Source organism: Ancrocorticia populi (assembly GCF_003123745.1).
Classification (GTDB): Bacteria; Actinomycetota; Actinomycetes; order Actinomycetales; family Actinomycetaceae; genus Ancrocorticia; species Ancrocorticia populi.
Map to the genome: position 1 here is coordinate 228,053 of NZ_QETB01000001.1, position 57,671 is coordinate 285,723.

52 protein-coding genes and 2 tRNA genes (2 of these 54 running past the window's edge) are annotated in these 57,671 nt (G+C 59.0%); 38 read left to right on the forward strand and 16 right to left on the reverse strand.

Features of this window, described 5'->3' with window-relative positions:
• The 5 genes from DD236_RS01085 to DD236_RS01105 form a co-directional block, all read right to left on the reverse strand.
• A protein-coding gene (locus DD236_RS01085; RefSeq protein WP_109092536.1) for a dimethyl sulfoxide reductase anchor subunit family protein crosses the window boundary here: on the reverse strand, positions 1-431 show its 5' portion. It extends 565 nt beyond the left edge of the window; 431 of the gene's 996 nt are visible here — the first part of the coding sequence; the start codon lies at positions 429-431; its stop codon lies off the left edge, out of view.
• Positions 431-1,069, reverse strand: coding sequence for a DMSO/selenate family reductase complex B subunit (locus tag DD236_RS01090; protein WP_109092537.1), 639 nt, complete (start codon positions 1,067-1,069; stop codon positions 431-433). The genes DD236_RS01085 and DD236_RS01090 overlap by 1 nt, the downstream gene beginning before the upstream one ends.
• Before the next feature lie 61 nt (positions 1,070-1,130).
• Positions 1,131-3,575, reverse strand: coding sequence for a DMSO/selenate family reductase complex A subunit (locus DD236_RS01095; protein ID WP_109092538.1), 2,445 nt, complete (start codon positions 3,573-3,575; stop codon positions 1,131-1,133).
• Positions 3,568-6,018, reverse strand: a complete 2,451-nt coding sequence (locus tag DD236_RS01100; RefSeq protein ID WP_109092539.1) for a DMSO/selenate family reductase complex A subunit — start codon at positions 6,016-6,018, stop codon at positions 3,568-3,570. The genes DD236_RS01095 and DD236_RS01100 overlap by 8 nt, the downstream gene beginning before the upstream one ends.
• Positions 6,019-6,187: 169 nt before the next feature.
• On the reverse strand, positions 6,188-8,650 hold the full coding sequence (locus tag DD236_RS01105; RefSeq protein WP_109092540.1) for a DMSO/selenate family reductase complex A subunit: 2,463 nt from the start codon (positions 8,648-8,650) through the stop codon (positions 6,188-6,190).
• A 284-nt stretch (positions 8,651-8,934) separates the two neighbouring features.
• On the opposite strand from DD236_RS01105, the gene DD236_RS01110 reads away from it, so the two are divergent.
• Both DD236_RS01110 and DD236_RS01115 read left to right on the forward strand, forming a co-directional pair.
• Positions 8,935-9,633, forward strand: coding sequence for a TetR/AcrR family transcriptional regulator (locus DD236_RS01110; RefSeq protein ID WP_109092541.1), 699 nt, complete (start codon positions 8,935-8,937; stop codon positions 9,631-9,633).
• Positions 9,634-9,662: 29 nt separating this feature from the next.
• A complete protein-coding gene (locus DD236_RS01115; RefSeq protein ID WP_109092542.1) occupies positions 9,663-9,929 on the forward strand; it encodes a DUF6457 domain-containing protein in 267 nt (88 codons plus the stop codon).
• Here the strand turns inward: DD236_RS01115 and DD236_RS01120 are convergent.
• Positions 9,926-11,566 (reverse strand): glycoside hydrolase family 13 protein, encoded by a 1,641-nt coding sequence (locus tag DD236_RS01120; protein WP_109092543.1) that lies wholly within the window; start codon positions 11,564-11,566, stop codon positions 9,926-9,928. The genes DD236_RS01115 and DD236_RS01120 overlap by 4 nt on opposite strands.
• A 108-nt stretch (positions 11,567-11,674) precedes the next feature.
• Here DD236_RS01120 and DD236_RS01125 point away from each other — a divergent pair, with 108 nt between their 5' ends.
• From DD236_RS01125 to tatC, 3 genes are read left to right on the forward strand one after another with little or no spacing between them, the layout of a single operon-like run.
• On the forward strand, positions 11,675-12,199 hold the full coding sequence (locus DD236_RS01125) for a twin-arginine translocase TatA/TatE family subunit (protein ID WP_109092544.1): 525 nt from the start codon (positions 11,675-11,677) through the stop codon (positions 12,197-12,199).
• Positions 12,196-12,609, forward strand: a complete 414-nt coding sequence (gene tatA / locus DD236_RS01130; protein ID WP_109092545.1) for a Sec-independent protein translocase subunit TatA — start codon at positions 12,196-12,198, stop codon at positions 12,607-12,609. The genes DD236_RS01125 and tatA overlap by 4 nt, the downstream gene beginning before the upstream one ends.
• A gap of 35 nt (positions 12,610-12,644) precedes the next feature.
• Positions 12,645-14,066: a twin-arginine translocase subunit TatC gene (tatC, locus tag DD236_RS12250; RefSeq protein ID WP_109092546.1), complete on the forward strand. Its 1,422-nt coding sequence runs from the start codon at positions 12,645-12,647 to the stop codon at positions 14,064-14,066.
• Here tatC and DD236_RS01140 read toward each other — a convergent pair whose 3' ends face one another.
• Positions 14,067-16,484, reverse strand: a complete 2,418-nt coding sequence (locus DD236_RS01140) for an HAD-IC family P-type ATPase (RefSeq protein WP_207785643.1) — start codon at positions 16,482-16,484, stop codon at positions 14,067-14,069. It abuts the gene before it with no gap.
• An 87-nt stretch (positions 16,485-16,571) separates the two neighbouring features.
• Here DD236_RS01140 and DD236_RS01145 point away from each other — a divergent pair, with 87 nt between their 5' ends.
• Positions 16,572-16,991, forward strand: coding sequence for a YccF domain-containing protein (locus tag DD236_RS01145; protein WP_109092547.1), 420 nt, complete (start codon positions 16,572-16,574; stop codon positions 16,989-16,991).
• On the opposite strand, the gene DD236_RS01150 is transcribed toward DD236_RS01145, so the two are convergent.
• Positions 16,988-17,779: a sulfite exporter TauE/SafE family protein gene (locus DD236_RS01150; RefSeq protein ID WP_109092548.1), complete on the reverse strand. Its 792-nt coding sequence runs from the start codon at positions 17,777-17,779 to the stop codon at positions 16,988-16,990. The genes DD236_RS01145 and DD236_RS01150 overlap by 4 nt on opposite strands.
• 158 nt (positions 17,780-17,937) lie before the next feature.
• Between DD236_RS01150 and aroB the strand changes: the two genes are divergently transcribed.
• Entirely contained in the window at positions 17,938-19,080 is a 1,143-nt protein-coding gene (gene aroB / locus DD236_RS01155) for a 3-dehydroquinate synthase (RefSeq protein WP_109092549.1), read from the forward strand.
• Here the strand turns inward: aroB and DD236_RS01160 are convergent.
• Positions 19,073-20,551 (reverse strand): SLC13 family permease, encoded by a 1,479-nt coding sequence (locus DD236_RS01160; RefSeq protein WP_243409869.1) that lies wholly within the window; start codon positions 20,549-20,551, stop codon positions 19,073-19,075. The genes aroB and DD236_RS01160 overlap by 8 nt on opposite strands.
• A 92-nt stretch (positions 20,552-20,643) precedes the next feature.
• On the opposite strand from DD236_RS01160, the gene DD236_RS01165 reads away from it, so the two are divergent.
• Positions 20,644-20,997, forward strand: a complete 354-nt coding sequence (locus tag DD236_RS01165) for a DUF488 domain-containing protein (protein ID WP_109092550.1) — start codon at positions 20,644-20,646, stop codon at positions 20,995-20,997.
• 244 nt (positions 20,998-21,241) lie between these two features.
• On the opposite strand, the gene DD236_RS01170 is transcribed toward DD236_RS01165, so the two are convergent.
• The 3 genes from DD236_RS01170 to DD236_RS01180 all read right to left on the reverse strand — a co-directional run bounded on the left by DD236_RS01170 (position 21,242) and on the right by DD236_RS01180 (position 24,605).
• A tRNA-Pro gene (locus DD236_RS01170) sits at positions 21,242-21,315 on the reverse strand.
• A 92-nt stretch (positions 21,316-21,407) separates the two neighbouring features.
• A complete protein-coding gene (locus DD236_RS01175; RefSeq protein ID WP_109092551.1) occupies positions 21,408-22,388 on the reverse strand; it encodes a metallophosphoesterase in 981 nt (326 codons plus the stop codon).
• Positions 22,389-22,391: 3 nt separating this feature from the next.
• A complete protein-coding gene (locus DD236_RS01180) occupies positions 22,392-24,605 on the reverse strand; it encodes a transglycosylase domain-containing protein (RefSeq protein WP_109092552.1) in 2,214 nt (737 codons plus the stop codon).
• Positions 24,606-24,871: 266 nt separating this feature from the next.
• Here DD236_RS01180 and DD236_RS01185 point away from each other — a divergent pair, with 266 nt between their 5' ends.
• Genes DD236_RS01185 through DD236_RS01190 form a run of 3 tightly spaced genes read left to right on the forward strand, consistent with a single transcriptional unit; the run spans position 24,872 to position 25,830 of the window.
• Entirely contained in the window at positions 24,872-25,201 is a 330-nt protein-coding gene (locus tag DD236_RS01185) for a WhiB family transcriptional regulator (RefSeq protein ID WP_165819787.1), read from the forward strand.
• 13 nt (positions 25,202-25,214) lie between these two features.
• Positions 25,215-25,370, forward strand: a complete 156-nt coding sequence (sp36, locus tag DD236_RS11945; protein ID WP_123072368.1) for a Sp36 family protein — start codon at positions 25,215-25,217, stop codon at positions 25,368-25,370.
• 1 nt (position 25,371) lies between these two features.
• A complete protein-coding gene (locus tag DD236_RS01190; protein ID WP_109092553.1) occupies positions 25,372-25,830 on the forward strand; it encodes a RidA family protein in 459 nt (152 codons plus the stop codon).
• 62 nt (positions 25,831-25,892) lie between these two features.
• Here DD236_RS01190 and DD236_RS01195 read toward each other — a convergent pair whose 3' ends face one another.
• Positions 25,893-26,570, reverse strand: coding sequence for a Crp/Fnr family transcriptional regulator (locus tag DD236_RS01195; protein ID WP_109092554.1), 678 nt, complete (start codon positions 26,568-26,570; stop codon positions 25,893-25,895).
• An 80-nt stretch (positions 26,571-26,650) separates the two neighbouring features.
• Here DD236_RS01195 and nth point away from each other — a divergent pair, with 80 nt between their 5' ends.
• Positions 26,651-27,388, forward strand: a complete 738-nt coding sequence (nth, locus tag DD236_RS01200) for an endonuclease III (RefSeq protein WP_109092555.1) — start codon at positions 26,651-26,653, stop codon at positions 27,386-27,388.
• Between the two features lie 46 nt (positions 27,389-27,434).
• Here nth and DD236_RS01205 read toward each other — a convergent pair whose 3' ends face one another.
• Entirely contained in the window at positions 27,435-28,352 is a 918-nt protein-coding gene (locus tag DD236_RS01205; RefSeq protein WP_109092556.1) for an alpha/beta fold hydrolase, read from the reverse strand.
• Positions 28,353-28,391: 39 nt separating this feature from the next.
• The gene (locus DD236_RS01210) at positions 28,392-29,270 is read right to left on the reverse strand and encodes a hypothetical protein (protein WP_109092557.1); all 879 of its coding nucleotides are present in this window, start codon (positions 29,268-29,270) and stop codon (positions 28,392-28,394) included.
• 178 nt (positions 29,271-29,448) lie between these two features.
• Here DD236_RS01210 and DD236_RS01215 point away from each other — a divergent pair, with 178 nt between their 5' ends.
• From DD236_RS01215 to DD236_RS01245, 7 genes are all read left to right on the forward strand, one after another.
• Positions 29,449-30,471: a CpaE-like family protein gene (locus tag DD236_RS01215; protein ID WP_109092558.1), complete on the forward strand. Its 1,023-nt coding sequence runs from the start codon at positions 29,449-29,451 to the stop codon at positions 30,469-30,471.
• Positions 30,471-31,613 (forward strand): TadA family conjugal transfer-associated ATPase, encoded by a 1,143-nt coding sequence (locus DD236_RS01220; RefSeq protein WP_109092559.1) that lies wholly within the window; start codon positions 30,471-30,473, stop codon positions 31,611-31,613. Before DD236_RS01215 ends, DD236_RS01220 begins: the two co-directional genes overlap by 1 nt.
• 119 nt (positions 31,614-31,732) lie before the next feature.
• Complete coding sequence (locus tag DD236_RS01225) at positions 31,733-32,308, forward strand: type II secretion system F family protein (protein WP_133246025.1); 576 nt, start codon at positions 31,733-31,735, stop codon at positions 32,306-32,308.
• On the forward strand, positions 32,305-32,829 hold the full coding sequence (locus tag DD236_RS01230) for a type II secretion system F family protein (protein WP_109092561.1): 525 nt from the start codon (positions 32,305-32,307) through the stop codon (positions 32,827-32,829). Before DD236_RS01225 ends, DD236_RS01230 begins: the two co-directional genes overlap by 4 nt.
• Before the next feature lie 134 nt (positions 32,830-32,963).
• Positions 32,964-33,143 carry a DUF4244 domain-containing protein gene (locus DD236_RS01235; protein WP_109093246.1) on the forward strand — a complete coding sequence of 60 codons (180 nt, stop codon included), beginning with the start codon at positions 32,964-32,966 and terminating at the stop codon, positions 33,141-33,143.
• A 62-nt stretch (positions 33,144-33,205) separates the two neighbouring features.
• The gene (locus DD236_RS01240; protein ID WP_133246026.1) at positions 33,206-33,559 is read left to right on the forward strand and encodes a hypothetical protein; all 354 of its coding nucleotides are present in this window, start codon (positions 33,206-33,208) and stop codon (positions 33,557-33,559) included.
• Positions 33,556-33,930 carry an Rv3654c family TadE-like protein gene (locus DD236_RS01245; protein WP_109092563.1) on the forward strand — a complete coding sequence of 125 codons (375 nt, stop codon included), beginning with the start codon at positions 33,556-33,558 and terminating at the stop codon, positions 33,928-33,930. The genes DD236_RS01240 and DD236_RS01245 overlap by 4 nt, the downstream gene beginning before the upstream one ends.
• Here the strand turns inward: DD236_RS01245 and DD236_RS01250 are convergent.
• The gene (locus tag DD236_RS01250) at positions 33,878-36,310 is read right to left on the reverse strand and encodes a DEAD/DEAH box helicase (RefSeq protein ID WP_243409870.1); all 2,433 of its coding nucleotides are present in this window, start codon (positions 36,308-36,310) and stop codon (positions 33,878-33,880) included. The genes DD236_RS01245 and DD236_RS01250 overlap by 53 nt on opposite strands.
• Before the next feature lie 258 nt (positions 36,311-36,568).
• Between DD236_RS01250 and DD236_RS01255 the strand changes: the two genes are divergently transcribed.
• The 19 genes from DD236_RS01255 to DD236_RS01345 form a co-directional block, all read left to right on the forward strand.
• Positions 36,569-38,449, forward strand: coding sequence for a ribonucleoside triphosphate reductase (locus tag DD236_RS01255; protein ID WP_109092565.1), 1,881 nt, complete (start codon positions 36,569-36,571; stop codon positions 38,447-38,449).
• Complete coding sequence (locus tag DD236_RS01260; protein WP_341476529.1) at positions 38,442-39,173, forward strand: anaerobic ribonucleoside-triphosphate reductase activating protein; 732 nt, start codon at positions 38,442-38,444, stop codon at positions 39,171-39,173. Before DD236_RS01255 ends, DD236_RS01260 begins: the two co-directional genes overlap by 8 nt.
• 91 nt (positions 39,174-39,264) lie before the next feature.
• The gene (locus tag DD236_RS01265) at positions 39,265-41,664 is read left to right on the forward strand and encodes an LPXTG cell wall anchor domain-containing protein (protein ID WP_133246027.1); all 2,400 of its coding nucleotides are present in this window, start codon (positions 39,265-39,267) and stop codon (positions 41,662-41,664) included.
• A gap of 102 nt (positions 41,665-41,766) precedes the next feature.
• A complete protein-coding gene (gene topA, locus DD236_RS01270; RefSeq protein WP_109092568.1) occupies positions 41,767-44,442 on the forward strand; it encodes a type I DNA topoisomerase in 2,676 nt (891 codons plus the stop codon).
• Positions 44,443-45,048, forward strand: coding sequence for a dTMP kinase (tmk, locus tag DD236_RS01275; protein ID WP_109092569.1), 606 nt, complete (start codon positions 44,443-44,445; stop codon positions 45,046-45,048).
• A gap of 2 nt (positions 45,049-45,050) precedes the next feature.
• Positions 45,051-46,211, forward strand: a complete 1,161-nt coding sequence (locus tag DD236_RS01280) for a DNA polymerase III subunit delta' (RefSeq protein ID WP_109092570.1) — start codon at positions 45,051-45,053, stop codon at positions 46,209-46,211.
• 114 nt (positions 46,212-46,325) lie between these two features.
• The gene (locus tag DD236_RS01285; protein ID WP_109092571.1) at positions 46,326-47,912 is read left to right on the forward strand and encodes an alpha/beta hydrolase; all 1,587 of its coding nucleotides are present in this window, start codon (positions 46,326-46,328) and stop codon (positions 47,910-47,912) included.
• A gap of 60 nt (positions 47,913-47,972) precedes the next feature.
• Positions 47,973-48,045: transfer RNA gene (locus tag DD236_RS01290), tRNA-Thr, on the forward strand.
• 395 nt (positions 48,046-48,440) lie between these two features.
• On the forward strand, positions 48,441-48,740 hold the full coding sequence (locus tag DD236_RS01295; RefSeq protein ID WP_109092572.1) for a helix-turn-helix domain-containing protein: 300 nt from the start codon (positions 48,441-48,443) through the stop codon (positions 48,738-48,740).
• Positions 48,737-48,883: a hypothetical protein gene (locus tag DD236_RS12000; protein ID WP_165819788.1), complete on the forward strand. Its 147-nt coding sequence runs from the start codon at positions 48,737-48,739 to the stop codon at positions 48,881-48,883. Before DD236_RS01295 ends, DD236_RS12000 begins: the two co-directional genes overlap by 4 nt.
• 89 nt (positions 48,884-48,972) lie before the next feature.
• Complete coding sequence (locus DD236_RS01300; protein WP_133246028.1) at positions 48,973-49,950, forward strand: hypothetical protein; 978 nt, start codon at positions 48,973-48,975, stop codon at positions 49,948-49,950.
• Positions 49,947-50,693, forward strand: coding sequence for a hypothetical protein (locus DD236_RS01305; RefSeq protein ID WP_109092574.1), 747 nt, complete (start codon positions 49,947-49,949; stop codon positions 50,691-50,693). Before DD236_RS01300 ends, DD236_RS01305 begins: the two co-directional genes overlap by 4 nt.
• Before the next feature lie 69 nt (positions 50,694-50,762).
• Positions 50,763-51,485 carry an LPXTG cell wall anchor domain-containing protein gene (locus DD236_RS12005; protein ID WP_165819789.1) on the forward strand — a complete coding sequence of 241 codons (723 nt, stop codon included), beginning with the start codon at positions 50,763-50,765 and terminating at the stop codon, positions 51,483-51,485.
• Between the two features lie 2 nt (positions 51,486-51,487).
• Positions 51,488-51,685: a hypothetical protein gene (locus DD236_RS01320; RefSeq protein ID WP_207785644.1), complete on the forward strand. Its 198-nt coding sequence runs from the start codon at positions 51,488-51,490 to the stop codon at positions 51,683-51,685.
• Positions 51,686-51,687: 2 nt separating this feature from the next.
• Positions 51,688-52,083: a PrgI family protein gene (locus DD236_RS01325; protein WP_109092577.1), complete on the forward strand. Its 396-nt coding sequence runs from the start codon at positions 51,688-51,690 to the stop codon at positions 52,081-52,083.
• Positions 52,016-54,406, forward strand: a complete 2,391-nt coding sequence (locus DD236_RS01330; RefSeq protein ID WP_109092578.1) for a VirB4-like conjugal transfer ATPase, CD1110 family — start codon at positions 52,016-52,018, stop codon at positions 54,404-54,406. Before DD236_RS01325 ends, DD236_RS01330 begins: the two co-directional genes overlap by 68 nt.
• Positions 54,399-55,370, forward strand: a complete 972-nt coding sequence (locus tag DD236_RS01335) for an RCC1 domain-containing protein (protein WP_109092579.1) — start codon at positions 54,399-54,401, stop codon at positions 55,368-55,370. Before DD236_RS01330 ends, DD236_RS01335 begins: the two co-directional genes overlap by 8 nt.
• Positions 55,363-57,126: a CHAP domain-containing protein gene (locus tag DD236_RS01340; RefSeq protein WP_109092580.1), complete on the forward strand. Its 1,764-nt coding sequence runs from the start codon at positions 55,363-55,365 to the stop codon at positions 57,124-57,126. The genes DD236_RS01335 and DD236_RS01340 overlap by 8 nt, the downstream gene beginning before the upstream one ends.
• A protein-coding gene (locus DD236_RS01345) for a VirB6/TrbL-like conjugal transfer protein, CD1112 family (protein WP_109092581.1) crosses the window boundary here: on the forward strand, positions 57,126-57,671 show its 5' portion. It continues 285 nt past the right edge of the window; only the first 546 of its 831 coding nucleotides appear in the window; the start codon lies at positions 57,126-57,128; the stop codon falls past the right edge of the window. The genes DD236_RS01340 and DD236_RS01345 overlap by 1 nt, the downstream gene beginning before the upstream one ends.

Below are 57,671 nucleotides of genomic sequence, written 5' to 3' on the forward strand. Positions count from 1 at the left end.
GTCTCAACGCTGTAGTACGTTCCCGCCATGGTGATGACCAAGAGGAGCCCCGCAAGAGCGGTCAGCGCGGCGAGTACCTCACGGACTGTCCGCGAGAACCAGCCCATCCACTGGCATGCGGCGAACGCGAAGCCAACAACGCCGAAGAGAACACCGGAGGCAATCTCGCGGCTCATCCATGAGGAGCCAACGTGCCGGAGGGTGTTGAGCGCGTGGAAGGGATCGCCCAGATGGAAGAAAGCAGCAAAGAAGCCGAGTACGAGCAATGGGCCGGCCGCGTACATGGCGGCGTTAGTGACCCGATCAATGGTTTCCGGCTTGAGCTTCTTGAAGTAGCCATAGATGTGGATAAGACCAAGCATCCAGATCGAGCCCACGGACATCTGACCGATGACCGTGAACAGAATCATAGGTAGTTCTTCGGCATTCATCAGATCTCCTTGGGATTCGCGATGTGACCGGTGCCTGCATCCCATGCCTGAGCATCGCGGTGAGGCTTGATCACGAGGTGAGGCTGAGTGATCGAGGGATCGGGAAGCGGAGCAACGCCGTTCTCCGTTCCATATTCGTCGCGAAGCTCATCGATGGGTCCGAAATCGAGGGCACGAGACGGGCAGGCATCCACACAGGCCGGGTTCTGGCCGGTCTCACGGTAGTCGTAGCACAGATCGCACTTGGTCATGTGCCCGGTCTCCGTGTTGAGCTGGGGGGCGCCGTAAGGGCATGCCCACTGGCAATAGCGGCATCCAACGCACTTGGCATCATCCACGTACACGGTGCCATCATCGCGGCGGGACATCGCCGTGGTGGGGCATACGCGCATGCAGATCGGATCCTCGCAGTGGTTGCATGCGATTGAGGTGTAGTAGGAGAACACGTTGGGCTCGAACGTGTTGCCCGAACGCTGCCAGCTACCACCGGTGTATTCAACAACGCGGCGCCAATTCACCCCTAGCGGTAAATCATGCTTGTCTTTGCATGCGATCTGGCAGGCCTTACAGCCGTTGCATAGGCTCTGGTCAAAATAGAACCCGTACTTAGCCCCGGATTCAGTCAAGGACTCACTCATTATTTTCCCTCCTAAGCCTTAACAACTTGAACAATTGTTGTGTACATAAATCAAAACCCTGTTACTTTGCTTTCTCGATCTGAACCAGAGCGGTATGTTGGCCGTTGCCTTTGGCCATCGGTGTGGTATGCAGTGACGTCAGGACATTGACTGCCCCGCCCAAATCAGTGCCCCCATCATCGAAGTTCACCCACGCACCCTGAGGCACAGAGATGGTTCCGGGAGCAATCCGGCTGGTAACGAACGCCTGAGACTGAATTCGGCCGCGATCGTTGTACACCTCGATCTGATCGCCATCTTCAATATTGCGATCAGCGGCATCGAGCGAGTTTACCCAGATCTTCTGCGGGTGTGCCTCGTTATTGAAAGAGAGGTTGCCATAGGTGGAATGTGTGCGTTGCTTGTAGTGATGCCCGATGCACTGAAGTGGGTACTCAGCGCCCGCTAGCGCTTCCTCGGCACCTTCAACGGTAGAAACGTATTCGGGAATCGGGGTTATTCGATCTCCGAGGCGATCTTCGTCGAATTCCCACGTGGCTGCCAGCTCGGCGAGCTGCGAGGAGTAGATCTCGATCTTGCCCGATGGGGTCTCCAACGGATTGGCCTCGGGATCCTCCCGGAAGTCCTTGAGCCCCACGTATAAACCGTTGGGATCCGTGTAGCGGAATACGCCCATCTCACGCAAGTCGTCGAAATCCGGGATGAAATCATTCTCTTCGTGGTTCTGAGCCTGAAGTTCTCGCGCCCAGTCCTCGGTGGTCTCCTTGCCGCCCGAGAACTCTTCACCAATCCCGAGCTTTTCAGCGATCGCGGCCGTTACCTCGAGAGCAGGTCGTGATTCGTACAGTGGATCGATGGCCTTTTCGCACATGATCTCGTAGGCCATATCACCGGTGTACTCGCTGGGAACCAGATCCCAGCGCTCGGAGGTAGTGGTATCAGGCAGGACTAGATCGCAGAGCTTCATCGTGGCATTCATTTGGTTGTCCATGCCCACGATGAACTCACACTTAGAGTCATCGTCGAGGATCTCTCGAGTGCGGTTGATATCACCGTGCTGCGAGGCACCCATGTTGGACCCATAGAACAGCAGGAACTTGATACCGGTATCCAGCTTGTCCTTGCCTCGGACGCCGTCGCGCTTCGCCGTCATTTCGGTGCCCCGGTCAATCGCATCGGTCCACGTGTACACGGAGATAGAGGTTTCGACAGGGTTTTCACCATCGTCAATCCAGGCCGTGATGGGCCAGTAGTACCCATCGCGCCCGCCGGTTCCACCGCCGGGAAGGCCAACGTTTCCGGTCACGCATGCCAGCAGGTAGATGGCGAGTGCTTGGTTCTCGCCATTCAGGTGGCGCTGTGGGCCCCAACCCTGCGTGATGTTCGCAGGCTTGGCCTGAGCAACCTCGCGCGCGAACTTACGGATCTGGTTGGCCGGTACGCCGGTGATCTCCGCCGCCCATTCGGGTGTCTTTTCGATTCCGTCTTTGCCCTTGCCCTCGATGTAGGAGCGGTACGAGGCGTTCTTGGGCGCGTCATCGGGCATGTGATCTTCGTCGAAGCCGATGCAGTACTTATCGAGGAAGTCCTGATCGTGCAGGCCCTCATCGAGCATCACGTGGATCATCCCGGCAATCAGCGCTGCGTCGGTTCCGGGGCGCAGCGCAATCCATTCATCAGCCAACACAGAAGCGGAATCTGAGTAGCGCGGATCCACCACGATGATCTTCAATCCAGCCTTCTTGGCCATGGCAGTTGTGTACGTGACACCGCCGCCGGACATGCGAGTCTCCTGAGGGTTATTTCCCCAGAGAACCAACAGCTTCGAGTTCTCGATGGAGTCCTCGATGGAGTTTGAGGGCTGCTCATCGGCCGCGCCGTAGAAGTACTTCGTAATCTGCGAGACCTGAAGGTAGGAGTAGTTGCCGTAGTAGTTGAGCTGGCCACCCATGAGGTTGAACAGCCGGGGCCATCCGCCGGAATTGGCCAAGTGAGCGTTCCAGACACCCGAGCCATAAGACTCGAAGACCGCCTCGGGTCCGTAGTTGTCATACGTGTACTGGAGCTTTTCGGCCACCAGATCGATGGCCTCTTCCCAGCTGATCTCCTCAAACTTGCCCTCGGAGCGCTTGGATCCTTCTACACGCTTCAGGGGCTTTTTAATGCGGTCAGGATTGTAGATGCGTTGGCGCATGTTCCGTCCACGTACGCATGCACGGATCGTGCGGTTGAGCAGTGTGTCGTCACCCGTGTTATCCGGGAGCACGCGCGCCACAACGCCGTCTTTGACCTGTAGGCGCAAGGGGCAGCGCGATCCGCAGTTGACGACGCATGCCGACCAGAAGGTGGTGTCCGCGTCTGCCATGCCGTCGGCTGCGGCGGCGGGGCCGTGTCCGGGCATTCCAAGGTTCGTTGACGAGGTGAGGAGCGTAGCCGTTCCGGCAGCTACGCCTGACCACTTGAGAAATGAACGCCGACTGGGAGCGGTGGTTCCGGAGTTAGGCATGGTACTTCTCCACTTCTACGAGGTTCGTGTGTTGCGGATTGCCCTTGGAAAGGGGTGAAGCGTGGATCCTCGTTAAGGTATTGACGCAGCCGCCTTCATCGATGCCATCGTTGTTCGGCTCGTACCAAGCTCCTTGAGGAACGGAAACTACACCTGGAACAATTCGTGGTGTCACAAATGCTTGGCCCTGAACCACTCCACGGCGGCTCTTTACCGAGATCAGATCTCCATTATCAATACCACGCGAGTCAGCGTCAGGGATGGAGAGCCAAATCTTCTGGGGATGGGCTTCCTTTGTCCAATCCACCGAACCATAGCTTGAGTGGGTACGGCCCTTGAAATGGTGCCCAATCATCTGGAGAGGGTATTCCTTATCCTCCCTGGCAGCCAACGGTCCCTCCCAAGTTTCTACGAACTCTGGGAGTGGGATGAGTTTGTCTCCAAGTTCGGCGTCGGGGAACTCCCAGTCCTTCGCCATGTCGGCGAGGGTAGCGGAGTAGATTTCGATCTTGCCGGACGGAGTTTCTAGAGGATTCGCCTCGGGATCATCCCGAAAATCCTTGTTAGCAACGAAGGTACCTTCCGGATTGTTGATCCTGAATACGCCCTTTTCGTGGAGTTCATCCTCACTCCACAGGTCGGGTAGCTCTTTCCGGGTCTCATTAATGAGGTGGCTGCGCCACTCATCTTGCGTGCGGCCCTCAGTGAATTCGTCCTTGATACCAAGACGATCAGCAAGCATCGTGCACATATCGTAGTGGGACTTGCAGTCATAGAGAGGATCGATAGCTTGATCCACCATGATGGCATAGGCGGTATCTCCGGCATACTCGGAACCGATGAAATCGTTCTCTTCTGCGTTGGTAGTGCCAGGAAGGACGATATCGGCGTAACGAGCCGAAGAAGTCATATGGTTGTCAACGTCCACAATCAACTCGCACTTCGATTCATCGCGGAGAAGTTCACGAGTCGCATTAAGGTCAGAATGCTGGTTGAGATTGATGTTTCCAGCTACATTGATGAGCATCTTGAAGTCAGACTCCAGTTTGTCTCTGCCCTGGACTCCATCTTTCAGCGCTGTTAGCTCCGACCCATGGTCAATCGCTTCAGTCCACTTGAATGCTGGGATCATGGTAGTAACAGGATTCTCGACACCGAAGGTAGCTAGAGGGAAATTGATGGTTCCTTCACGCGAACCGTTCCCGCCACCATGGATGCCAACATTTCCCGTCATCAGGGGAAGGACCATGATGGCCCGACAGTTGTATTCGCCGTTTGCTTGGCGTTGGAGCCCCCATCCCTGCAGAATCGAGCATGGCTTTGCGTTTCCGATCTCGCGAGCGAGCCGAATAATCGTTGCTGCGGGGATTCCGGTGATGTCGGCCGCCCAATCCGGCGTCTTCTCGACGCCGTCTTCGCCCTTGCCTTCGATGTAGGAACGGTATGACGCATTCTTTGGCGCTCCGTCAGGCATATGGTCCTCGTCGAAGCCCACGCAGTACTTGTCAAGGAAGTCCTGATCATACAAACCTTCGTCCAGAAGGACCCAAGCAATGCCGGCCACTAGTGCGGCATCAGAGCCGGGCCGGATTGGGATCCATTCGTCGGCAACGTCGATGGCGGTATCTGAGTATCGAGGGTCAATAACGATCGTTCGGACGCCGTAATCCTTGCGGGTCTTTGTTGCGCTCCAAAGGTTGTTGCCACCCGACATGCGGGTTTCGATGGGGTTGTTGCCCCAGTAGATGACCAGTTTCGAATGCTTGGAGTCCGCGATTGAATTTGATTCAAAACGGGCACCGTACATGTACGGCATTGAGACTGTGATCTGCGACGTAGAGTACGAACCGTACCATCCGACATAACCACCCGCGAGAGATAGCAGACGTCCCCAGCTATCTCGCGTGATGTTGCCGCCTGTAACTCCAGAGGCGTACTGGAAGTAGATTGATTCCTGTCCGTAGTCAGAAACGATCCGCTTGTATTCGTCGGCGATAGTATCCATCGCCTCTTCCCAGGAGATTTCTTCCCACTCTCCGTCGCCGCGCTTCGTGCCGTCCTTGCGTCGGAGTGGCTTCTTGAGGCGATCTGGAGAATACACACGGCGGCGAAGTGAGCGTCCGCGTACGCAAGGACGCAGGGTCGGCCCAACGATATCGTCTGTGCCGGAGTTATCCGGCAACTCGCGAACGATCTGGCCATCTTTCACCTGAAAACGTAGCGCGCAACGCGAACCGCAGTTGACGAGGCACGCGTTCCACACCGTCTTGTCCGCGTCGGTCATGCCGTCGGCCGCGGCTGCGGGGCCGTGGCCGGGCATGCCAAGGTTTGTTGACGAGGCGAGGAGCGTAGCCGTTCCAGTTGCTACACCTGACCACTTAAGAAATGAACGCCGGCTGGGCGCTACGCGAGAGCCTGCTGGCTTCTCGATGGTTTCAGTCATTTCCTCTCCCCTTCATTGCAATATCGCAGTTTCAACTCCGAGACTATGCTCAACGACAAGTGTCGTTTTGGCCTTAAGTCCTATGCGTGACAAATGTGCATTAGTTTCTGGCGAACTGGTGCGGGCCTCCTTTTACGTGCGGTTTTGTGCGTATAAATCGAAACCGTGTTTAATCGGCCTTCTCAATCTGGACAAGGGCCGTGTGCTGGGCATTGCCCTTGCCAACAGGCGTGGGGTTCCAGGAGGTAAGAACGTTTGCTGCACCGCCCAGATCCACACCCTGATCGTCGAATTCAACCCACGCGCCCTGGGGCACTGAGATAACTCCGGGGGCGATCCGAGATGTCACGAACGCTTGGGACTGTGTGCGGCCGCGATCGTTGAATACCTGAACCTGATCGCCGTTCTCAATTCCGCGGTCGGATGCGTCGAGCGAGTTGATCCATACCTTCTGAGGATGAGCCTCTTTGTTGAAGGAAAGGTTGCCGTAGGTGGAGTGCACGCGCTGCTTATAGTGATGGCTGATGCACTGGAGCGGATACTCTGCGCTCGCCAATGCCTCCTCGGCGCCCTCCCAGGTAGCAACATACTCGGGCAGTGCCGTGATTCGATCGCCTAGAAGATCTTCGTCGAATTCCCACGTGGCTGCCAGCTCGGCGAGCTGCGAGGAGTAGATTTCGATCTTGCCCGATGGGGTTTCCAGAGGATTTGCCTCGGGATCCTCCCGGAAGTCCTTGAGCCCCACGTAGGGTCCATTCGGATCGGTGTAGCGGTACACGCCCACCTCACGAAGCTCGTCGAAATCGGGAATGAAATCATTCTCTTCGTGGTTAGCGGCTTGGAGCTCGCGCGCCCAGTCCTCGGTGGTCTTCTTGTCGCCAGAGAACTCTTCACCAATCCCGAGCTTCTCAGCGATCGCGGCCGTTACCTCGAGAGCAGGTCGTGATTCGTACAGCGGATCGATGGCCTTCTCACACATGATCTCGTAAGCAAGGTCCCCAGTGTATTCGTTCGGCACCATGTCCCAGCGCTCGGAGGTAGTGGTATCGGGTAGAACAAGATCGCACATCTTCATACTGGCGGTCATCTGGTTGTCCATGCCCAATACGAACTCGCACTTCGACTCATCGTCTAGAACCTCGCGGGTCCGGTTGATATCGCCGTGCTGTGAGGATGCCATGTTGGAACCGTATAGGAGCAGGAACTTGATGCCGGTATCCAGCTTGTCCTTACCCCGCACGCCGTCGCGCTTGGCCGTCATTTCGGGGCCGCGATCAACAGCGTCCGCCCACGTGTACACGGAGATTGCGGTTTCCACGGGATTCTCCGCATCATCCATGGAGAAAGTGACGGGCCAGTAGTACCCATCGCGCCCGCCGGTTCCGCCGCCGGGAAGGCCAACGTTTCCGGTTACGCACGCCAGAAGATAGATGGAAAGCACCTGATTCTCGCCGTTGGCGTGGCGCTGCGGGCCCCAACCCTGCGTGATGTTGGCAGGCTTGGCCTGTGCAATCTCACGCGCGAACTTACGGATCTGGTTGGCCGGAACACCGGTGATCTCCGCTGCCCACTCGGGCGTTTTCTCAATACCATCCGAACCCTTACCCTCGATGTAGGCGCGGTAGGAGGCGTTCTTGGGGGCATCATCGGGCATGTGGTCTTCATCGAAGCCGATGCAGTATTTATCGAGGAAGTCCTGATCGTGCAGGCCCTCATCCAGCATCACGTGAATCATCCCCGCGACAAGCGCAGCATCCGTTCCCGGACGCAGGGCGATCCACTCGTCCGCCAAGACGGACGCGGAGTCTGAATAGCGTGGATCCACCACGATGATCTTGACGCCCGCCTTCTTGGCCATGGCAGTTGTGTACGTGACACCGCCACCGGACATGCGAGTCTCCTGAGGGTTATTTCCCCACAGTACGAGGAGCTTCGAATTCGCGATTGAATCCTCGATGGAGTTTGACGGCTGCTCATCAGCCGCGCCGTAGAAGTACTTCGTGATCTGGGAAACCTGGAAGTAGGAGTAGTTGCCGTAGTAGCCAAGCTGGCCACCCATGAGGTTGAACAGCCGTGGCCATCCGCCCGAGTATGCGAGGTGAGCGTTCCATACCCCGGTGCCGTAGGCCTTGAAGATTGCCTCAGGCCCGTAGTTGTCATATGTGTACTGGAGCTTTTCGGCCACCAGATCGATGGCCTCTTCCCAGCTGATCTCCTCAAACTTGCCCTCGGAGCGCTTGGATCCATCCACACGCTTCAAGGGCTTCTTGATGCGGTCAGGATTGTAGATGCGCTGGCGCATGTTCCGTCCGCGGACGCATCCGCGAATGTTGCGGTTCATCAATGTGTCATCGCCAGTGTTATCCGGGAGCACGCGCGCCACAACGCCGTCTTTGACCTGTAGGCGCAAGGGGCACCGCGATCCGCAGTTGACGATGCAGGCGGACCAGAACGTGGCATCCGCATCAGCAAGCCCGTCGGCGGCCGCCGCAGGCCCGCTCCCGGGCATTCCGAGGTTGGTGCTTGAAGCAACAAGTGTCGAGGTTCCTGCTGCGATACCCGACCATTTAAGGAACGAACGCCTTGTGGGTGCGTTTTGAGTCAACCCGCAGGAATCTGGATTATTCGGCATTTTTCCCTCTTGCTCGGTGGTGCTAGGTCACATGTAGTTGAATGTTGCGCAATGCCCCATTGCTATCCGGCAAACCCAAGTTAGGCGTGGTGTTGAGCCAATTCCGGAACTGGAATTATTCAAGCTACGAATTCACGGTATTAATGGGGAACACGTGTCCATTAGGACCATCGTCCCGCAAACGACAAGTGTAGGTTAGGAATCCTTGAACTGTGGGGGATTCCCTATTACGCGCAGGTTTCGTCGTATAATTCGTAAGGCAATGCTTACCCGAGGAGAACAAAATGAGCCGCACTGAGCGCCGTCCCGAGGATGACCCTCGGTTTCAGCGGGTGCGCGCCAGCCTCATCGAGGCAGTGACCGCCCTTGCTGCGGAAAAACCCTCGGAGGACATCTCTGTTTCCGAGCTGACGGCTCGGGCCGGAATCTCACGCACAACGTTCTACAAGCATGCGGATTCGCCGTCCCAGTTCCTTGCGGGCTACCTGATCGAGCAGATCCGCCCCGTGATGGAACCCATGACCACCCTGCTCGAGGTTGAATCTCAGGACTACCTCCTGCGCTGGCGCGACATCATGATCGCGTTGCTGGAACACGTTCACGAAAACCCCAACATTTACTCACACGTATTCATCGGCGAAGGTGAATCGGTTGTGCTCAGCATCCTCACTAGGTACTTCGAGCACGTGTATGCCGGCTACGTCGAAGATTTTGCCGCTCACGTTGGGGACGAATCGGCTACCGAACTCTGGAAAGCGATGGCCACGTCCCAACAGGTTCACAACCTCATTGCCATTATTGGTTCGTGGCTCCGCACCGGCATGGTGGATTCACCGGAAGTTGTAGTAAGCACCTACATGAGCCTCGCCCCACCGTGGCAGCTTGCGAAGTTCAGCCCCACCGGCCGGACATCGCTACGCCGCAACCGCGTGGTGGCCTCCCTTTTAGAGGGAATTTCGAACGACGACGACGGACACCTGTAACATACCTCCGTAACCATTAAGGAGGTCACATGGCACACAAAGATGATCCGGAAAAGATGGCCAAGCTGGCTGCATGGCTGGAAGCTGCCGCCGAGGAGCTGGGTGTAGATCCCTCCGTTGTCACTGACAATCAGACCGATCTACTCGGCCTGATTGACACCGTTGCGCACGGCCCGTCGCGCCCGGGCGCCCCGCTCACTGCATTCCTCGTGGGATATGCAGCAGCGAGCCAGGACCGTAACCCGAGTGAGCTCGTTGAGCTCCTTGAGAAGCGTGCGCAAGGTTGGGACGCCTAGAGTCTCAGCCACACTGTTGCCTCGCCGGGAAGCTCGCCGTCGATCCCACTCTGGGCTCCGATGATGACCTGCCCGGCGGGCAACGGAACATTTTCTTTGCCAAAGTTGGTGAAGCAGTGCCAGCCACCCGGGCGTGAGAAGTGCAGGGTATTCTCAGGCGAATCGTGCCACGTCAGTTCCTCAGCACCCTGTAGTTTGCGGCGCAGGGCCAGCGCTCTACGGTAAAAATTCAGGTAGGAATCTCCCGCGCCCTCCTGAGTTTCCACTGAATAAACCGCAAACCAGTCGGGTTGGGGAAGCCATCCGTCGCCTTCCCCAAACCCAAAGCTCCTACCGCTGGCGCTCCACGGAAGCGGGACTCGGCACCCATCGCGGCCGATCGTGTTCTCGCGGTCCCGGAAGAAGGCGGGGTCTTGGCGGACGGAATCGGGGAGGTCCCCAACTTCGGGCAGGGCCAACTCCTCGCCCTGATACAGATAGGCGGATCCGGGAAGCGCGAGCATGAGCAGGGTGGCGGCGATCGCGCGGCGGGTCCCAGACGTCAGGTCTACCTCGGCGTAGCTTCCTCCGCGAAGGAGCCACGGGTGGCCGTCGTTCTCATGATCCGGCAGGCCGTAGCGGGTGGTGTGGCGAACAACGTCGTGATTTGAAAACACCCACGTGGTGGAGGAACCGGCGCGGGCGGCCTCGCTCACGTTCTTGTCAATAATCTCGCGAAACTGACGCGCATCGAAGTTGGCTTGAAGGAGCTCGAAGTTGAAGGACTGCCCCAGCTCTTCTTTTGAGGCGTAGAGGGCGGCGCGGTGCGGTGGAACCCAGGCCTCCGCAACGGCCATCCGGGGCGGGTCATACTCATTGAAAAGCTGGCGCCACTGCCGGTAAACCGCATGGATCTCATCGCGATCGTGAGTTGGGTGCTGGCCGTCCACGCACAGCGAGGTGATGTCATTGATATCCAGCAGCACGTCATAGGCAGGATCCAGATTCTTCGCACAACCGTGGGCCATATCCACGCGGAAGCCGTCCACCCCGCGATCGGACCAGAATCTCAGGGTTTCAAGGAAATAGCGCTGGACGTCCGGATGGTCCCAGTTCCAATCGGGCTGCTCCGGCGAACACGTATGGAAGTACCACTGGCCTAGGGTGCCATCCGGTTCGGTGACGCGGGTCCATGTGGGGCCGCCGAAGAGCGCACCCCAAGTATTGGGCGGATTGGGGCCAACTGCGTCTCGGAAGTGAAAGCGCTCGCGGGCGGGGCTGCCGGGGCCGGATTCGATCGCTTCCTGAAACCACTCGTGATAATTCGAGCAATGATTCGGGACGATGTCGATGATCAGCTTGATGTGGGCCTCATGCAGCCCGCGAACCATGTGATCAAAATCCTCAAGGGTGCCGATCCGCGGGTCAACGTTTTGATAATCGTCTACGTCATAGCCACCATCGGCTAGATGGGACGGGTAGAACGGACACAGCCATACTGCGTCAATTCCGAGGCTTGTGAGGTAGGGGACGCGAGAGGTGATTCCAGCGAGGTCCCCGATACCGTCCCCGTTGGCATCCGCGAAAGACCGCGGATAGATCTGGTACACAGCGGCCTGACGCCACCAGTCCGGAGAGCTGAACGAGGGCGCGGGCATCTGTGGGTCCTTTCCTTGGGAGACCTCAGCCTAAGGTATCTAGGCACAAAGGCACAGGTGAAGCGCCCGTGCGTGGCGTGTAATATCGTGATCGGCTGGAGGTGAAAAATGTTTGGTATCAGTGGCGGGGAATTTATAGTTATCGTGTTGATCGCAGCGTTTGTGTTGGGTCCAAAGAATGTGGCACAAGCTGTTGTGGGCTTCAGAAAAATCGTGGAAAAAGCGCGCACATGGAGCGCTCGGGTTCGTCAAGAGACCACGGTGGACCTTGGTTCGCTTGGCTTTGACACCAGCGATGTAGAGAAGCTGCGTAACCTCAAACTGGCCGATTACGATCCCCGGCAGATGGTTCGGCAGGCCGTTCAGGAAGAAATGGCCGAGTGGATGAAAGCCACGAGCGGCGCGGGTGCCACTGGGAAAGCGGACATGGCTGCCGCTGCGGCCGCTTTTGAGGCGGGCGTCAAGGCCGGGCAAAACTCGGCCGCAGGGCCCGGCCAAGAGGAGTCCTCAAGCCAAGTGACCAACAATCAGCCTAATTACCTAGCAGCTAGTCCAACCAACGAGGCTCAATCCGAAGAGCCTCTCGATCTTCACACCATTCTCAATCGACCTGATCTAGGAGGGTCTCGATGAAACCGTGGCACATAGTTGTCCTGTTAATCGTCATTATCGTTATCTTTGGTGCCGCCAAGCTTCCGGACATTGCTCGTTCGCTCGGCCAATCCGCCAAGGTTTTGAAGAAGGAAATGCGCGAGCTGGCTGATGACACCCCGCCGGAAGGCAACGGGCAGTACGGCCAGCAGGGGCAGAATCAGCAGCAGTACGGCCAGCAGGGCCAGCAGCCCGGGCAGTATCAACAGCCGCCTCAATACCAACAACCGGGTCAGTATCAACAACCCGGGCAATACCAGCAACCGTATCCTCAGCAAGGTGGGCAGAACCCTCAGCAGGGTCAGCAGCCGGGGCAGCAAAATCAGCAGCCCGGGCAGTACCTTCCCAACAACGGCCAAAACATGCCCGGCCTTGATGGGCAGAACGCCTAACCTTGTCTCAGCATAAGAAAAACCCGGAGGCGCGGATGAGCGTCTTCGGGCATCTCAAGGAGCTCCGTAAGCGCCTGCTGTTAGCCCTTCTGGGCATATCGGTGGGCGCTGTTGGTGGATGGTTACTCTTTGACCCGATCATGGATTACATCACCGGGCCGCTCCTTGATATGGAGGACGCCAGCACCGTCATCAACTTCCCAACAATCGGTGGCGGACTTGACCTGAAGATGCGTGTTGCACTTTGGGCGGGCGTTCTCATAAGTAGCCCCTGGTGGATCTACCAGCTGGGGGCATTCATCATGCCGGGACTCAAACGCCGGGAGAAGATCTACACCGTGGCGTTCGGTGCCGTTGGTGTGGTTCTGTTTGCTGCGGGCGCGGCCTCAGGGGTCATGATGATCCCGCGGGCTGTGGAGATCTTGCAGTCATTCGTTCCGAGCGAGGCGTTCTCCTTCCTGCAGGCCGATACGTACGTGGATTTCTATCTGCGTCTCGTCTTGCTCTTTGGAGTATCGTTCTTGCTGCCCGAGATACTGGTTGTTCTGAACTTCCTCGGCGTCCTCAGCTCTAAGGCCATGCTCAAGGGCTGGCGTTGGGCAGTGCTTATTGCCTTCACCTTCGCCGCAATCGCCAATCCTCTACCCAGCCCGTGGCCGATGATTATGCAGGCGATGGTGCTCATCTGCCTGTACCTGTTGGCCGTACTCATATCGTGGATCCGCGAGAGGTACAAGCTTTACGGCAGGCGGCTGCGGCCAGCAAAGAAGCAGGCCGGTGCTATGGAGACAGCTCGGACGCCTGCGTGGCAGAGCAATTCACCCAACCAGTCCCTGATCATGGGCGTCATCATCCTAGCGGGCGGTACTGCCAAGCGGCTTGGTGGCGCCTCTAAGCCCGATGTTCTGGTAGGCGGCCAACGCCTCCTTGATCGGGCGATTACGGAAGTTGCGGCCGCTGCACCCGGTGCGCAGATCGTGGTGGTTGCACCCGATAATGTGACAGTCCCGCCCGGTGTGATCCGCGTTCTGGAGGATCCGCCGCTAGGTGGACCGCTCGCTGGCGTGTCCGCGGGCTTTGCGGCCCTGCGCGCGCTCCCGGGGTACAGCCCAGAGAGCTTTATGGCTGTGCTCACGTGCGATGCACCGCTAGCCCCGCGCCTCTATCCAGCGCTCCAAGCTGCGGCGGCCGCGCCGGCGGCGGACGGTGGCCAGCTCGTGGGCGGCGCCATACCCGTGTTGGATACAGGAGAGGATCAGAAGGCTCAGTATCTTCATGGGGTTTACCGGGCCGCGGCCCTAGAGCAGCTCCTTGCCGGCGATGTTCGTGATACGTCGGTCCGCTCGGTGTTCGGGCAGCTGAGGCTTGCCACAGTGCCGGATCCAGATCACCTTGGGATGGACATCGATACGTGGGACGATGCCGCAAATTTCGAGCAGAGGTTAGAGAACCGGTAGTTACCGGGTAGCCTCGGCCATATTCTGATGGCGCTCCAGATTTCGCTGTTTTGCCGTGGCCTCCCGCTCCTCTTTCGGAATCCACAATGCAGGCTTTCCACCATAGCGATATCCGAGCACCCACCAGAGGGCCTCGATCAACAACGCGGCAACGATACCAGCCGCCGTGCCAATGAGCATCGCGCCTAGGTTGGACGAATCCAACATAAAGATCCGTTGGGTGAAAGGCAGCTTAAAGATCAGCCCGTATCCGAGGAGCGGCAGGAGAACCAGAAGCACCTTCCACCATTCGTATGGCCGCGCAACAACCGATAGCACCCATGAGGAACCAATGATGAGGGCAAGCAACGCCGCAGTTGAGGCCTGAACGTTCTCCGCTCCCGGAGTCCTGGTGATCATGTAGGTGATGAAGGAGGCGGCGGCAACCACCACTCCGGCTGGAAGCCCGAACGTCATTACCCGCCTGACGAAATGCGGCTTTGCCTTGTCATTGTTGGGTGGAAGTGAGAGCAGGAAGGCGGGGATGCCGATGGTGAACCAGCCGGTGATCGTCACGTGAATGGGCTGGAACGGGAACGGTACGGAGAAGAGCAGAACGAGGATCGCCAGAACGGACGAATACACCGTCTTGGTGAGGAAGAGCTTGGCAACCCGCTCGATGTTGCTGAGAACTCGGCGCCCTTCAGCCACCACATATGGCAGAGTCGCGAATTTGTCATCAAGCAACACAATTTTCGCTGCGGACCGAGTAGCAGAGGTTCCCGATCCCATCGCTACACCCAGATCCGCATCCTTGAGGGCAAGAACGTCGTTGACTCCATCACCAGTCATCGCAACGGTGCGCCCTGCTTCCTGAAGGGACGCCACCATGGCGCGTTTTTGCTGGGGCGTCACCCGTCCGAAAATACGAGAGCTGTTGATGGTACGGGAGAATTCGTCGTCGTCAATAAACCTCGCGTCAACGGGATCGCCCGCATCCATACCAAGCGAGGAAGCAACCGCGTCAACGGAGGCGGCGTTATCGCCGGAAATGACCTTGACCTCGACGTCTTGGCTGGCGAAGTATTCGAGGGTGGCGCGCGCATCGGGGCGCACGCGCTGTTCGAGGATAACGAGGGCGATTGGCTCTACTGAGCCTGGGGCGTTATCGGCCGTGACGTCGGATTCTGCGCGGCCAAGAAGCAATACCCGTAAACCCTGAGAGGAGAGCTCGCTGGCCATTTCTTCCGCGTCGCTCCCGGGCTGAGCGAGTACATCGGGGGCACCCAGCACCCAGTTCTGGCCATTTTCGAAGCTCGTTCCGCTCCACTTGTGTGCGGAGGTGAAGGGCTGGGCTGAAAGGACCGGCCAGGGCCGGTTCGCGGTCCCGGTTTCCTCAACGATTGCGGCCATCGATGAATTAGGAGACGGATCCGCCGTGGCCAATTGGCGAAGGGCCTCCCGTGCGGTTTCCTCGGATTCGCCGAAAGTGCGTAGCTCCGTGAACACCATCCGGTTCTCCGTGAGTGTGCCCGTCTTATCCGCGCACACTACGTCCACGCGGGCAAGGCCCTCGATGGCGGGGAGCTCGTTCACCAGACACTTGCGGCGGCCCAGCCGGATCACTCCGAGGGCGAAGGCCGTGGACGTGATCAGAACCAGACCCTCCGGAATCATGGGGACGAGGGCGCCCGTGACGGATAAGACGATGGCGTGCCAGCCCGACTGGCCCACGTTGATTTGCCCAATGACGGTAAGGATGCCAACGGGGATGAGGATCCATGTGATGACCTTGAGGATCGAGTTAATGCCGGCCTGTAGATCAGAGTGAACAAGGGAGAACCGGGAGGCTTCTTCCGTCAGGCGCGCGGCGTAGGAATCCTTGCCAACCTTCGTGGCGCGGTAGGCGCCTGTGCCGGATGCGACGTGGCTTCCAGAGTAGACGGGGTGGCCGGACTCTTTGGGGACGGGTTCGGACTCCCCAGTAAGCAGCGACTCATCCATCTCAAGGTAGGAGGCGGACACGACTTCGCCGTCCACGATGATCTGATCGCCTGGCGTGGCCATCAGAATATCGCCCAGCACGATCTCGTCTTGGGCGATCTCTACTTCGTGGCCGTCGCGCAACGCAGTTGGGCGGGCTTCTCCAATCACGGCCAGTGAATCGAGAGTGCGCTTGGCGCGCAGTTCCTGAATGATACCGATGATCGAGTTCGCGATGATGAGCATGCCGAATGCGCCGTTGATCCACGAACCCGTTGCCATGACACACAGGAAGAGGAATCCGAGGAGAGCGTTAATCCGTGTGAACACGTTTGCGCGGACGATTTGGGCTACTGTGCGTCCCGAGCGGGGCGGCAATTCATTTCCTTGCCCGGCAGCCCGGCGCTCCTCCACCTCATCGGCGGTGAGTCCGGAATCGCTCATGTGTAGTGGCATGAATAAGACGTTAGCAGCCCAATATGAACATTCGATAAAAGTGTGGGAGGGGTGGAATAGTGTTGCGGTATTGGAAGGGGTCTAGCTATGGGGCTTTTGTTGAATATCATCTGGGTTGTGTTCGGGGGATTCTGGCTATTCCTTGAATATCTGCTGGTTGGTTTACTGGCGATCATCCCGATCGTCACCATTCCCGCGTCAGTCGCCTGTTTCCGGATAGCCGGGTACGTTCTGTGGCCGTTTGGGCGGACCGTCGTGCGCCAGCCGGGCGCCGGGGCCGGATCCGCTGCGATGAACATCGTGTGGTTCCTTATTGCCGGGGTGTGGCTGGCCATCGGTCATATCGTTACGGCAGCGGCAATGGCCATCACTATCATCGGGATTCCTCTGGCTCTAGCCAATCTCAAGCTCATTCCCGTCACCTGCTTCCCATTCGGGAAGGTGGCCGTTCCCAAGCGTCAGGCCCAGATGATGGGTGTTTCCTCGCTCGGGGAAGTGAGTCTTTAGCGAGCTTGCCCCCGGGTGCGGATGAGCTGAAGGGCCATGCGCCCGCCCACGAACGCCTGAAAGGCAGCAAAGAGGTAGTTGCTAGTTTGAGGCGGGATCGCAACGGCGGACATTACGCCGAGCGGCGAGGTCAGGCAGGCGGCAACCCCAAGCACCAGCGCTGCCTTCAGATCCACGTTCTTCCTACGGAGGTTCCCGATTGTGCCCGAGAGGGAGGTGGGGATGATCACCGCCAGTGAGGTACCCTTTGCGATGAGATCGCTCGCACCGAATCCAACGATCATTGCGGGGACTAGGATCACGCCGCCGCCAACACCAACAAGCCCGGCGAGCGTGCCAGTTAGAAGCCCTACGCCCACGAGGGCAATGGCCGTGAGCACCGTGATATCAATCGAGGAGCCGCGCTCTGGTATCACTATGACCATCGAGATTATCGAGATCGCCAAGAAGCCCACAAAAGCCCACTGAGCCGTACGGGAGGAAAGCCGGCTCAAAAGGTAAGAGCCGATTTGAGCTCCGGTGATTGAGCCGATGATCAGCAGCCCCACCGCCGCCCAGTCCACCGAATCGTGCACAACATACGTGATCACACCAACGCTGGCTGGAAACACCATGGCGGCCAGAGAGGTGCCAGATGCTAGCTTCTGGTCAAACTTGGCGAAGGCAACCAGAGCGGGAACCATAATCACTCCGCCGCCCACGGCGAATATGCCTGATAGGTATCCCGTTGCTAAGCCAATCAGAATGATGGCCAGCCAGCGGCGTTCGGCGGGGGTATTTTGGCTCACGAGTACTCACTTTCGCAGATACCCCTCCATGCTAATGATGTCAGTGCTGCAATTCAGGGGACTTAGCGGGACGGCCGTGGCTGCGGGGCGGCGCATGGACAACCCGCACCCGGCTTTTCCCAGTTGCTAGGCTGGTTTTAGCAGAAGGAGTGTGCGCGATGAAAGCAACAGAGTTCACAGTTGAGCTGGTTCGCCAGGTGGATGAGTCTTACCCGATTGTTGTGGGGCGGGGGCTGGAATCAAACCTCGTGGACGTGGCTGGGCGCGGCGAGTTGGCCGGCCGGCGGATCGCGCTCATTACGGATTCGAACGTGCGTGAGCTCGTTGCTGATCGCATCGTGGCGGAGTTCGCTGCGGCGGGGCGCACTGTGGGCGTGATCGAGTTTCCTGCCGGGGAGATCAACAAGACGCGCGCCACGAAAGAGGCCATCGAGGACGAGTTGATCGCGCGCGGGTTTGGCCGCGATACGCTGATCATCGCCGCAGGCGGGGGAGTAGTCACCGATTTGGTGGGGTTCGTTGCCGCCACCTTCACGCGCGGGGTCCCCTACATTTCATATGTCACCACGCTGCTGGCCGCCGCTGACGCCTCCGTGGGAGGCAAAACCGCCGTTGACACACCTGCCGCCACCAACCTGATCGGTGCCTTCCACCAACCCCGCGCCGTCCTGATCGATCTAGATCGCTGGCTCACTCTGAGCGATGCCCAGATTCGTGATGGCCTTGGCGAGACCATCAAGCACGGCTGCCTTGCCGATTCCGAGTTTTTTGGGGTGCTAGAGGATGCTTTCGTGCGGCGGGGTTTGAGTCCGGCGAAGTTTGTTAACGACGACGGCCTCGCCCAACTCACCGCGCAACGCAACTGCGAAATCAAGAGGGACTTCGTTACCTCCGATGTGTTCGAAGGTAATCGGCGCATGGGTCTTAACCTTGGGCACACCATCGGGCGCGCCTTAGAGGCTGCCATGGGTTACACCATGAGCCACGGGGAGTGCGTGGCCGTGGGGACGGCGCTGCAGATGCGGCTGGGGTGGAGCTTTGGCTACTGCAGCGAATCGGACGTGGAGCGCTTCGAGGCGCTCGCGGGCGCAATCGGGTTGCCTTTCCGGCTCCCTGCGAGCGTGAGTGTGGATGCCATTATGGCGGCGATGGGACACGACAAGAAGGGCGTGGGCGGAGTGATCCGCTTCGTGTTCCAGAAGGGGATAGGGGACTTGATGGTGTTCGAGGATGGCGCTTATGCGCGGCCGGTGGACGCCGAGCTGATTCGTCAGTTCTTGGAGGAGCAGAGCGCTAGCTAAGCGAGACGCCTAGAACAAGCGGCCCCATCACGAGCGTAGTGGCGGTTATCAGGACGATTCCGATGATGTTGAATATGAGTCCGGCCTTGATCATATCGCCCATCTTGAGATACCCGGTGCTGTAGGCCACCGCGTTTGGTGGGGTAGCGTGGGGCAACATGAAGGAGCATGTTGAGGCGAGTGCCACCGGGACTACCAGCAGCATGACATCGTGACCGATTCCTGCAGCAACCCCTCCCATGAAGGGAAGGAAGGTTGCGGCGGTTGCCGTGTTGGACGTCATTTCGGTTAGAGCCATGACGAGGGTTGTCACCACGAGAACCACGAGAATGACAGGCAGAGTGCCGATTCCCGTGGAAAGATTGCCTATCCATGCGCTTAAACCATTGCGAGTGAAGGCGTGAGAGAGCGCGAGGCCCCCGCCAAAGAGCAGCAGAATATCCCACGGGATGGTGGTGGCAGTTTCTCCATCTAGAAGACGCCCTTCGCCCTTGACAGGTATCAGGAATAGCAGGGTGGCTACCACTATGGCCACGAGCTCATCTGTTACTCCATACTCTTCAAAGAAGGTGGGCAGGAATAGCCACGAGAGTGCGGCAACAATGAAAACACCACCAACGCGCCGTTCACCTTGAGACATCGGACCGAGATCTTCGAGTTCCCTAGCGATGAGCTCCTGTCCCCCGGGAATCTCCTCAACCTCGGGTGGGAACAGGAAAGTGACCAGCACAAACCAGATGATGAACAGGAATGCCCAAGCCATGGGAGAGGCGAAGAGGAGCCATTTGCCGAAGGTCAGCGTGATGTCGAAATTATCCGCGAGATAGGCGCGAAGCAGTGCATTTGGCGGCGTGGAGATCAGGCTGGACGTCGCAATAGTAGAGGCGGAGTAGGCGATCCCGAGCATCAATGCTTTACCGAAGTTGGAGTTGAGTGAGGCCTTCTCCCCAGCGACCAGCCGCAGCACCGATAGGCCGATCGGGAGCATCATGATGGCCGTTGCGGTATTAGAAACCCACATCGTGACGAGTCCCGTCGCGATCATGAAACCCAGCACGATCATCTTGGGTTTTGCTCCCACCAGCTTGACCACAACCAGCGCGATCCGTTTATGAAGGTTCCACTTCTGAATAGATGCGGCTAAGAAGAAGCCACCCATAAAGAGGAAGATCGTGCCCGAGGCATAAGGTGCAGCAGTCTCGGAGAAGCTTTGATCGTGGAAGAGTGGGAAAAGGATGAGGGGTAGCAGGGACGTCGCAAAGAGCGGGATCGCCTCGGTGATCCACCAGGTGGCCATCAGCGAGGCAACTGCTGCGGTGAGCTTGAGTCTATGTGCTGAGTAATCGCCCGGAGCCTGATCCGGCATCGCCGCATACACTAGCAACGCAAGCCCGAGTCCAACAACCACTCCAGCGCCGCTCTTGTAGCGCTTGAGCCGAGCGACGTTATTGAAGAACGCGGGCCGGTGCACCTTTGTTCACCCCCGATGCTAAGCCACAGCCGTTGTGGCGGGTATCACTCTTATTCTAGAGGGATCGTTGAATGGGAACTAGGCTTTTAACCATGGATATTCGATGTGAGCGTGTGTACGACTGGACGCCAGAGGACGGTACTTTCCCGGTTCTCGTGGATCGGCTATGGCCTCGCGGCGTCAAGAAGGAGCGGCTGGCCGGGGTGCAATGGGACAAGGACATCGCGCCCAGCGCTGATCTCCGCAAAGATTTCCACTCTGGTGCCCTCGGATTCGAGGAGTTCTCTGGGCGGTACACGGACGAACTTGAAGGATCGGACGCAGGGCAGAAACTTCTTGCCCGGACAAAGGAGGCGGGCGCATCCGTCGTCGTTCTTCTCTACGCATCCAAGGACAAAAAGGAAAACCACGCGCTAGTTCTGGCCGACTACCTGCGGGGCCTCTAACCTCGAGATTTGACGCAGAATAGAAATCTCTCGGTCCTCAAACGTCTCGAAAGCAAGCTTTCGGAAGTTTTCGTCGGTCGGGGTATTCGCCGCCTCCGGCAGCTATTGCCCCTCACTCTTCGGATGCCTCAACGATAAATCGTTGGGCCCCCTCATCGGTCGGGGTATTCGCCACCTTTGGTGGCTTTTACTCCCTACTCATCCTCGGAAGAGAACATCAATGCTCTCTTCACTCGGATTTCGGTCGGGGTGGCGGGATTTGAACCCACGGCCTCTTCGTCCCGAACGAAGCGCGCTACCAAGCTGCGCCACACCCCGTATTACCAGCGGCAACCAGATTATCTTAGCCGAGTACCCTCGGCAAAAGGAAACTGGCACCGCCAGAAGAAGGGTGAATCGTGCGACAGTTCTCAGACTAGCTGGAAGTCCAGCACTATGGCCTCGGGCCTGCAGGCGACCCGTACGGGAGCGGTGGGTGACGTGCCGATTCCGGCGGACACGTTTACCCAAGAGGTAGGCCGGGGCTCGGTCCCAGAAGGAACGATTCCATCCCCGTGCATCACGCCTTCGCCGGCCGGTGGCCACTGGAAAAGCCCGGAGGCATGCTTCGGATCCAGATCGCAGTTGGTCACTAGCGCCCCGTAGCCCGGCACGCACACTTGACCGCCGTGCGTATGCCCGGCGAACACGGCCGCGCAGCCCTCGCGCGCCATCTGATCCAGTATGTGGGTATACGGCGCGTGGGTTAGGCCGAGTTTAAGGATCCCATTTTGGGCCGACGACGACGTCTCCACCGGATAATCGTCCAACTCGATATGGGGATCGTCTACACCAACGAGCTCGATCGGCCAACCGGATGCTGTGATCTGCGAGCGCGCATTGTTCATGTTGACCCAGCCGAAGGATTCGAGATCCTTCGTCATCTCTTTCCAAGGCAGCTCGCGTTCGCGCTTCTTGATATGGCTGGCAGGAGACTTCTGCTTGAAGTACACGAAGGGGTTCTTCGCGTGTGGCTTGTAATAATCGTTAGAGCCATACACGAATGCGCCGGGGGTGCCGGCTAGGGGCGCGAGCGCCTCCATGAGCAGCGGCAGTGATTTCTCCGATGCCACCTGATCCCCGGTGAACACCACGAGGTCTGGCTGGGTTGAAGCAAGAGATGCCAGCCAGCGAAGCCTCTTGCGCTGATATGGCATGAGGTGAATGTCAGAAAGGTGGAGAACCCGCAGCCTTTCCGAGCGCTCCGAACCCTGAGGAAGCCTGTTTCGGTCCATCAGAATGGTCCGGTAACGCACTGTATAGGCGTGGGCTTCGGTTAGTCCCCAGATCGCCGCACCCGCGCCTGCCGCGAATGTTCCCGCCGTCCAGCGGCCTAATGTTGAGGTAGCCACGGCTTAATCGTCGTCGTCTTCCGAATCGCCGCCATCATCGTCAGATCCGCCGCCGTTGTCTCCACTGTCGGAGCTGCCGCCGCCGTCGTTCGAAGAATTCGACGAACTGTTAGAAGGCCTAGAGGTGGACGGGCCCTTGGTGACGTTCCGAGAAGGCGCGGTGAAGCTCTCGTTGGACTGTCCTTCGAGTGCCTGCGGGAGATAGGCGGAGAAAACCTGAGCGGGGAACAGGCCGCCGTAGACCTCATAGTAGTATCGGCCGTTGATCGTGGACCCAATCATCGATGTCTGGCCTTCGGTGTGCCCGTGCCAGATCGCGGTTGCGAGCTGCGGTGTGTAGCCCATGAACCACGCGTCATAATCGTTATTCGAGGTGCCGGTCTTGCCAGCCACCTCGCGGCCCGGCACCTGAGCGGATTCGCCGGTGGCGCCGTTGGAGACAACCTGCTTGAGGACCGAGGTGGTTTCGCGGGCCACTTCCTTATCCAGCACCTGCTCGCAATCGGGTTCCTTCTTCACGATCTCCTCATCATCGTCCTCAATGCTGGTGAAGGACATCGGCTTACACGCATTGCCCTCGGCAGCGATTGAAGCTGCAGCTACTGAAAGAGAGAGAGGGGAAATGTTGTTGGCGCCGAGCACCTGAGCTGGCACGTACGCCCAGTCCTCCCCGTCGCCTCGCTGGACGCCGAGGTCCTGAGCAATGTTGCCGATATTGCACATGTCGAGCTTGGAAGCCATGTGCACGAAGCTACCGTTTACAGACTGCCTTGCTGATTCGAGCACGGTCATGTTGCCGCCGCCCTTACCCTCAAGGTTGGTGAACTTGTAATCGGCCAACTGCTCGGGTGCGCACGAACTGTAGAACTGGCTGCGCGGAATGGTACCGGAGTTGGAATTGATGGTCTCGTAGGCAGTGTGGCCTTGGCGGAGCCATTCGATCAGCGTGAACACCTTGAAGGTTGATCCAGACTGGCGCCCAGAGCCGCCCTTCATGTCAACACCCGCGTTGAGGTTGACGGTGGTGGCATAAGGATCTTCAGCATCGTTACCGTATGTGGTGTTCTGAGCCATCGCTTTGATGTGGCCGGTGTTCGGCTCAACGCTGGAGAGCGCCATCTTGGTTCCCGAACCATCGCCTACCGGGATCTCCTCAACGATCGAATTGTAGGCGGCTTTTTGAGCACTTGGATCCATTGTCGAGTGAATAGTCAGGCCACCACGGTAAAGCTGGGAAACCCGATCATCCCTGTCTTCTCCCCACGAATCGTCCTGCAGAATGTCTTGAACAACGTACTCGCAGAAGTAGGCGGAGTTTCCGGCGGATTCGCAGCCGTTCTGAGGATCGGACACCTTCAGGGTGTCCTCGAGGGGCGTATCGATCGCCTTGTCGTACTCCTCTTGGGTGATGTAGTCGTTTTCTAGCATCGTGCCAAGCACGGTGTTGCGACGCTTCTGAGCGTCCTCTGGGTGCCGGATAGGATCCCAGCGGGCGGGGGACTGGGTGATGCCTGCCAGCGTGGCCGCCTCGGTGATGGAGAGATCGGCGGCGTTCTTGGAAAAGTAGCGCTGGGCGGCGGCTTCAACGCCGTATTCGGACCGTCCGAACTGGGCAAGGTTGAGGTAACCGGTGAGGATCTCGTCCTTGCTCATCGTCTTTTCGATACTGACTGCGTATCGGGCTTCGTTGATCTTTCGGCCGATGCTCTTTTCGGTGGCCTCATTGATCTCTGAATCGTCACCCGAAACGCGTCCCTGCTCGATCAGTGCGTTACGCACGTACTGCTGGGTAATGGAGGATCCACCAGAAAGCGTGGAACCCGTTATGTTGGAGACCAGCGCGCCCAGAATACCCTGAACGTCCACACCGTGGTGCTCATAGAACCTGCGGTCCTCGATAGATACGGCGGCGTTCTTCATGTGGTCAGAGATCTGGTCGGATGCCACGACGATGCGATTCTCCGCATAGAACCGCGCCAGCACGGATCCATCCGACGCGAGAATCACTGACTGTTCCGAAGGCTCGGTGAAGCCAAGATCCTCAGGAACACCCTCGAATAGAGCTGTTCCGGCGTTGACCGTTGTGCCCGCGGCCGTCACCACAGGCATCACCATGCCCGCGATGAGTGCCCCTCCGAGGATGATTGCGGAGAGCAAAGCAAACGTCTGTGTCATGATCTGGCGCGCAGTGGCACCTTGCTGGCGAGAACTCGACATAGCCACAAGAATACGTGCTCGATGCTCAGATGTCCCGAGCAAGGTGATGGGTTATTGCCCACGGTCGGCCATGGTTGGCCAGGTTGGGCAGCCTGCCCGACCGTCGCGCAGCCTTACCAAAAAGTGGCCATGGCCGTCTCACGGCGCGAATTCTAAGACGTCAAATTGGGTTTATCTGGATGAGGTGCTTACTATGGAGACATACGAGGTGATGAGAGTCACTACGCCTTGGTGGACAGCGTTGTTCTGTTGGAAAGGAGTAGGCAATGTCAGTGGCCGAAGCTGATCAGACGTGGGCCGTTTATGCTGCGTGCGCGCATACCGATCCCGATGCGTTATTTGTCAAGGGGGCTGCCCAGCGGGAGGTGCGACAAGTCTGCTTTTCGTGCCCTGTACGCGTTCAATGCCTTTCGGACGCCCTAGACTCCAAGATCACCTTCGGGGTGTGGGGTGGGCTCACGGAACGTGAACGGCGGGCCATTATGCGGCAATGCCCGGATGAAGAGGACTGGACCGAACGTCTGGCGTCCGGCACCGATGAACTCGCTGAGGCACTCCGCAACGGGAAACTGCCACGCCTCGGCCGCGCCTCATAGCTAGGATTGGCTTATGCAAACATGGGAATACGCAACAATACCGCTCTTGATTCACAATACGAAGGCCATCCTCGACACGTGGGGAGAAGAAGGATGGGAACTGGTTCAGGTGATCCCTGGGCCAGATAGCTCGAACCTCGTGGCCTACCTAAAGCGCCCGAAGGCCTGAGATGCCGCACTTCGCTGAGAGGCTCGCCGAGCTGGGCATTGTTCTACCTGAAGTGGCTGCCCCTGTGGCCGCCTATATTCCGGCCAAGCGGACGGGTCCGGAGATCCGTACTTCAGGCCAACTTCCTTTCGTGGCGGGGAAGCTAGAAGTTACGGGTAAGGTTGGCGCAGAAGTCAGCGCAGAACTGGCCTACGATCAGGCCCGGATTGCTGCCCTGAACGCTTTGGCCGCCGCCGCATCGGTTGGTGGAGAGAGCCTGACTATTACGCACGTGACCGTTTTCGTGGCGTCCGCTCCCGATTTCACAGCCCAGCCCCAAGTGGCGAACGGCGCTTCCGATCTCCTCGCGGAGATTTTCGGCCCGGCTGGTGCGCACACGCGTTCCGCAGTTGGCGTGGCCGTACTTCCCTTGGATTCTCCCGTGGAAGTTGAGCTCGTTTGTTTGGCCGATAACGAATAACCACGCTCAACCCAAAAAAGGTGTGGACCAGACGGTCCACACCTTTTTCTTATCGACTCGGTTTAGTGTGCGCGGCGCTGGAGGCGGCCCACTTCGATCAGAAGGACTGCGCGGCCTTCCAGACGGATCCAGTTACGGGAGACGAAATCAGCAAGGGACTTGTTGACGGTCTCGCGCGATGCTCCTACCAGGTGAGCCAGTTCCTCTTGAGTCAGATCGTGAGGTACATAGATGCCTTCAGGAGTGCGCTCGCCGAAGCGGTTGGCGAGGTCAAGCAGTGCCTTGGCAACGCGGCCAGGAACATCGGAGAACACCAGATCGGCCATCTGCTCGTTGGTATGGCGCAGGCGCCGGGCCAGCTCGCGGAGCATGGACTGCGAAAGCTCCGGGTGAGCAGTCAGAAATACCATCATGTCCTTGTGTGACAAGGAGAGCATCTTAGTTGGGGCGATGGCTGTCACCGTGGAGGAGCGTGCTCCAAGATCAAACAGTGAGAGCTCCCCAATGATCTCACCGGGGCCAAGCACGGCGATGAGATTCTCGCGGCCGTCATCAGACGAGTGGCTCAGCTTAACCTTGCCCTCAGTGAGGACATAAAGGCGATCGCCCTCGTCCCCTTCGCGGAAGAGTGCATCCCCGCGCTTGAGGCTGGTATCGCTCATAAGCTCACCGAGACTCTCGAGGTCCTCAGCATCGAGATCCTTGAAGAGGGGAACCCCCTTCAGAACGGTGGTGTCCATTTCTTCCCTTTCTTTGAATATGCTATACACATCACATCTTGCCATCTTCTAGGGTGCATTCGCACTAATAAGCTAGAAGCATGTCCCCACGAGTTCGACTTCCCTACAGAGCACGGTCTGTCAAAGAGCGCCGTGAACGTGCTGCGGCAATCACCGATGAGCTTGCGATTCTGTATCCAGACGCCCGCTGCGCGCTCGACTTCTCGAATCCATTTGAGCTACTTATTGCCACAGTTCTCTCTGCGCAAACCACCGATGTACGGGTAAATTCGGTGACACCAGAACTGTTTTCTCGCTACCCCGATCCCGAATCGATGGCTGGGGCAAACCGCGAGCAGGTCGAAGCGATCTTAAGACCACTCGGGTTCTTCCGATCCAAGGCAAAATCCTGCATAGGACTGTCGGCCGCCCTGTGCAGCTCTTTCGGCGGGGAGGTCCCGGGAAATCTTCCCGATCTCGTTTCCCTGCCGGGGGTTGGCCGCAAGACCGCCAACGTGGTGCTTGGCAACGCGTTCGATATCCCCGGCATCACGGTTGATACGCATGTGGGGCGGTTGGCGCGCCGGTGGGGATGGACTCGGAACGAGGATCCAGTGAAGGTGGAGGCGGATATCGCGCAGCTTTTACCCGAGGAGACGTGGACACTTCGGTGCCATCAAATCATCTACCACGGGCGGCAGGTATGCCATTCGCGCAAGCCGGCTTGTTTGGAGTGCGGGTTGAAGTACGTATGCCCGTCCTACGAGATCTATGTGGGCATGCCGGCCGTCTCTGATCCCGAGGCACAACTCCCAGAACCCCCACATCCCGAGATCTGACGCAAACCCGAAGTTGAAACTCGGGGCTTGACGCAGTCTCGGGGGACTAGGGGAGGGAGTCCAAGAACTCCAGAATGATCCTCGTAGATTCTTCCGGGGCTTCCTCGTTTACGAAGTGCCCCACCCCAGGAATGGTGATGTGACGGTATGTGTTCGTCACGAATTCGCTGTCCCGCTGCCAGGCGCGTTCGGGGAGCAATGGATCTAGATCTCCGCGAACGGTCCATACGGGGACCTCGATATCGCGTTTGGTGATCTCGAAAAATTTGCGACCATCGGGACGCTGAGGGGAGGTGTAGGACCACCGGAGCTGAGCAACGGCGGTGTCCGCGGCCTCGGGGAGCCTCATGGCTGCCGCATAGTTAGTGGCCTCGCCAGAAGCGCCAGTATTTGCGGGGGCGGACCATTCCTCGAGCAGCTTCTTGATGTAGGAATCGCTCCGTAGAGCATTCCGGGCGAGCGGGCTCACGAAGGTCTGTGCCACCCGGCGCCATGTTGCCAGTGTCAGGTGAGTACCAGCACGTTGGAGAGTGCGGGTATGAGGAGCTGAGAAGGTGAGGACGCCGGCCGTCAGCTCGGGGAACATGGCGGGAAGTGCCCACGCCAGCGTCCCGCCACGCCCGAGTCCAACAACGGCCACCTTGGAAGCGCCAAGTGTGCGGGCTATCCCACTGAGGTCACGCGTGAGAGTGAGCGCGTCGGTTCCCTCGGGGGTCTTATCCGATCCCCCGAGCCCCCGCTGATCGATCGCGGCAACCTCGTAGCCAGCCCGGGCGATGGGTTCAATCTGGTGCCTCCACGCCCACCAATATTCCGGATGCCCATGTACGAGGAGAACTAGGGGACGATCATCGTGGTGGGAGCCCATGTGGGCAAGATGAAATTGGCATCCGTTTGCCTGAATGAGGCGATGGGCCCACGGCCCTGGAATGAACACACACGAGTTATCGGCTGGTGTGGCCATGGAGGATCCTATCGATGAGGAGACTGAGCAGAGAAGAGGCTAGTTCGCCATTGCGCTGAGCGCAATGGACCGCCGTGCGGCAGCATCCCCCACGCGTTCGCCCCGCCGCCGCGCGGAATGCGCAACAAAGCCAGTAAATAGCAGCAATGCCCCGAAGATGAGGATACGGCCGGAGGCAAGATCGTACGTGATGTGATCCACCACGTTAGCGGTGAAATCGTTGTACCCGCCGATCGCATCATCGATCGCTGGAAGCACCGTGTCTCTGACGAAAACCGGGGCAACGATTGGAACGATGCCGATGGCGGCCGTGATTATCCCGATCACCTGAGCGCCAAGGGAAGAGCGGCGGGCCAGCAACCAGATGAGGCACGCGATCGCGAGACCTCCGGCCATCTCCGCCACCGCGGCCCAGTTCAGCACGCCCGTCTCCCATGGGCTATTGGCAACGGAGGAAAGTCTCACGCTAGCGTCGGATAGAAGGTACCAAGCCATCGGTACAAGCAGTAGCGTGGCAATAAGAACTCCGGTATGAGTCCAGCCGCGTCCGGCCGGAGCATCTGGGATCTCGGGTTCCGTAGGAATCGCGGGAGTAGCGGTTTCCACTACTGGCGGCTCAGCGAAAAGATCGGGCGCAGGTTCCGGTTCAGGCTTGTCCGGAGTTTCTGCCTCGGGGCCGCTCTGGTGTGCGAGGGCGTCTGCGAGCGACGAAGGCCCTGCTTCCTCAGGGCTTGCCTGAGGATTGGTATCGAAGGCGGGATCGCTGCCTCTAGGAGATTCTTCTGCCGAGGCCGCGGAGATGCTCGAATATCCAGATGCGGGTGAGCTAGGTGCCTCCGGAGAAATGGGCGCCAGAATTTCGTCCTCATCGAACGGCCGACGAGCGGCCGAGGAGTATGGATCGGTCGGGGTAGGCATAATTCCCTCCTAGAACAGTTCTAGAACGACGCTACGTCAGATCGCCCGCCGAAGAGGAGAACTTGACGGCGTGCCCTCGAAATGTGCGGATGTATCCACAGAATCGGGAGTGCGCGAGTTATCCACAGTTCAGGACTCGGGCCGCGCAGCTAGCGCGCGATTGCGTGAAAGTAATCGCATGACTAATAGAAGAAAAGATAGCTTAACGTACCGCGAAGATGCCGTTGCCACGCTTGAGGCTCACACTGACGCCGTGATCCGGGAAGTCAATCGGCTCGCTGTGCTGGCGGGAATAGATGTTGTTCGGGTCAAGCCAGGTGCAGCACCAAGAGCAGTGCTGCAGATGACCGAGGAGCCGGGATCCCATTTGGCGGTCCGGGCACGGTTTCACCCGGCATACGCTTCCTACTTCGCCTCGGGAAGCGTGGTTATCACGCTCCCGGAGCAGGCCGAGGACCTCCTAGAGCTGTTGCTTGCGGCCGGGTCCACGAGGCGCGGAGCCATCACCGGAGTAGTAGGGTCCCACGGCGGGGCAGGAGCGTCCCTGCTTGCGTCTTGGTTGGCGCGGATTTTGAGCGACGACGACGGCACTGGACTCATCGATCTAGACCCGCTTTCCCTCGGGCTGGCGGATGGTGTGGGCCTCCAGTCAAGCCCGGGGTTGCGGTGGGCCGATCTAAATGAGGATGCCGGGGCGCTCGTTCCGGGCCGGTTGAGCGCCGCACTTCCGCATCTGGGGGATCTCCGGGTGTTGAGTGCGGATGATCGCGGAGCGGTTCCGCCCAGCGGTGAGAGCGGTGCACGTGCCATTTCGGCGCTTTCACAGGTTCACGCCCACACGGTTTTGGATCTACCCAGAGATGCGGGGGCCGCCGATTCTCATTCGAGGGAGTGGCTCGAATGGTGCGATACCGTCGTCGTCATAACTCATCCCACCACCCACGGGCTTAAACACACTCAGCAAATCCTCTCAAACCTGCCTTCGCACGGGAGGGGAATCGTGGCCGTCAATCGGGCGGGAAGCGCCGGGGAGGTGGCCGCTCTAGCGCTAGAGTTGGGTGACCAAACGGTGTTACCCGTGCATCGGCTTCGGAACCTCGAACAGGACCTCGCTCACGGTATTCGGCTGGGGGATCGGAGCAGGTCCGTGACCGCGCGTGACATCTCCAAAATCGCCCTCGCGTGCCAGGAGAATACGTGATGGCGCGGCTGAGCCGGGAGCAGGTGGATGTGGCGCGCTCCGCCATTGCCACGGGTGGTGGCCTGCCCGAGGCGATTTCGAAAGAGTTTGTGGGGATCCGCGACGTTCTGGAAATTGGCGGGCAGATTCGCAATGCGCTCGCGGGAGCCGGACCGCATCTCCAGCCGCTACTCGACAATCCGCGAGTGACCGATGTACTGGTCAACGGGGCAGACGGAATCTGGATTGATCGCGGAAGCGGGTTGGAGCGCGTGGGCGAACTAGACAACGTGTACAGCCAAGCTCAGGTGCGCGAGCTGGCCGTACGGCTGGCGGCGGCATGCGGTCAGCGTCTAGACGATTCCAGCCCGGTGGTGGACGGGACCTTTTCGGGTGGGACGCGCCTTCACGCAGTGCTGCCGCCCTTGGCTGCCGAGGGAACACTGATCTCGCTGAGAACCCACCGCCCCGTGTCCTTCTCACTGAGCGATTTGGAGGAACTGGGCATGCTCGCGGATATGGGGGATATCCTCGCCGCGATGGTGGCGAAGCGGGCCAACGTGATGATTTCGGGATCTACGGGGTCGGGGAAGACGACTCTGCTGGCGGCGCTGCTGGGGACGGTTCCGGGAGACGAGCGGATCCTAGTGATTGAGGAATCCAGCGAGCTTCGGCCGCGCCACCCCCACGTTGTTCACCTTCAAGAGCGTCGGGAGAACGTGCAGGGCGCCGGTGCCGTCAGCATGAGCGAACTCGTGCGGGCAGCGATGAGGATGCGCCCGGACCGGATCGTGCTCGGGGAATGCCGCGGAAGGGAGGTCCGCGATGTCCTTTCCGCCTTGAACACCGGGCACGAGGGCGGATGGGCCACAATTCACGCCAATTCCGCGGTAGATGTGCCCTCCCGTCTGATTGCGCTTGGGGCGCTCGCGGGCATGAACGAGGCAGTGGTGGCGGCGCAGGCTTCCGCTGCCCTTGACGCCGTCATTCATGTGGAGAGGAGCGGTGGGATAAGGCGGATCGCCCAGATCGCAGTGCTGGAGCGCCGGCGTGGGGAACTTCGCGCGCTAGCCGCTGTGGAAAGGCGCGATGCTGGTCTAACTTTCGGGCCAGGCTGGGAGAAGCTGGCATTCCGTCTGCAGCTTGGGGGCGAGGGAGCATGACGGGGATTGCCGTAGCCCTCATCCTTGTGACGATTTGGGCGGGGCGGGGCGTTCCGCCGCGATTGGAGGGGAAGAGGCGGAAGGGAGGTGTGTTCGGGGCAGATGGGCGGAGGAACAAATTGAAAAGTGATCAGCGAGGTTCAACCGAAAAGCCAGAGGCCCCCGAGGACCTCGGCTTAATTGTTTCCGAGGTTGCCACACGCCTGCGGTCAGGGGCTGGAACCGAGGCGGCGTGGGTAAAGACTTTCGATCGATTCGGGATGATTGGGCGCCTAGACGAATCTGGCGTTCCGCTGGCTGTGCGGCGAATCTGGAATGGTGGGCGCGGGGTGTTCCGGCGCCCGGGGACGCTACGCACTGGCGTGCCCGCCGCGATAGCCGTGTGCCGGATGAGCTGGCTGACCGGCGCTCCCACCGCGGACATTCTCGATTCCTGCGCTCAGGGGATAAGCGAGGCGGGGGAGGCCAAGGCTGCGCGGGACGTTGCACTGGCCGGACCTAAGGCGAGCGCACGCATGCTGGCATGGCTACCGCTTATGGGAATCGGGTTTGGGACGATCATTGGCGCCCGGCCCCTCGTATTCCTTACCGGGGAATGGTTGGGGAATATGTGCTTGGTGATTGGGGTGGGCCTCGAGGTGGCCGGCGTGATGTGGGTGCGCCGTCTGACTCGCCGGGCGGAGAATGCGGCATGATACTGGCTATTACGGGGATCCTTCTTGTGGCGGCGGCCTATGTTCCGATCGGTCGGGGAGAACGCCGGGGAAAGGAAGTAGATCTGCCGCTCGACCACGTGGACGGGGCAATGGCGGCGGACCTGCTGGGGGCCGCGATGAGGGCAGGTACCTCTATTCCGGGTGCGCTCACTGCGCTGGGCACCGCGTTGGAGGAAGAGGGAGAAAACGGCCTTGATCGGGCCGCCCAGATCCTTTTGACGGGAGGAACGTGGGCCGAGGCGTGGGAGGGCGTGCCCGGTCACCTTCAACCCGTGCGGAATGCCCTTGAGCCAGCGTGGAGTGATGGGGCCGCTCCCTTGCCGCTCTTGACGCGGTGTGCTGAGACGATCCGGCAGAGCCGGGAACGAAAGGCGCGTGAGGCGGCGGCGAAGCTGGGGACGCAGCTCGTGATGCCTCTAGGGCTGTGCTTCCTTCCTGCATTCGTTGTGATGGGAATCGTTCCTGTGATTGCCTCGGCGGGCCTCAGCATCTTCGGCTGAGCGCGGACGTTTCCACAGGTGCCGTTCGTGCAAGGTTTGTGCACAGGAGCGGGGACGAGAAGCGTAGTGGGGTTTGCAATCCGAGAAAGTTGATCTAGCTCGCAATCGTGGGCGATCAACGAAAGGACAAGAACATGTACACGAATATCGAAGCGTTCGAGGATCAGAGTTCCGAGTCAGGAATGGCCACCGCGGAGTACGCCGTGGGAACAATGGCGGCCTCCTCGTTTGCAGGAATCATTCTCTGGCTCGTACAGCAACCGTGGGTAAAGGAGGCGATCGAAAGCATCTTTAAGAACATCTTCAAGATGTGACACGTTGAGGTTGTGGTGGGGGCGCGACCCCACCACAACCTCCCCAACAGGAGGTGAGTGACGTGAAGAGACGATCCGAATCCGGAATGGTGACGGCCGAGATTGCCATGGGGTTGATTCCCATCATGGGAGCGTTCGTACTGTTAATGACGGCGATCGCCCTGGGCACTGCCGCTCTGAACGCTCAGGAGATTGCGCGAGCCCTCGCGCGAACTGCCGTGATTGGCAAGCCCATAGGGGCGATGGTTAGCCATTACGAGCAGGAGTATCCCGGCTCTAACGTGGATGTGGGGACGCGTGGCGAGTACCTGGTGGTAACCGTGACGGTTGAACCGAACGGGGTCTTATCCCCGTTCGATATGGGAGTATCCCAGACGGTCATGGCCCGGCCGGAGCCGGGGGTGGAGCTTCCGTGAAGGATCAACGCGAATCGGGTGCCGGAACGGTGCTCGCGCTGGGAATCGTGATGGCGATGGTGATATCTCTGCTTGGAATGTTCGCACTCGCGGAGGCTGTAGTGGCGAAAGACCGTACTCAAGACATCGCAGATCTCGCTTCTCTGGCTGGTGCCGAGGAACTGCGGGTATCGGGACAGAAGGAAGCGTGCGCGGCAGCCTCCGATTTGATCGGAAGCCATGGCCTAGAGATGAAGGAATGTCGAGCCGAAGGCTCTCATGTGATTATCACAGTTCAAGGCCGCGCGAAGGCTATCCCAATGGCGCTGACGTCCAGCGCTAGAGCTGGCCCTTCGGACGATCGTCCCGCATCGAGCGGACAAGCACCGTGAGAAGGTCTTGGGCGCCATGCTTGGATAGCGGCGAATTGTTGTTGCCACATTTGGGAGACTGGACGCAGCGTGGGCAGCCGGCCGTGCACGAGCATGTGGTAATTGCCTCCAGCGTGGCTTCGATCCAAGCGAGCCCTGCATCGAAGCCACGCTGCGCGCATCCCGAGCCGCCCTCCACCGCATCGTGCACGATCACGGTAGCCTTCCCGGTATCGAGGTGAGCCGCGGTTGATAGTCCACCCAAGTCCCACCGGTCGCACGTGGCAAAGAGCGGAAGAATGCCGATGGAGGCATGTTCGGCGCCGTGGAGGGCGCCCGGTAGGTCAGCGGCAGAAACCCCCGCCTCCTTGACCGCGCCAGCATTCATCGTCCACCACGTCGCGCTCGTGTGTAACTCACGCACGGGCATGGAAAGAGGAACTAAACCCAGATACATCCCATCCCGGGCCCGGCGAATGTCATATCCCACAACCCGGGAGGACACCACGACGGTGCCGAGCGCCCACACGCCCGTGCTCAGCTCGATGGACTCATCGGTGTTCAAGATCTCCACGGAGGTTTCTTCGCGAGCGAAGGTACGCAGCTCCTCGTCTCGGTGGCGGTGCACCAGTGCCACCTCGGATCCGAGTTCCTCTACTTCGTAGGGAACGCCTTGATGAAGATAGACGGCGCCCGGAAACACGGTGGTGTCCGCCCGGGCAGAATCAACAGTGCCCAGGACGGCGCCGTCCCCCGAATCAACAATTGAAATGGTGGAGCCTTCGCCGCGCAGGCTCACGGTTTCGTGTGCGCCAATGCCCAGAGTTGTATTCCAGAACCATCCCGTGGGGCGCTTGCGCAGAAGGCCCTCGCGCGCCAGCTCGTCAAAGAGCTCTGTGCCTTCCAATCCGAACACGGTGGCGTCGCTTTCCTGCAGCGGTAACTCGGCGGCCGCCGCGCACACCTGCGGTATGAGCACGCCGGGGTTGGAGGGATCGAAAACGTTGGATTCGCTTGGCGTATCGGCGATGACGTCCGGATGATCGAGGAGGTACTGATCCAGCGGGTTATCCCGGCCAATGAACACGGCCAGCCCGGGGCGTCCTGCGCGGCCGGCCCTGCCGATCTGCTGGCTGAACGATGCGTGTGTACCGGGCCATCCCGTGACAACCACGGCGTCCAGCCCCGAGATGTCGATGCCTAGCTCCAGAGCACTTGTGGTGGCCAAAGCCCGAACGTCTCCCACCCGCAGCCGCCCTTCGAGCTCGCGCCTTTCCTCGGGAAGGTATCCGCCCCGATAGGCGGCAACAGTACCAGCCAGGTGGCTACTGCTCTGCTCTAGGCGCTCGCGAGCAATCTCGGCCACGCGCTCAGTTCCGGGACGTGAGCGAACGAAGGTCAGGAGCCGTGCCCCTTGAGAAACGAGGAAGGCTGTGAGATCACCGGCCTCGCTGTTGGCAGCCCTGCGAGGCGCATCCTCACTGGGCAGCTCATCAGGGTCGTGATCGGTGGCGAGCTTCGTCGTCGTCTCAAAATCCGAAGGCGGCCCAGAATCCGGTGGCGCAGAATCAACGGGAGCTGGCCTCCATAGGACAATCTGGCTACCGGCCCGCGGCGAACCGTCTTCGGTTACGGCTTGGACCGGGCCGAAGGAGTCTCCGAGAAAACGCTGGGCGGTAGCGGCCGGGTCCCCGCTAGTAGCCGAAAGGAAAACGACGGATGGATGGGCGCCGTAGTGGTTGGCGATGCGCAGGATTCGGCGAACAACGTGGGCAACATGCGCTCCGAACAGGCCCTTGTAATTGTGGAATTCGTCCACAACCACCAGCCGTAAACCGCGCCATAGCCGCGCCCAACGCGCCTGTCCTGAGAGCATCACGTGATGAGCGAAATCGGGATTGGTCAGGACTATATCCGCGTTGTCCCTAGCGTAGGTTCGTTCGGACAGGTCCGAATCGCCGTCCGCGGTGGCAACTCCCACGCGCGCTCCCGCTTCGGCGGCCGCAATCAGCGCGTCGAGCGCGGCCATCTGGTCCGCCGCGAGCGCCTTAGTGGGGGCCAAGTACAGGGCGGTGGGGCGGTGAGTGAGGGAGGCGAGGCTGACGCGCTGGCTACTAAAGCCCAGTAGCTCACTCAATATCGGAACCCACGCGGCAAAGGACTTGCCCGATCCGGTTCCCGTTGCCAACACGACGTGCCGGCCTTCATGCACGGCCTCGGCGGCCCGCGCTTGGTGGATCCATGCCTTCGAAGCCCCGGCGCCAGCCAGAGCCTCGACCAACCGCGGATCTACCCAAGACGGCCACGGCTGCGTGCGGCTCTCGCGCGCCGGACGCTCGATGATCCCGGCAATCTGGTCCGGGAGGGCGCGGCGGGTCAGCGCGGAGAGTAGATCGGTCACACACCTAGTGTGCACCATCTTCCCTACGCAAATTAGGCAACCGGGACGTTGGGCCCACGGTTTTCGGTCTTGGGAGTGTAGGCAGAAGGTGCGAGTGGGCACTACATCTTGTGTGTGGGGCGTGTCGTAACCACAAGATCTGGTGTTGCCGTAATAGTTTAGATCTTGCGCGGCGCCGCGGCGGTACCCGCCAAACGAACTGAATTGGGACAGTAATCGGGCCTTCTTCAGCCACCAGTAGAAGAAAAGGAAGAGGATATGGACAAGGACTCACAGCGCGTAACGATCGATGCTCTTTCAACGGTCAACGAGTATCTTGACCGCTCCGATTGGCGTGTAAACGCCAATGCGAATCAGGATTATTCACTCGGGGGCTTGATCCTCAATTCATCAGGCAAGACGATCGCGAACTACTGGCTCTCCAGCGTTTACTCCGAAGATGAGGGCCGAGCCCACCGCGAGGGCGATTATCACATTCACGATCTGGATATGTTGGCCGGATACTGTGCTGGTTGGTCCCTGCGCCGCCTCATCGAGGAGGGGTTCAACGGGGTATCGGGCGCCATTAGCTCTGCCCCACCCAAGCACTTCAGCTCCGCCTGCGGTCAGATTGTCAACTTCCTTGGCACCCTCCAGAACGAGTGGGCCGGCGCTCAGGCATTCAGCTCCTTTGATACCTATATGGCGCCCTTCATTCGGCTGGACAATATGACCTTCGATCAGGTTAAGCAGCAGATTCAGGAGCTCATCTACAACCTCAACGTCCCTTCGCGTTGGGGCAGCCAGTGCCCGTTCACTAACCTGACGTTTGACTGGACATGCCCCGCGGACATCGCGGATAACGTCCCGCTGATCGGCGAGGAAGTGTGCGATTTTACCTACGGCGATCTTCAGGCGGAGATGGACATGGTGAACCGCGCCTACATGGAAGTGATGATGGAGGGTGATGCGGACGGGCGTGTGTTCACCTTCCCGATCCCCACCTACAACATGACGAAGGATTTCGATTGGGATAGCCCCAACGCTGATCTTCTGTTCGCCATGACGGCCAAGTACGGCCTGCCCTACTTCCAGAACTTCATCAATTCGGAGCTGGATCCGGGCATGATCCGCTCGATGTGCTGCCGCCTCCAGCTAGACCTACGCGAACTTCTCAAGCGGGGCAACGGCCTCTTCGGATCGGCCGAGCTCACGGGCTCGATTGGCGTGGTCACCTTGAACATGGCCCGCCTGGGCTACCTGTACAAGGGCGATGAAGAGGGCATGCTTGCCCGCGTGGATTACCTTATGGATCTGGCTAAGTCCACGTTGGAGAAGAAGCGCGCGAAAGTCAGCGAGCTCATGGAGCAGGGCCTCTACCCCTACTCCAAGCGCTACCTCGGCCACCTGAACAACCACTTCTCCACTATCGGTGTGAACGGGATGAACGAGATGGTCCGTAACTTCACGGACGATCGCTACGATCTTACGGATCCCGAGGGACACGAGATGACCGTGCGCATCCTTGATCACGTGCGCGCCCGCCTCGTGGATTTCCAAGAGGAAACCGGCAACATGTACAACTTGGAGGCAACGCCCGCCGAAGGAACCACGTACCGGTTCGCCAAGGAGGATCGCAAGCGTTTCGCCGATATTCTCCAAGCCGGAACGGACGCGGAGCCCTACTATACGAACTCCTCGCAACTCCCGGTTGGCTACACGGAAGATGCCTTCGAAGCCTTGGAGCAGCAGGCTGATCTGCAGTCCATGTACACGGGCGGCACTGTGCTGCACCTGTACATGAACGAGCAGATGACGTCCGCCCAGGCGTGCAAGAAGCTGGTACGCAGAGCCCTCACCAACTTCCATTTGCCTTACATCACTATCACGCCCACGTTCTCCATCTGCCCGGTCCACGGGTACTTGGCCGGAGAGCACCTCACGTGCGAGCAGTGCGCGGAGCTAGATCCGTCCGCCGAACCGCAGCCCTGCGAGGTGTGGACCCGCGTGATGGGTTATTTCCGTCCCGTTCAATCATTCAACATTGGCAAGAAGGGCGAATACCACGAGCGCGTCACCTTCAAGGAGAAGGCTCTGGGAAGCTCCGTCAAGAGCGCTCTGGCCGATTCCTACGAAGAATTCCAGAAGATGAATGCCTAGCATGGTCTCAGCCGACGATCTCGCGGTGGCCGGCCTAGTCCCGCTCTCCAGCGTGGACTGGCCGGACCATCTGGTGGCCACCGTGTTCTGTCAGGGGTGCCCGTGGCGCTGCCCGTACTGCCAAAACTCTGCGATCTTGGACACCCGGACTCCAGGGATCGTCCCGTGGCCCGAGGTCACGTCCCTTCTGGATCGGCGCGCCGGGCTCCTTGATGGAGTGGTGTTCACGGGCGGCGAGGCGATGCGCCAGCCCGCCTTGATCCCTGCCATGGAAGAAGTTCGCGGGCGCGGGCTGCAAATCGGCCTGCACACCGCCGGAGCCTACCCGAGGCGTCTGGCCGAAGCCCTTCCCCTCATCGATTGGGTGGGACTGGACATCAAGGCGCTTGCCGGGGATTACCGCGAGGCCGCCGGGTTCAACGGCGGGGACAAGGCGTGGGAGTCACTGCGGCTTGTCCTTGAGGAGGGGGATCGGCTCGATTACGAGGTTCGTCTCACCGTATTCCCCGGAGCGCCGGCCGATCGTCACTTCACTGAGTTTCTGGGGGCGTTGCGCGAGGCGGGCGTGGAGAACTTCGCGCTTCAGGAGGCTCGTTCGCAGGGGACCGACGAGGTGTTCCAAGCCATGGCCGAGCGCTGGGACATGCCCGCTTGGCGCGCCCGCTGGGATGAGATGGCCGATGGGGCCCGTTCTGCCGGGTTTGCGAACGTGGTGGTCCGGTAGTTTTTTAACGACGACGGCGGATTCCAGTGCTCGCCGTTTCCCCAGAACCCCTTCGTGCAGTGTTTCTCCACAGGGTGCGTGATGTACCCGCGTGGCTTTTTATCTCTCCGATAGCGTCTCGATACCTGCTGGGCCATTCGGTCCGGCGATATCGGACCGAAAGGACGAGATGGTGAAAGCGACGTTTGCATCACTCATCGCGGCTGCTGTGGCGGTGAGCACCTTGATGGTGCCACCAGTTCAAGCAGAACCAGCCCCCACCCACTCAATTAGCATTCCGCAGGCGGCTCCTGGATGGAGCTTCGGGGAGGGCATATCGTTTGGAACAAAGAACTTCTCAGGAGTTGTTCGCGATTCCAAGGGCACCAAGTACACGTGCGCGGCGGACGGAGGTGTGTATTCTCTTGCCTCCTCCTTGGTGAGCAACGGAAGCATGAAGGCCCCCAAACAAGTGAACAGCCTGAAGGTTGTGGGCAACGTTCCAGCCGGTGCCACCCCAAAGAAGGGAACGGTCAAGGATAAGAAGAAGCTAGGGCAGATGGCCTATATTGCGTCGCTTGCTGGGAAGCCAAGTGACGTGGACGCGGCGGCAACGGAGGCCGCCATTGCAAGGGTTGGTGGTGTTTACTCCGGCTCTATCTGGGAGAAGGCCGCCCAGGGCAAATTGAAGACAGGCAAGGCTCTCAAACCAGCGGTGGTGCGTTCCGGGGAGCTATACGCCCAGGCCAAGAAGTATGCGGGTCCGTATAAGGCAACCCTCAAGATTGATCTACCTGAGAACTCCTCGGAGGGGACAATTAGACGAATCGGGCTGACATCTGCCTCGGGAAAGAACGTGCCGGGCCACCCCTTCGAGCTCAAGCTTTCGGGGCCAGCGACGTTCGTAGACGGCACCACTTCCATCAAGGACAAGACTGCTTCGAGCACCCAGAAGATCGATATCCGCACAACCGGGGACGGTAAGGTGACGGCGACGCTCGTGATCAAGGATGTGGCCGATTCGCGTCCTTGGATCTCTAAGGGCACTTCAGATCGAGGCCGTGCCCAGAACCTCATCGTCTTGGGGAAGAAGACGGAGATTTCTGCACAGGCAAAAGCACAATCCACCTCTCCCATGTTCGAGCCTCAGATTGCTACCGAAGTGAAGGACAAGCAGGTGGGCAAAGGCGATCCGCTAGTGGATGTCCTGAACGTGACGAGCAAGAGCGGAACTTGGCCATTCGTGAAGAAGACGGGCGAACCCATCACAATTCGGGCGAAGGTTGACGTGTACGGGCCGTTTTCGAGCCCACGGGCTGAGGTAAAGGACGGAGCAGAGTTTGCTCAGTCACTTATCGGAACGTACAGCGTAGACGTCAATGGTGAAGGTAGTTACCAAACCGATGGCGCGATAACCGCTCCTGAGGAAGGGTTCTACTTCTTCCAGGCCCGCGTTGATCCCAAGGATCAAGGCAAACTATCCGAGAAGATAACAGCCTTCACCTCTCCTTTCTTCGAGGCGAGCGAGACCAGCGTGGTCCAGTGGCAACCATCGATCGTTTCAGAGGCCACGGCGAAGGCTTTAGATGATGGAGGTGTGGGTATTCGTGACGTCATCACCGTTTCTGGGATGCCGGAAGACCACGGGGACTTCGGTGGAGTGAGCGACTGGGAGGCAGATCATCAGGTGATCGTCCATTCCCTGTACTTCGTGCCGGCTGGAACCGAGCACACTGAAGGTGTGACCGAGGATCTTGAGGCACTCGCCACCGTGGAGACCCCCGCAGCAAACGGAGAATATGTGATCGAGGCCGATCAATTTCCGATGGATCTGGACCTCGGGGTGGGAACCTATCAGGTGGTTTCCGAGTTCGCGGGGGACGCCCGCGTGGTCTCACTCAAAACCTCGGATATTGAGCCGAGCGAACAGGCTAAGCCGGAGTTCGGAACCGTGCGCACCGAGGCTCAGGTGGTGGGTGCCGATACTCTGACTCCCGAGGGGACAATTCGGGACACCGTGATCCTTGAAGGTGCCTTCCCCAAGGGTGCCTACACAGACGTTGACCTGTACACATGGGAAGCAGGAGGCGAGCCTGTATGCGAGGAAGCCATCTGGACTGCCGAGCGGATTGAGCACGGGAATGAGGCAGGCGAATACCACACGGATGAGTACACGGTCTCAGATAGCGAGGTTGCGGTATACGGATTCGTTGAGCGCACGTATGACCAAAACGGCAATCCGATCTCAACGGGAGAATGTGGCGCGGAATCCGAGACGATCCAAGTAGTAGCTCCTCCGGCCGCGACGCCGCCGCCCACTACGGCACCCGCTACGCCACTGCCACCAGCCACGTCAGCGCCAATCGCGCCGGTTGATCTAACCCCGAGTGCGTCTCCCAGTACTCCGGCCGAGCTACCCAATACCGGCTTTGATGCCAAGAGTCTTATCCCCATTTCACTCGCATTGATCTGCATCGGTTCGATCGCATTTCTCGTGGTCAGGAGGAGGTAAACAGGAAGCCGACTCAGCGAAAGGACTCGCAGCGGTGTTATAGTCCCGGGAGAACCACCGTTGAATCTGTGGGTAAAACCCCGAGTGTCAGAAGGAAGCAACGTGACCAAACTCGTCATTGTCGAGTCTCCAGCCAAGGGCAGGACCATTAGTGGGTACTTGGGCGGCGATTACGATGTTGAAGCCTCGGTAGGCCACATTCGAGACCTGCCGCAGCCCTCCGAGTTGCCAGCAGATATGAAGAAGGGGCCCTACGGCCGCTTCGCCGTAGACGTTGATAATGGTTTCGATCCCTATTATGTGGTTGCGCCAGAAAAAAAGAAGAAAGTGGCTGAGCTTCGCAAGAAGCTCAAAGAGGCCGACGAACTTCTTCTGGCAACTGATGAGGATCGCGAAGGCGAGGCTATCGCGTGGCATCTGTACGAGGTGCTCAAGCCCAAGGTTCCGGTGAAACGCATGGTGTTTCATGAGATCACCCAAGAGGCGATCTCTCGGGCACTGGACAATCCGCGTGAGCTTGATACCCAGCTTGTTGACGCGCAGGAATCGCGGAGAATCCTCGACCGGTTGGTCGGGTACGAGGTTTCTCCGCTCCTGTGGCGGAAGATTGCTCCGGGGCTATCCGCTGGCCGCGTACAGTCGGTGGCAACCCGCCTCGTGGTGGATCGCGAGCGCGAGCGTATGGCCTTCGTTGCCGCTTCCTACTGGGACGTCACCGCGCTCATGGTTAAGGCCTCAGAGACATTCTCTGCGAAGCTCGTGGGCCTCGACGGTGCGCGCATCGCCACGGGCCGCGATTTTGACGATAAGGGCCAACTCAAGACGAAGGCGGTCAAGGCCGGGATCCGCACGCTGAATGAGGCGGATGCCCACGCCATCGAGGAGGTAGCTGCCAGCAATCAGGCCACGGTGACTTCCGTTGAAACGAAGCCGTATAAGCGCCGTCCCGCTCCGCCATTTACTACCTCGACTCTGCAGCAGGAGGCTTCTCGAAAGCTGCGCATGAGCGCCCGTGACACGATGCGCACGGCTCAAGGACTGTATGAGAACGGCTTTATCACATACATGCGTACCGATTCGGTCAACTTATCTGAGCAGGCTGTCGCTGCGGCGCGCACCCAGATCAAGGAGCTGTACGGGGCTGCCTCACTTACGGACAAACCCCGCCATTACGCCACGAAGTCCAAGGGTGCTCAGGAAGCCCACGAGGCGATCCGGCCGGCCGGCGATCACTTCCGCACGCCGAGTCAGGTCCGGGGTCAGCTCAACGGCGCACAATTCAAACTGTACGAGCTTATCTGGAAGCGGACCATTGCCTGCCAGATGGCCGATGCAGTGGGTAAGACTGCCACGGTGAAGCTATCTGTCCCGCTCGCGGGGGTGGCTTCGAGCCAAGCTGGAGAATTCTCGGCCTCGGGAACGGTCATTACCTTCCCAGGATTCCTCGCGGCTTACGAGGAATCCCAAGATGCTAAGCGCTATGGCAGCTCCGAGAAAGAGGGACAGAATCGCCTCCCAGATCTCTCCGAGGGTGAGGTTCTCTCTGTGGCTGAAGCCTCAGCTGAAGGCCACGAGACGCAGCCGCCTCCGAGGTATACGGAGGCCTCGCTTGTCAAGACCATGGAGGACCTTGGAATCGGACGGCCCTCAACCTATGCGGCAACGATCTCTACGATCTCGGACCGCGGGTATGTGGAGCACCGCGGTCAGGCGCTCGTACCCACATGGGTGGCGTTCTCCGTGACGCGCCTCTTGGAAGAGAATCTTCCTCACCTCGTGGATTACGACTTCACGGCTCACATGGAAAACGAGCTGGATTCCATTGCGGCCGGGAACGAGGAGGGCCCGGTATACCTCGAACGCTTCTGGCGTGGGAACGATAGCACGCCTGGCCTTGAAGGGCAGGTGGAGAGCCTCGGAGATATCGATGCCCGCGCGGTGAACTCTATTGCGCTGGGCGGAGGTATCACGCTGCGCGTGGGACGATACGGTCCTTACCTTCAGGAGACCGGACCCGACGGCGAGGAGCTTCGCCGCGCCTCCGTACCCGAAGGCGTTGCCCCAGACGAACTCACCGTAGATAAGGCCAAAGAGATCCTCGAAAAGGGATCGGCCCAAGGCCGCGAGTTGGGCGTGGATCCCGAAACCAATCACGTGATTCTAGCCAAGGTTGGGCGCTTCGGCCCCTACATCACCGAGGAGATTCCCGACGGCGAGGTTGCCTTGACACCAACCGGCAGGCCATCCAAGCGTAAGCCGAAGCCTCGCACTGCCTCGCTCTTCTCAACCATGGATCCCGAAACGGTCACTCTGGAGCAGGCGCTATCTTTGCTTTCGCTTCCTCGCACCGTTGGCCAGTTGGATGGCGAAGACGTCTTGGCAGCCAACGGCCGCTATGGTCCCTACCTCAAGAAGGGATCGGACTCGCGATCGCTCACCAGCGAGGAGCAGATCTTCTCGATCACAGTGGAAGAGGCTAAAGCGCTCTTCGATCAGCCTAAGCAGCGGCGCGGAGCAACTACCAAGGAGCCCCTCAAGGAGCTGGGTGTGGATCCGGTAAGTGAGAAGACCGTCCTGCTCAAGGATGGACGTTTCGGTCCCTACGTCACCGACGGCACAGTTAATGCCTCGCTCAAACGCGATGACGATCCCAACATGATCACTAATGAGCGCGCCTACGAATTGCTGGCCGAACGCAGGGCCAAGGGACCTGCAAAGAAGCTGAAGCGTAAGGCAGCGAAGGGTAAGACGTCGTCGTCCAAAAAAAAGGCGAAGTAAGTGTTTATCACGTTTGAGGGCGGGGACGGCGCGGGCAAAACTACTCACCTGCGCTTGCTCGCGCAGTGGCTTGGAGAGGCCGGCTACGACGTGGTGACCACGCGCGAGCCGGGTGGAACAGAGCTCGGCAGATCAATTCGTGAGCTGATCCTGCACGGCGGGGACGTTGCACCCAAGGCGGAGGCTCTGCTGTATGCCGCGGATCGCGCCCATCACATCGCCACCGTGGTGCGGCCCGCCCTCGTACGTGGAACCGTCGTGATTGCGGATCGGTACCTTGACTCTTCGGTTGCATACCAGGGTGTGGCGCGCGATCTTGGGCTTGAAGAGGTTCGCCAGCTTAGCTTGTGGGCCACGGATGGGCTGATGCCGGATCGGACCATTTTGCTGGATGTTCCCGTTGAGGTGGGAAGTGCGCGTGTGGGAAAGAGCCAGGACCGGATTGAGGCCGCTGGACGCGAGTTCCACGAATCGGTGCGCCGCGAGTTTCGTCTGCTAGCCGAAAAGGAACCCGAGCGGTGGCGGATTGTGGATGCCACGCCGGACGTGGAGACGGTGGCGGCGAGTGTTCGCGCTGCCGTTCTGGATCTTTTTGATCGAGGGTAACTGTGAGCGTCTTTGATGAGTTGGCCGGTCAGGCCGCGGCTAGGGAGCAGTTAGAGCGCGCTGCCGCGGCGTCGCGATTGGACCGCGCTGATTCCTCCATGACGCAGGCGTGGCTGTTTACCGGGCCTCCCGGATCCGGTAGGTCGAACGCCGCCCGAGCGTTGGCCGCCTCGCTCGAATGTACGGGGCCGGTGCCTGGGTGCGGGGAATGCTCGGCGTGCCGCAACGTCATGGCCGGGAACCACCCGGACGTGGAGATTGTGGCAACTCACGGCGTCACCATCACCGTGGATCAGACGCGTTCTCTCGTAGGTGGCTCGTACATGGCCCCAGGCGTTGGGCGGTGGCGAGTAATCATCGTAGAGGACGCGGACCGCATGGCCGAGCGTACAACGAACGTGCTGCTCAAAGCGATCGAGGAACCCCCACCCACAACGATCTGGATTCTGTGCACGCCTTCGCCCGAGGATGTGATGCAAACGATCCGTTCGCGCTGCCGTGGCGTCAATCTGGTTGTTCCGGCCGCCGAAGATGTGGCGGATCTGCTAGTGCGGCGCGACGGCGTGGATCCCGCCGTGGCGATTGTTGCGGCGAGGGCCGCACAGTCGCATATCGGGCGTGCGCGGGCCCTGGCACTTGACCCTCAGGCTGGTGAGCAGAGGCAGGCTACCCTGCGCGCTGCCCTGTCCGTGCGTGGCGCCGCGGACGCTATCATTGGCGCGCAGCGGATCATGAACGTGGCCGTTGACGTTGCGGGGTCCAAGGCCGGTACCTCGAAGGATGAGGATATCGCGGAGCTGAAGCGGTCGCTTGGTATTGAGGATGGTGCGCGGGTACCGCCGGCGGTCCGCGCCCAGATTCGTGAAGTTGAGGAAGAGCACAAGCGCCGCGCCACCCGTGCGAAGAGGGATGAACTGGACCGCGCGATGGTGGATATTCTGTCCATATTTCGCGACGTCCTCACCGTTCAGTTGGGTGCCGATATTGCGCTTGTGAATGCAGATTTTTCACGGGGAATTGAGGCGCTCGCCGAGGCATCTACGCCTGAGCAATCTGTTGAGCGGATGGATGCGATCGCCCTTGCGCGCAAGCGGCTGGCCGGAAACGTTGATCCGCTTCTCGCGGTGGAAGCCATGATGATGGCCTTCCGCCCGCAGGCCTAGGGCTTCGCGAAGGCTTAAACTCTCGCCGTTCCCCCAAAACGCCCGCCGGGCCTTTTCTCCACAGGTTTGCGAACGAAGCGTGCGCGGGGTGGCGCGGACCTATACGGTGTAGGGGTGAAGCCACAGAAGAAACTCTTAGCCACGCTTTCAGCATCCGCACTCTTGCTTGGTGCATGCGCGCTCAATACCCCCGAACTTGGGGCTGTGACACCGGCACCTACCACGTCACCCACTGAGCCGGCGCCCACAAATGGTCCGGCGGGTGATGGTCCAGTAGCGATCGATGCGCAGATGCCTACCCCTCCCGCTGGTCTGGAGGAGTTCTACACTCAGGACGTTGACTGGCAGGATTGCGGTGGCTTCCAGTGTGCGGACGTTACTGTGCCGCTCAATTACGACGATCCTGACGGGGAGACCATCACTATTGCCATGCTCAAGCGCCCGGCAGATGGCGATGCGATCGGGAGCCTCTTCGTCAATCCCGGTGGCCCCGGTGGCTCAGGCAAGGATGTGGCCGAGAGTGCGGAGTACTACTTCGATGGGGACATTCGGGCCAGCTTTGACATCATCGGATTCGATCCTCGCGGGGTCGGGGATTCCTCCCCAATCGAGTGCGTGGATGACGAAACATTAGATCGCCTTCTCGATGTGTCGTACCCGGATACGGACAAGGGAACAAAGGAATACGAGAAGGATCTCAACACCATTGCCGATGGATGCGCGGAGAATTCTGGCGACCTTCTGGACTTTGTAGGCACTTACTCCGCGGCTCAGGACATTGACGTGATGCGTCAATTGGTGGGCGATCCCAAGCTGTACTACACCGGCTTCTCCTACGGGACCTTCCTTGGTGCAGAGTACGCTGAGCAGTTCCCAGATAACGTGGGCCGGCTCGTCCTTGATGGTGCTGTTGACAACACCATCGGCAGTGCTCGTATGGCCTACGATCAAACGCTCGCTTTCGAGAAGTCCTTTGAGCGCTATGTGGAGGACTGTCAAGCAAACACGTCCTCGTGCCCCTTCGAGGGAGACGTTGACGATGGGCTTGCCCAGATTCACGAGATCTTCGAGGACTCTTTGGAGAACCCGATCGAAACCAGTGATCCGGATAGGCCCCTCACGCAGGCGCAGCTGTTCGGAGGCATGATCCTGCCCATGTATGAGGATATGTTGTGGCCCCAGCTCACTCAGGCGTTCAACGAGGTAATCGAGGACGGCAACGGCGATACGTTCCAGATGTTCAATGACATGAGCAACGAGCGCAACGACGACGGCACGTTCGAAACCAACGGGACCGAAGCCAACTGGGCGATCAACTGCGCCGATTACGGTCCGGGCTCCTCCGATGAGGCCAAGGAACTCTCTGAGAAGCTCGAGGACGAGGCGCCGATCTTCGGAAGCTATATGACCGAGGGTGAGGATCTCTGCTCTGAGTGGGCTTACCAACCTGATGAAACGCCTGGGGCGCTAACTGCCTCCGGTTCGGATCCGATCGTTGTTGTGGGGACCGTCTACGATCCGGCGACTCCGTACCAGTGGGCCGAGGCGATGAACTCCTCGCTCGATAACTCGGTTCTGGTGACTTGGGAAGGCGATGGCCACACCGCATACTCCCGCGCCGATTCGTGTATTAACGATCCGCTGAACGCCTATCTTCTGCAGGGAACCGTCCCTGAGGATGGCCTCACATGTGAGAAGTAACCGCCAATTTGCAGCGCTCCATCCGCTTGGGTAGTATTGCGAGCGCTGCAAACGCGGTGCGCCACCTTAGCTCAGTCGGCAGAGCGATTCACTCGTAATGAATAGGTCGAGAGTTCGATTCTCTCAGGTGGCTCCGATCAGCCCCGGTTTCCAACGGAACCGGGGCTTTCGCTTTACCTGGAATAAACGGAGCGGGTGTCCAGTCGCCATCGGTATTTCGTGCGGGGAGTAGATCTGACACCTCAACACCTAATAGCTCAGCTGTGAGCATTAGGTCTTCCGCGGACCAATCAGCTAGTCCTCGGATACGACGTGAGACATTGGTTTTGGCTACACCCAGTATCGCTGCGAGTTCGTTTTTCTGAATCTTGGCGTCGAATAGGTACTGATTGACAGTGAGGCCAATGCACTCTGGTACCGAGTACTTGTGTTCAACCGTGATGCTCATAAGCCAATTGAACCACTAGTGACGAATATCGTCAATAGGAGCAACTGGCGTTCGAGATAGACAGATGCTAGCGTGAAGTCATGCGGGAACGAAAATCGTCACTAGAGACAAATATCATTACGGCTCGTCAAGCAGCTGATTGGACCGGTTTGGCATCCGACCGCACGTTTATTCGATGGGCCAAAGCAGGCAAAATCCCCGCGATTCACCTCCCAAATGGCCAGGTTAGGTTCCGCCGCGAGGACATTGAAGCACTCTTGGTACCGACGACGAAGTCGGCTGAAGAAGCTGTTTCTGAGGAGGATGCGGAGATCGCTTCTCAGGAAATGTCTGAGGAGTACGGGGAGCCGTTACCAGGACTCGAGGAGTTTGATCGATGAGCGTCGAGGAAGAATCACATTGGCCGCCGCCGGATCCGCCCACCGGATATGTGGATGAGTTTGCCCCATGGGATGGAGTCGGGCCTGATCCAGCGGGTGTGCTCGAACCGTTGCTGCCCAGAAGTTTGGATGTGAACCAATGAGTCAGAAGGCGATGTTCTCGAGTACTCGGCGGGGTGGGATTGCTGTACCGAATGCTGTGGTACATAACGAGGATTTGAGTTATGTGGCGATGGCGCTGCTGATCAAGTCGTTGGCGATGAAGCCGGACGCTCCAATGGGGTATCGGGCGTTGCAGGGCCGGGGGCTTGGCGAGTCGGCAACGCGCAAGGCATTACGTGAGTTGGAAGAGAAGGGTTTCCGTTTCCGTTTCAGGGTGCGCCACGAGGGTAAGTGGCGTGATTGGGTTGTCAGCTCCGATTCTCCGATTGCTCCAGAAGATGCCTATCAGGACGTTGTGGAGCGGATTGAGGATCGTGGTTTGGTTGGTGCAAAAATCGCGAGCTGTTCGTCTCATCCTGATTTCAAAACTCCAGCGCAAGAACCGCGCCAGAATGCGGAAAAAGACTTTGCCCGGAATTTCAGGCAAAGGGGTGGTGAGGACCTTTGCCTGAATATTCAGGCCGAGGTTTCCGAGGCACGGCAGACCACGGCGCAATCCCATAGGGATTCCAATACTTCTTCACTACGTTCAGAAGTATCAATAACCAACCAACCAGACGAGACTGCCGCGCCTGACGTTCCAGATCAGGGGTTGGTCGGGAATATAGCCCGCCCGTCACAAGAGGCGGCACCTTCGGTGCGCCGCTTGGACGAGGCCGAGCAGGGACTGGTGGACCGGATGGTCCCGACCCCGATGCGTCACGTGCTTGACGGGTCGAGTGCTCGACGGATTGCGACAGCTCTCCAACAGTGTGTGGCGGATGGCTGGAGTGAGCGCGAGGTCTATAACCGGCTGAACAATAATCCGTTGCCGGAGAAGTTTGCGGCGGGTTTGGTGATTCACCGGGTTGAAGCGATCCGGGATACGAACCCGCCGAAGAAGAAGCTTCCTGTCCCAGCTCCGAGTCCATCTCGTGGTGGCGATTCTCAACCGGGGCCGGGACAGGAAACCAGACTAAGAACCACACCGTCTCCTGAATTTTTCGAAGAGTTGCGACGCCAATATCCGTCGCTGAACCGCCATCCAAACGTGAGGAGCAGGCGATGACCAGGAACAAGTGGATCATGCTCACCGTAGGGCTTGCAGCTTTGGCGATTATCGTGGCTGCCTTCGTGGTAGTGCAGGTCAACCAAAACGCCTCCCAAGCGGCTCGTGAAGACTATGCGACAGCTTGGGAGAGCTACCAGAACACACAGACCGAGGTTGAATCAGAGGTCGCGATAGGGGAGGCAATGCTGCCGGATTGCCCGACTGACACGAAGAACCATCCGGTGTGTGACCGTCTGTCGGACGCGGTAGAGACCGCTGGCACTGTTCCCAGTGTTGACCGGTTAGACGTGTCGAAGGCTTCCACCGAGGAAATTGAGTCGGCAACCACTGAACTAACTGATGCCACGGTTCAAGGACAGGCGGCCTTGAGTGACGTTCAAGCTGAGAATGCGAACGCTTCCTCCGAGGTGGCGTTAGAGGGCACGAACTGGGTGAACTTCGAGTTGAAAGATCCGGTGAGGTGGGCACAACAAGATGTCGATGCCGCCGTCGAAGCCCTTGACGCCGTGTCGGCTGAGCTAGCCGATGGCGGGCTAGCCACATCGTTGGAACAGAAGGCCGAGGCTCTACAAAAACTGATTGATGAGATCAATGATCGTTGGGAGGACATCACGATCACCGAAGGGATCGACTATCAGACGGCTTTGTCTGGAATGCGTGAGGACATCAAAAACTCCATCGCCTCCCTTGAAGATGCTGCCGGGCTAAATGAGTCCGGGGATATTGATTTACACGACTGAATGAGGCCCTGCGACATAACCATTCGCATTTGAGCTACAGGAACCGGAAACGAGAGAAAGAAAATACTGATGAAAGCACGAAAGTTCGTCTCTGCCGGGACGATAACAGTGGCGCTGGCGTTTGCACCTGCGGGTGTGGCGCTTGCTGCTGAAGATTCACATGAGGGGGCTGAGGAGACCATCGCGGTCGAGTCCGAAGCCTCGGAAGTTGCGACACTGGATGAACAGGAGCCTCCGGTGCCAGACGAGGGGGATGAAAATGATCCCCCTACGCCTGATCCCGGTGGCGGCGAAGAGCCGCCACTACCGGACCCGGATCCTGATCCTGAGCCAGTTGATCCGGTTCCTGAACCTGATCCTGACCCGGAGATTCCGGATCCAGAACCGTCGCCTGATCCCGTGGAGCCAGTTGATCCTGAGCCGGACCCAACTCCAGAACCGACGCCGGTCACCCCTGACCCTACACCAGCAACACCGAGTCCCGTGACGCCATCAACATCGACGTCACTGACTCCTTCAACAAAGCCGGTGGCACCAGTGGCCACGGCAGATATTCCTCTGCCCACTGAACAACGGAATGAAAAGGTTCCAGCCACGGCCAGTGAGCGTGCGGCTGCCCAACAGGCCACCGCTACAACAGCGCAGTCTGAGACAGCACAAACAACGTCAGCTGAACTGCCGAATACGGGCGCATCAGTGGCCATATTGGGTGCGACAGCAGCCGGACTGGTCGGTGCGGGCGGACTCTTGGTCCGCCGTGGAAAGCACCACCGCATTAGTGAAGGAGCATAAACATGTTGGAGCAAGTCCTAGATCTCTTCCAGAAGTTTGTCGTCATCGGGGGTGCCCTTTGGCTCGCGTGGGGCGCCATCGTGGCAGGTATCGGTCTGAAAGACTCGAACGGCCCGGATATTAAGTCAGGTCTGTGGCAGGTTGTCGGCGGCGGCATGATCATCGCCGCTGGGGCCTTGTTTGGTGCGGTGGCGTTGTAGCCATGGCATTCGAGGTAAAGGTTTACCGCGAAGTCACGGCATATCAAGCGAAAGTCATGTTCGGGTTGTCATGGAGACAATTCGGGATCGCCGCGATCGGTATCCCCGTGGTGGGAGTGGTTTTCGCGGCATGTTACATGCTGGGCCAGGAGAACTTGGGCGTTGTCTTGACGTTCGTTCTCGCCATCCCATTTATCGCGGTCGGATGGGTGCGCCCTATGGGTGTGCCCTTCGAGCAATACGCGAGATATGCCGTGGAAGCGCGGAAAGGCCATAAGCGGTTCACTTTCTATCAGCGTGATCCGTTTGCTCAACGAAAGGAAGGGACACATGAAGCTCTTGCCCGCACGTCACGCAAAGCGCGACGACGCTACGGCGCCTTCGAAGCAACCAACTGAGCCGAAGATTAAGACATCAACCCAAGCACAGATCCACTATGAGGCATTAGCTGAATCGGGGCTGTGCTGGCTGGGTGGCAACCGGTACTCGGTGACTTTGAAGTTGTCTGATATTGACTACCAGTTGGCTCCCGCCTCTAGCCAAGAGGACATTATCGAGAAGTATGCACGCTTCTTGAATGGTCATCTGGCCGGTCAGCACGTCCAAATCACGCTACTGAACCGGGTGTTGGACAAGCGTCAGTTGATGCGCGATGTCCAGCTCGGCTATCGCGGAGATAAGTTTGACGCCACACGCGGAGAGTACAACGGACTGATTGCCCAGCGGCTCGAAACGGGGCGCAATAACACTCTGTCGGAGAAGTATGTAACGCTAGCGATTGAGGCGGAAACGGTTGAAGAAGCCAAGATCATGCTCTCGCGTATGGTCGCTGAGGATGCGTCAACATTGCGTGAGGTCGGGGGCTGTGTAGCCGAACAGATCGACGGTCAGGAAAGGGCCCGCTTGCTCCAGCACATGCTCCGCCCAGGAGTGGCCTCAGACTTCGAGTACAACGAACTCGTTGGCCAAGCAGCCACAACGAAAGACTTCGTTTCCCCATTTTCAATTGACGTGTCGAACCACGACCGGCTGACCTTATCCTCGGGGGAGGAACGGTTGTGGCAGACCTTGGTGCTGCGCAAGCTGCCGCCGTGGATGAATGATCGAGTCCTGAAAGAGCTGGCTGAGATCCCGTTCGATTTAACGGTCTCTCTCCACTTAGACCCGTTAGACCAGGCTGAGGGCCTCGGTCTGGTCAAGCGACAGATTGCCTCGATGGATATGCAACGCTCAACCGAGATGAAGAAGCTCGCAAAACAACAGTTGGGCGAGGATTTCCTTCCCCATGAGCTGCAAGCATCTCACGCTGAGGCCGCCGAGTTGCGGGATCAGTTAGAACAATCTAACGAGAAGCTTTTCAAGACGACGATTGTGGTGGGCGTGTCCGCCGCTGACGAAGCTGAGCTGGCTGAAGCGGTCAAGCGGGTCCGCCGCGTCTGTGGCAAGCATTCCTGCGTGCTGGAGAATCTGAAGTACATGCAGATCGACGGGCTGAACGCACTCTTGCCATTGGGTAGGAACGATTTGCCAATCTTCCGCACGTTAACAACCGCAGTTGCGGCCGTCATGATCCCGTTCACGACTCAAGAACTGCTCCAGCCGGGAGGATTGTTCTACGGTGTGAACGCACTATCGAAGAATCTCATCGTGGCTGACCGTACCCTCGGAATGAACTCGAACGCCTTCATTCTGGGCACGACAGGGTCAGGCAAGTCCCAGTCAGCTAAAGACCAGATCACCCAAACGGTGCTGCGCCAGGTCAATGATGAAGTCTTAGTTATTGACCCTGAGCGCGAATACGTCCCGTTAGCGGACGAGCTGGGCGCTGCCCGCGTGGTGATTTCTCCGGGATCGACCGATTGCCTGAACGCGCTAGCGCTCGATAAGGACGTGAAAACGTCCGATGGTGATCCGATCAGTGACAAATGCACCTATGTGTTGTCACTGTGTGAAGTGCTCCTGGGTGGGAGTGAAGGACTCTCCGCGTCGAAACGGTCAATCATTGACCGGGCCGCCCAGAAGATGTACCGCTCCTACTGGGCATCACAGACGGCTCTGCCGCCGACGCTGGCCACACTCTACGAAGTGCTTGCAGACGAGCCGGAAGATGAAGCCCATGAGGTCGCGACTGGTCTAGAGCTATATGCGCGCGGGTCTGCGGCAGGGTTTGCGCGGCAAACAAACGTGGATAACACGAATCGTGTCACGGTCTACGACATTGCCGATCTCGGCAGTGACTTGCAGACATTCGGCATGATGGTGATCCTCGAAGAGGTGTGGGCACGAATCGCACGGAATCGTGCCAGAGGAGTGCGCACCTGGCTCTACATTGACGAATTCCATCTGTTGTTTGCGAACGACTGGGCCGCAGAATACTGCCAAAGCATTTTCAAGCGGGTCAGGAAGTGGGGCGCATCAGCCACCGGCATCACACAGAACATTGAAGAGTTGCTTGCTAATGAACGGGCACGCCTCATGCTGTCGAACTCGGATGGACTGTTCTTGTTGAATCAGCAGTCTACAGATGCCGATGCTCTGACTGAGTTGTTGAAGCTGTCCGGCCAACAGCGCGGGTATTTCACAAACGTGAATCCCGGCTGTGGCCTCATGCGGATGGGGCGCGTGGTGATCCCGTTCGATAACACGATGGATCCTAACTCGCACATCTTCAAGGTGTTCTCCACCAAGTTTGAGACAGTGCCGGAGGTCAGCCATGCTTGATCCAGAGCTGACCGAAGAAAACCTGGAAGCGATCGCAGCAAACACGAACGTTCTGACGACGGACACACTCGAAGATCTCGCAGAGCATCGAGCTGCATGGCCAGAGCTGACCGCGTGGGCACACCAGTGCATCGCCAACGATGAGATCACCCCGCTGAGTGAGTTTGTGATGCCAGAAGAAGCTGAAGTGGCTCCTCTGCCCACCAGAAAACACCAGCTTCCAAAGTGGGCGTTCGCTGTGGCTGGTGCAGTAGCCCTCCTCGGGGCTGGCGGCGCATATGCCGCCAGCCAGCCCGAGCAGCCCGTCGCTGAGCCAGCAACGTCCAGTCAGGCCGTCTCAAGCCCCACGCCGGAGATTGTGGACGTGATGGATGGTTTGACAGCGGCTGGAGACGGGTTCACCTGCACTGCAACAGGTGACCAGATCAGGTGTTGGGGACAAAACAACCGGGGCCAGCTTGGTGCAGGCGCCGGAATGACAAGCCACGAGGAAATTATCAATATGGCGGGCGTGACCATGTTGAGCGCGGGCAAAGATTTTGCCTGCGCATCGGATGGTACCGGGGTCACCTGTTGGGGTGACAACCGGTGGAAACAGGCCGGAGACTCATCGAAAGAGTCCTTGCCTCCCACGGCCGTCCCTGCCCTGGAAGGCAAGAAGATTGATTCTTTGTCAGCGGGGGAGATCCATGCCTGCGCCACCACTGAGGGAACGGTGACCTGCTGGGGATCGGACTATTCCGGCCAGCTTGGAACCGGAAAGAAAGGTGCGGCGGCCTCCAGTCCCGTTGATGTTGCCCTGCCAGAAGATGCCAAGGCACTCACAGTGACATCCAGCCGGTTCGGTGCCTGCGTATCGACTGATCTCGAAACACTGCTGTGCTGGGGATCGAATGATGAGGGCAGGATCAGTGAGAACGACGCAACGATCCTGCCAGTGAGCGAGGTCGGTACCAATGAGTAACCGATTCCGCGATACAACCAAGGTGAACTACGTCAAGCCCCATAGTCGCGCTAAATCAGCGATGGGCGGCTCAGTGCGGGCCGTGAGAACGGCGGGTGAAACGGTCCAAGCGGACGAGACGCAAGCGCCAACTACATCGCTGATCCAAACCCGCAAAGCGACTGCCTGGACAGCCAAAACGGCCACAAAAGGTGCAACCGTGGCCACTCGCAAAGCGCGAAAACTAGGAAAGAAAGGGTATCGGTCCGCAACTCGAAGAACGGGAAAAACATCCCGGCCCGCTGGCGCTGCCGGGATTGCTGGCGGTGCCAGCACCGCCAGCAGAGCGGGCGAAGCTGGACAGCATGTCAAGAAAGTTGTCCGGCCGGTCGGCAAAGCCGCAACTGCCGGGGTAGCCGCTCAGGACGCTGTGGTGGGGGAGGTCGCTGGCGAGGGCGATCTCCAAGAAAAGGTCGGCGGTCTGGCACGCCTGACAGCCCAACAAACGGGAAAGACGACTGGGAAAGCCACGGTCAAAGTCGGGAAGAAAGCGGCCAAGCCAGTCGGTCGTGTGGCCGCGCAAGGTGCCCGCCGAGTTGGGCATGTCGCCGCTCGGGTTGCGACTCAAACCGTTGCCCGCGCCGTGGCCATGGTGACGGTCAAGCTGGGCACTGTGGGAACGGCGTTCGCTTTGCCGATCGTCGTCATCGCAGTCATCGTGTTGGCCATTTTGTCGTTCATTCCCTCGTGGATCACGAATTTCTTCCTAGATGAGGAGATTTCGCCTATTTCGTTCGCGATGGGAGATGACTATCCGTGGGCGGATAAGGTCCGTGATGGCTCCGGCAACGCGACCGATGTATTTAACACGCCGAACCCGGAGACGAACTATTACTACGGGAACTGCACCGACTTCGTGTATTGGCGCGTCAATCGGGATATGGGTGGTGGTCCAGGGAACTGGGTCTACAGCCATGATGACCTGACTCCCAATGGTGGCGATGGCCGCCTGTGGGGCAAGGAAGGCAAGCTCCCGGGTTGGGAGACCATTTCATCGCCAGATGATGCTCAACCGGGAGATATCATCTCGTTCGAGTCGGGAGTGTTCGGCCACAATCATCCAGCCGGTCATGTCGCTTACGTCGCCTCGGTGACAGATGGCGAGATTACGACCGAGAACTATGGGGCGGCCCAGTACTACGTCGAGAAGATACCGGAGCAGACGGCCAAAGACTACATGGCCAGCAACGATATCGTGATCAAACGCAATCCTGCCCTCCAGGACCGTGCTGATGCCATTCTGGCTGGTGAGGTCGATGATTCGGTTGCCCCGTCAGGGGATGCGAATCAAGCTGTCGCGGCCGCCAAAGGCATGCTCGGTTTACCGTATGGCCGAGGTCAGGGTAACGGGTCAGTGGATTGTTGTTGGCTGGTCTATAACGCCTACAAGAATGGCCGGGGAATCACTCTTCCGATGAGTTCTCCGGGTAATCCAGCTTCGATGGCAAAATGTGAATATGCCATGTATGAGGTGGGAATGTCGAGCGCGGGAACCTATGTTTCCGCGACGACGGACAATCTGAAGTCGGGAGATATTCTTTTCTTCCAATCGACCTCGGTCTCGGCGTTGTACGACAACATTACGCACGTGGGGATCTACGTGGGTAATGGTCAGATGATCGACTCCATCCCGGGAGGTGGGGTCGGGATTCGCCCGCTGTCCTTCTATCGCAATTCGGACATTATTCTTCCGCAAGCAGTGAGGTTGGCAGCCTGATGGGTGACATTATTATTTCGATGCTCGAAGCCATCTTTGGAGGTTCGTTTGCCTCTGGGGCGGATGGGCTGCGCAACTCTGTCGCCGAATACAACGCTGACGTGTTCACTTTCGCTAATACTGTCAATTCCACAGTGGTGAAGCCGGTTGCGGCCGTCATCGTGGCGATCATCTTGACACTAGAGCTAGCCAAGCTCTCCAGTCGTGTTGAGGGTGACCATCAACTGGGGGTCCAGATGGTGGCCTCGGTCTTGATTAAGGCGACATTGGTGGTTATTGCGATCCAGAATGCTGATCTGATTTTGCGGGCCATCAATGAGGTCGGCGAGAAACTCATCGGCGGAGTCGCGGATGTTGATGCCGATACTGGTTCAGGGGTCAGTGACGCGGTGAAATCTGCTGTCAATGATCTAGGTACGGTGGAACAAGCGGGCCTCTTGCTTGTTTTGTTCTTGCCTTGGCTACTCGGTATCGCGGCATCTATCGCGTTGAAGATCATTGTGTTCGTCAGGTTTGCCGAGGTGTATATCCTCTCAGCTGCGGTG

Bases quoted from the DNA above. Each gene is read 5' to 3' on its own strand.
- DD236_RS01090 (WP_109092537.1), bottom strand. From the start codon at position 1,069: ATGAGTGAGTCCTTGACTGAATCCGGGGCTAAGTACGGGTTCTATTTT.
- DD236_RS01095 (WP_109092538.1), bottom strand. From the start codon at position 3,575: ATGCCTAACTCCGGAACCACCGCTCCCAGTCGGCGTTCATTTCTCAAG.
- DD236_RS01100 (WP_109092539.1), bottom strand. From the start codon at position 6,018: ATGACTGAAACCATCGAGAAGCCAGCAGGCTCTCGCGTAGCGCCCAGC.
- DD236_RS01105 (WP_109092540.1), bottom strand. From the start codon at position 8,650: ATGCCGAATAATCCAGATTCCTGCGGGTTGACTCAAAACGCACCCACA.
- DD236_RS01110 (WP_109092541.1), top strand. From the start codon at position 8,935: ATGAGCCGCACTGAGCGCCGTCCCGAGGATGACCCTCGGTTTCAGCGG.
- DD236_RS01115 (WP_109092542.1), top strand. From the start codon at position 9,663: ATGGCACACAAAGATGATCCGGAAAAGATGGCCAAGCTGGCTGCATGG.
- DD236_RS01120 (WP_109092543.1), bottom strand. From the start codon at position 11,566: ATGCCCGCGCCCTCGTTCAGCTCTCCGGACTGGTGGCGTCAGGCCGCT.
- DD236_RS01125 (WP_109092544.1), top strand. From the start codon at position 11,675: ATGTTTGGTATCAGTGGCGGGGAATTTATAGTTATCGTGTTGATCGCA.
- tatA (WP_109092545.1), top strand. From the start codon at position 12,196: ATGAAACCGTGGCACATAGTTGTCCTGTTAATCGTCATTATCGTTATC.
- tatC (WP_109092546.1), top strand. From the start codon at position 12,645: ATGAGCGTCTTCGGGCATCTCAAGGAGCTCCGTAAGCGCCTGCTGTTA.
- DD236_RS01140 (WP_207785643.1), bottom strand. From the start codon at position 16,484: ATGCCACTACACATGAGCGATTCCGGACTCACCGCCGATGAGGTGGAG.
- DD236_RS01145 (WP_109092547.1), top strand. From the start codon at position 16,572: ATGGGGCTTTTGTTGAATATCATCTGGGTTGTGTTCGGGGGATTCTGG.
- aroB (WP_109092549.1), top strand. From the start codon at position 17,938: ATGAAAGCAACAGAGTTCACAGTTGAGCTGGTTCGCCAGGTGGATGAG.
- DD236_RS01165 (WP_109092550.1), top strand. From the start codon at position 20,644: ATGGATATTCGATGTGAGCGTGTGTACGACTGGACGCCAGAGGACGGT.
- DD236_RS01180 (WP_109092552.1), bottom strand. From the start codon at position 24,605: ATGTCGAGTTCTCGCCAGCAAGGTGCCACTGCGCGCCAGATCATGACA.
- DD236_RS01185 (WP_165819787.1), top strand. From the start codon at position 24,872: ATGTCAGTGGCCGAAGCTGATCAGACGTGGGCCGTTTATGCTGCGTGC.
- sp36 (WP_123072368.1), top strand. From the start codon at position 25,215: ATGCAAACATGGGAATACGCAACAATACCGCTCTTGATTCACAATACG.
- DD236_RS01190 (WP_109092553.1), top strand. From the start codon at position 25,372: ATGCCGCACTTCGCTGAGAGGCTCGCCGAGCTGGGCATTGTTCTACCT.
- DD236_RS01195 (WP_109092554.1), bottom strand. From the start codon at position 26,570: ATGGACACCACCGTTCTGAAGGGGGTTCCCCTCTTCAAGGATCTCGAT.
- nth (WP_109092555.1), top strand. From the start codon at position 26,651: ATGTCCCCACGAGTTCGACTTCCCTACAGAGCACGGTCTGTCAAAGAG.
- DD236_RS01205 (WP_109092556.1), bottom strand. From the start codon at position 28,352: ATGGCCACACCAGCCGATAACTCGTGTGTGTTCATTCCAGGGCCGTGG.
- DD236_RS01210 (WP_109092557.1), bottom strand. From the start codon at position 29,270: ATGCCTACCCCGACCGATCCATACTCCTCGGCCGCTCGTCGGCCGTTC.
- DD236_RS01215 (WP_109092558.1), top strand. From the start codon at position 29,449: ATGACTAATAGAAGAAAAGATAGCTTAACGTACCGCGAAGATGCCGTT.
- DD236_RS01220 (WP_109092559.1), top strand. From the start codon at position 30,471: ATGGCGCGGCTGAGCCGGGAGCAGGTGGATGTGGCGCGCTCCGCCATT.
- DD236_RS01230 (WP_109092561.1), top strand. From the start codon at position 32,305: ATGATACTGGCTATTACGGGGATCCTTCTTGTGGCGGCGGCCTATGTT.
- DD236_RS01235 (WP_109093246.1), top strand. From the start codon at position 32,964: ATGTACACGAATATCGAAGCGTTCGAGGATCAGAGTTCCGAGTCAGGA.
- DD236_RS01255 (WP_109092565.1), top strand. From the start codon at position 36,569: ATGGACAAGGACTCACAGCGCGTAACGATCGATGCTCTTTCAACGGTC.
- DD236_RS01260 (WP_341476529.1), top strand. From the start codon at position 38,442: ATGCCTAGCATGGTCTCAGCCGACGATCTCGCGGTGGCCGGCCTAGTC.
- DD236_RS01295 (WP_109092572.1), top strand. From the start codon at position 48,441: ATGCGGGAACGAAAATCGTCACTAGAGACAAATATCATTACGGCTCGT.
- DD236_RS12000 (WP_165819788.1), top strand. From the start codon at position 48,737: ATGAGCGTCGAGGAAGAATCACATTGGCCGCCGCCGGATCCGCCCACC.
- DD236_RS01300 (WP_133246028.1), top strand. From the start codon at position 48,973: ATGGCGCTGCTGATCAAGTCGTTGGCGATGAAGCCGGACGCTCCAATG.
- DD236_RS01305 (WP_109092574.1), top strand. From the start codon at position 49,947: ATGACCAGGAACAAGTGGATCATGCTCACCGTAGGGCTTGCAGCTTTG.
- DD236_RS12005 (WP_165819789.1), top strand. From the start codon at position 50,763: ATGAAAGCACGAAAGTTCGTCTCTGCCGGGACGATAACAGTGGCGCTG.
- DD236_RS01320 (WP_207785644.1), top strand. From the start codon at position 51,488: ATGTTGGAGCAAGTCCTAGATCTCTTCCAGAAGTTTGTCGTCATCGGG.
- DD236_RS01325 (WP_109092577.1), top strand. From the start codon at position 51,688: ATGGCATTCGAGGTAAAGGTTTACCGCGAAGTCACGGCATATCAAGCG.
- DD236_RS01330 (WP_109092578.1), top strand. From the start codon at position 52,016: ATGAAGCTCTTGCCCGCACGTCACGCAAAGCGCGACGACGCTACGGCG.
- DD236_RS01335 (WP_109092579.1), top strand. From the start codon at position 54,399: ATGCTTGATCCAGAGCTGACCGAAGAAAACCTGGAAGCGATCGCAGCA.
- DD236_RS01340 (WP_109092580.1), top strand. From the start codon at position 55,363: ATGAGTAACCGATTCCGCGATACAACCAAGGTGAACTACGTCAAGCCC.